Consider the following 53,794-nt stretch of genomic DNA (forward strand, 5'->3'; position numbering starts at 1 on the left):
TGTAGCTCACGATTGTATCGTTGGTAATAACTGTATTTTTTCTAATAATAGCACACTAGCTGGACATATTAATGTAGGAGATTATGTTGTTTTAGCAGGAATGACAGCTGTTCATCAGTTTTGCTCTATTGGTAACCATGCCTTTGTCACTGGTGGTTCTTTAGTAAGAAAAGATGTCCCACCTTTTGTGAAAGCAGGTCGTGAACCATTGTCTTATGTTGGAATTAATTCGGTTGGATTACGTCGTCGAGGATTTTCAACTGAAAAAATAAGAGAGATTCAAGATATATATAGAATGCTCTATCAAAAAAATTATAATAATACCCAAGCTTCAGATTTAATTGAAGCTGAAATGGAAGCTACTACTGAACGAGATGAAATTCTTCAGTTTATAAAGAATTCACATCGTGGAATCATGAAAGGGTATTTCAAATCAAATTAATTAAAATAAGATTGAATAACCACATAACAAGCTAGTTATTAGCTAAATAAAATAAATTTATGGCAAGTACTTCAGATATAAGAAACGGATTATGCATCAAATACAATAATGATATCTATAAAATTATAGAGTTCCTTCATGTAAAGCCTGGTAAAGGTCCAGCTTTTGTGAGAACTAAAATGAAAAGTGTTACAACTGGAAAAGTTTTGGATAATACATTTTCAGCGGGTCATAAAATTGAAGATGTTCGTGTTGAAACTCATAAGTTTCAATACTTATACAATGATGGTGAATTCTATCATTTTATGAATGAAGCTGATTATACTCAAATACGATTACTAGAAGCGGCACTAGACAGACCAGATTTAATGAAAGAAGGTCAAATAGTTACCATACTTATCAATACTGAAGATAACATGCCACTCTCAGTAGATATGCCTGCAACAGTAATTTTAGAGGTTACTGCGACTGAACCTGGTGTAAAAGGCAATACTGCTACTAATGCAACTAAACCTGCAACTGTAGAAACTGGAGCTGAAGTAAATGTCCCTTTATTTATTAATGAAGGTGATAAAATTAAAGTTGAAACCGATAAAGGAACCTACAAAGAACGTATTAAGGAATAATGAAATTTCCTAAACCTCATACACTTAAAGAGATTGCAACTATTATTTCTACAGAATATGTAGGAGCTGATGATTTTCCTGTTTTAGGAATGAATGAAATTCATGTGGTTGAAGCTGGAGATATTGTTTTTGTAGATCATCCTAAATATTATGATAAGGCCTTAGAATCTGCAGCTACAATTGTACTTATTAATAAACAAGTAGAATGTCCGGAAGGAAAAGCATTACTGATCAGTGATGATCCGTTTAGAGATTTCAATAAACTTACAAAATATTTTAAACCTTTTCAATCTTCTGAAGCTTCCATTTCTACTTCAGCTAAAATTGGACAAAATACTGTAATACAACCTAATACATTTATTGGAAATAACGTAGTTATTGGAGATGATTGTATCATACATTCTAATGTTAGCGTATATGATGATGCTGTGATAGGAAATAATGTAACCATACACTCAGGCACTGTTTTAGGAGCTAACGGCTTTTATTATAAGAAGCGCCCAGAGGGTTATGATCAGTTATTATCTGGTGGTAGAGTGGTTATTGGTAATCATGTAGATATTGGTGCTTCATGTACTATAGATAAAGGAGTTACAGGTGATACTACCATTGGTGATGGATCTAAGCTTGATAATCAAATTCAAGTTGGTCATGATACCATTATAGGAAAAAAATGTCTAATTGCCTCTCAAACTGGAATTGCTGGTTGTGTTGTTATTGAAGATGAAGTGACTATTTGGGGACAAGTTGGAACAGCTAGTGGAATCACTATTGGAAAAGGTGCTGTTGTTCAAGCTCAAGCTGGTGTTACCAAATCTATTGAAGGTAATAAAGTGTATTGGGGAACTCCAATACAAGAAGCGCGATTAGAATTAAAACGATTGGCTTCAATTAAACAGATACCAAGAATTTTAGAAGAATTAAAAAAACTGAAATGATAGCAAAACAGGTAGTCAAACGATTTTATAATTCAGACATAGCAAAAGACACAAATATTATGGACTTTTTCCATAAGAATTGTGAGCTAAAATGGAATAGTAGCAAAGGATACAGAACAATGAATTTTGAAGGTATTCAAGAAATGTTACAAGGCATTCAAAAGTCGTATCACTCTTTTAAATATAGAGTTAGCCATCTTTTAGAAGACGATAACATCATAACAACTAGATTTACAGTTTACGCTACAACAATTGAACGTCCCGAAAAAGAAGAAGCTTTAGCACATTTTATTTCAATTTGGGAAGTTAAAGATGATAAATTATATAAAGGTTTTGAAATAAGCCAGTTGGCAGATATCAGTGCTGAGAGTTTAAATTCTTATGCAGAAATAAAAGTCTAAAAAGATTTAAAAATCACTGACAAAAACTTATTTTTGCAAAACGAATTAGCAATTTAAAATTCAATAAAAAAAACAAACACAAATGAGCGTTTTAGTTAATAAAAATTCGAAAATTATAGTACAAGGTTTTACTGGTAGTGAAGGTACGTTTCATGCAGGTCAAATGATTGATTATGGAACCAATGTCGTTGGAGGTGTGACACCAGGAAAAGGAGGACAGACACATTTAGACAAACCTGTTTTTAATACAGTTCAAGAAGCCGTAGATAAAGTAGGAGCAGATACAACTATAATATTTGTTCCACCTGCATTTGCAGCCGATGCTATTATGGAAGCTGCTGAAGCTGGCATCAAAGTAATTATTACTATTACTGAAGGTATCCCAGTTGCAGATATGATTAAAGCCTCAGATTATATTAAAAACAAAGATTGTAGATTAATAGGCCCTAATTGTCCTGGAGTTATTACTCCTGAAGAAGCTAAAGTGGGAATCATGCCTGGATTTGTATTCAAAAAAGGAAGAGTAGGTATTGTCTCAAAATCAGGTACGTTAACTTACGAAGCTGCTGATCAAGTTGTAAAACAAGGTTTAGGAATAACAACTGCTATTGGTATTGGAGGAGATCCAATCATTGGAACTACAACAAAAGATGCTGTTGAATTATTAATCAATGATTCTGAAACTGAGTGTGTTGTTATGATAGGTGAAATAGGTGGGCAGTTAGAAGCAGATGCAGCTAAGTGGTATCAAAATAGTGGAAGTAAAAAACCAGTTGTAGGATTTATTGCTGGAGAAACTGCTCCTGCTGGTCGTACTATGGGACATGCAGGTGCAATTGTAGGAGGAAGTGATGATACTGCTCAAGCCAAAAAAGCTATCATGAGAGCGTGTGGAATTCACGTTGTAGATTCACCTGCAGAAATAGGAAAAAAAGTAGCAGAAGTGATAAGTTAAGCTACTGTTAAAATATATATAAAAACATCACGTTATCATTCCGTTAGCTTTATTTTAGCTAGCGGAATTTTATTTTAAATCAAATTAACAACTATCACTATCACATGAAGTACATCAAATTATTTGTTTTGGTTGCATTTGTAGCATTAGCTTACAATTGTAAAACTGAAAACACCAAGAAAGATTTGGCTTATGCAGTCGAGTCACAAAATGATGCTAATGGTTTTTCATACGAAACTGTAGCTAACGATCCAACAGGTTTACGCTTATATACTTTAGACAATGGCCTTAAAGTGTATTTAAGTAAAAACAGTGACGAGCCTAAAATTCAAACTTACATCGCAGTTAGAGCTGGTTCAAATTATGATCCGAAGGAATCAACTGGTCTTGCTCATTATTTAGAGCATATGGTTTTCAAGGGTACTAGCGAAATTGGAACTATAGATTGGGAAAAAGAGAAAGCGTATTTAGATCAAATTTCAGATTTATATGAACAGCATAGAGCTGAGTCAGATCCAGCTAAAAAATTAGAAATTTATAAAACAATTGATGAAGTTTCTTTAGAGGCTTCTAATTACAGTGTTGCAAACGAGTATGATAAAATGACAAGTTCTCTTGGAGCTACAGGAACAAATGCTCATACTTGGTTTGAAGAAACAGTATATAAGAATAAAATTCCAGCTAACGAGCTTGAAAAATGGTTGACCTTAGAGAGCGAGCGTTTTAGTGAGCTAGTATTGCGTTTGTTCCATACAGAGTTAGAAGCTGTTTTCGAAGAGTTCAATAGAGGTCAAGATAATGATGGTAGAAAGCGTTATGCAGCAATGTTAGAAGGTTTGTTTCCAAACCATCCTTACGGACAACAATCTACGATTGGTATTGCTGATCATTTAAAAAATCCTTCGCTAGTTGATATTAACAATTATTTTGATAAGTACTATGTGCCAAATAATATGGCTATGGTTCTTGTAGGTGATTTAGATTTTGAATCTACAATTCAAAAAGTGAACGAGAGCTTCGGAAAGTTAGAGAAAAAAGAAGTTGTACATCCAACACTTCCAAAAGAGGAACCTATCACTTCTCCTGTTGTAAATGAAGTATTTGGACCTACAGCAGAAAGCGTTTCTATTGCATTTAGATCTCAAGGGGTTAATACTCAAGAGGAAAAATTAATGACAGTTGCTGATATGATTTTAGCTAATGGGAATGCAGGTCTAATTGACTTAAACTTAAACCAGAAACAGGCTGTTCAGTATGCTGGATGTTCTCCAACCTTTCTAAATGATTATGGATACCATTCTTTTAGTGGTGCACCAAAAGAAGGTCAAACATTAGATGAAGTTAAAGATTTATTATTAGGTCAAATTGAAAAATTAAAGAAAGGTGAGTTTGAAGATTGGATGATTGATGCAGTTGTAAACGATTTGAAATTAAGTCAAACACAACAATATGAAAATAGTACAGCTTTAGCTTCTATGTACTATAATGCATTTATTCACCATGAAAATTGGGATAGAAAAGTGAAATTTTTAGACGATTTAAAAAAGGTAACAAAACAAGATGTTATGGATTTTGCAAATCGTTTCTACAAGGATAATTACGTAGTTACTTACAAACGTCAAGGTGAAGATAATTCTATTGTTAAAGTAGCCAATCCTGGTATTACTCCAGTGAATGTTAACAGAGACAAAAGCTCTCAATACATGAAAGATTTTAATAAATTAGAATCTGACCCTCTACAACCTAAATTTGTTGATTACAAAGATGCAATTAAAGAAACAACAATGGACAACGGTATTAAGGTATCTTATATCGAAAATGAATTGAATGATTTATTTGATATGAATATTATCTTCGATATGGGAAGTGATAACGATAAAAAATTATCATTCGCTGTGGGTTATATGGAGTATTTAGGTACCGATAAATATTCTGCTGAAGAGATAAAAAAAGAATTTTATAAGTTAGGGATTAAATACTATGTAAGCTCTACTGCTGATAAATCTTATGTTGGTTTAAACGGTTTAAAAGAGAATTTACCTAAAGGGCTTGAATTACTTGAACACTTATGGGCTAATGCAATTCCAGATCCAGAAGCTTATAATAGCTACGTAGACCAAACCTTAAAAGCTAGACAAGATGGAAAATCACAAAAAGGAAATATTCTTAGAAATGGTCTCTTAAATTATGGTAAATATGGTGAGAACTCTCGTTTAAGAAACATCATGCAAGCCAATGAATTAAAAGAAACAGATCCACAAGTCTTGGTTGACATTGTAAAAGACTTAAAAAATTATAAACAACGAATCTTTTATTATGGTAAAGATGTTGATGCTGCATTAACAGCTTTAAATACTAGTCATGTTGTACCTTCAGAACTTAAAGATTATTCAGAGCCAATGGTTTACACTGAAAAAGAAACAGGAGGTAATGTATACTATGTGGATTTTGATATGGTTCAAGCTGAAATGATGTTTTTAGCAAAAGGTGAGCCTTTTAAAGCAGAAAATATGGCTGCATCAACTTTGTTCAACACATATTTTGGTGGAGGTTTATCTTCGATTGTTTTTCAAGAGATAAGAGAATCTAAGTCTTTGGCATATTCTGCTTGGTCTAGTTATAGTACAGCAAGAAAGAAAGATGATTCTAACTATGTAATGGCATATATTGGAACGCAAGCAAATAAAATGCCTCAAGCTGTTGAAGCAATGATGGAACTTATGACTAATATGCCTGAGGCAGAAGAGCAATTCAACGCTGCTAAAGAAGCAACGCTTAAAAAATTAGCTGCACAACGTATCACAAAATCAAATATTTTCTGGAATTATGAACGCCTTCAACAGTTAGGTATTGATAACGATAACAGAAAAGAGATGTATGATACTATTAAAAATATGACAATGGACGATTTACGTGATTTCTTCAACACTAATATTAGTGGAGAAAGTTACAACGTAATGGTTATTGGAAATAAAAATGATATTGACTTTAATTCTCTTGGTAAACTTGGAAAAGTTCAAGAAATGGATGTTGACTATCTGTTTAATTATGACCAACCTGAAGAGGTTAAAATGTAATCATAAAAACATCAAATTTTTAAAAAGACAGCTTCATTTCGAAGCTGTCTTTTTTGTTTAAAACCAAATTACTTTCATATCTTTAGCTTCTTATTAAAACTAATCAAAAACATGAAAAAATCAATCTTTATCTATCTTCTTTGTTCTTTGTTTTGTCTGCAATCTGTTGTAGCTCAAAAATCAAAAAAAGAGGACAAACAACCTCTAGATGGCATTAAAATTAACGGTTTAAAATGGCGAAATATTGGTCCATCTTTAACTTCAGGACGTATTTCTGATGTTGCAGTAAATCCAAATAACCCTTTTGAATATTATGTTGCTGCTTCGGCTGGTGGTGTATGGAAAACAGTAAACTCTGGTGTAACATTTACACCTATTTTTGATAATGAAGGGTCTTACTCAATTGGTTGTATTACAATAGATCCTAATAATCCAAATGTCCTCTGGGTTGGAACAGGTGAAAATAACAACCAGCGTTCTGTGTCTTTTGGAGATGGTGTTTATAAGTCTACTGATGGAGGAGCTACTTGGAAACATATGGGTTTAAAAACCTCAGAGCATATAGGAAAAATTATTGTGCATCCAGACGATTCTAATGTAGTTTTTGTAGCTGCAATCGGACCATTATGGAGCAAAGGTGGAGATCGTGGTTTATATAAAACTACAGATGGTGGAACAACTTGGGAATCTGTTATTACAGTTGATGAACATACAGGTGTTAACGATGTCGTAATGGATCCAAGAAATCCTGATGTACTTTATGCGTCTACTTTACAGCGTAGAAGGCATGTGTATACTTACGTTGGTGGTGGACCAGGTTCTGGACTTCATAAAAGTTCTGATGGAGGAAAAACTTGGATGAAAAGTCAAAAGGGATTGCCTTCTGTAGAATTAGGTAGAATTGGATTATCTATTTCTCCTGCTGATCCTGAAATTGTATATGCTATTGTTGAAGCTGCTGATGGTAAAGGAGGGTTTTTCGCTTCAACTAATAGAGGTGCTAGTTGGGAAAAACGTAGTTCACATAAAACAAGTGGTAATTACTACCAAGAAATTATTGCAGATCCAGTAGATCCAAACACTATTTATTCTATGGATACTTGGATGGCAGTAAGTCATGATGGTGGACGAAGTTTTCAAAAAGTAGGAGAGGTATTTAAGCATGTTGATAATCATTGCATGTGGATTGATCCCAATAACAATCAGCATTGGTTAGTTGGATGTGATGGTGGAATGTACGAAACCTTTGATGCTGCTAAAACTTGGGATTTTAAAGAAAATATTCCTGTGACTCAATTTTATAAAGTGGCTGTTGATAATGACTATCCATTTTATAATGTATATGGAGGAACGCAGGATAATTTTAGTATTGGTGGACCATCTAGAGTCTTAACAAATCATGGAATTACTAATTTTGATTGGTTTATTACAAATGGAGGCGATGGATTTGAATCACAGATTGATCCTGAAAACCCTAATATTGTTTATGCACAATCACAATACGGTTACTTAGTTCGTTATGATAAATTAAGCGGTGAAATTATGGGTATACAACCAGCAGAACGCGACGGTGAAGATGCTTATCGTTTTAATTGGGATTCGCCATTAGTTGTAAGTCGTCATCAATCTGGTCGTTTATATTTTGCAGCTAATAAAGTGTTTAGATCTGATGACTACGGAAACAGTTGGGAAGTAATTAGTGATGATTTATCGCAGCAAATTGATAGAAACACCCTAAAAGTTTATGATCGTGTTGTTAGTATTGATGCCGTTGCTAAAAATGGTTCTACGTCATTATATGGAAGCGTTGTTGCTTTATCTGAATCACCAATAGATCAAAATTTATTGGCTGCAGGTACAGATGATGGATTGGTTTATATTTCTGAAAATGGAGGAAGTTCTTGGAGAAAAATTTCAAATATTCCAGGTGCACCAAATCAATCGTATGTAAATTCTGTATACCTATCTAAGCATGATGCTAATGTTGTTTATGTTGCGTTCAACCATCATAAATATGGAGATTTTAAACCTTATATCTTTAAATCTTCTGATAAAGGGAATACTTGGAAAAACATCAGTAGCAACTTACCTAAAGGAAGTGTGTATGCAATAGAAGAAGATCATGTTAATCAAAATTTAATTTTCTGTGGTACTGAATATGGTGCATTCTTTTCACCAACTCAAGGTGAGCGTTGGAAGGAATTATCGTCAGGATTACCAACAATTGCTGTAAGAGATATTGCCATTCAAGAGCGTGAAAATGATTTAGTTTTAGGAACTTTCGGAAGAGGATTTTATGTTTTAGATGATTATTCAGCATTACGAACTATTAAAAACAGTAAGCCTTCAGAAACAGCAATATTATATCCTGTTCGTGAAGCACTAAGTTGGGAACGTAGTTCACCCCTTGGTTTGCCTGGAAAAGCGTTCCAAGGAGATAATTTTTTCACTGCTGAGAATTTAGGGCCTGAAGCAATGATTACGTATTATTATAACGATTCGTACAAGTCATTGAAAGATCAGCGTTCAGAAAAAGAAAAGAAACTAATTAACGATAAGAAGGACACTCCTTATCCATCTTATACAGACTTAAAAACTGAGCGTGAAGAAGATAAACCTCAACTTGTATTTACGATTAAAAATAGTTCTGGAAGAGTCGTTAAAAAAGAATTTAAAATGCCTAAAGAAGGAGTACAACGTTTCCATTGGGATTTAAGGTATACATTGCCAAATCCTATAGATTTAAGTTCATCTTCATTTTATAACCCATGGGCCGCAGTTGACGAAGGAACTTTAGTAGAACCTGGAACGTATACTGTGCAAATGGATCTATTTGAAAACGGAAGTATGACCTCATTAGTTGGTCCAAAATCATTTTCAGTAAAGGCTCTTAAAAATACTGTAATGCCAGCTGATGATAGAACAGCTAAAGTTGCTTTCCAAAAAGAAGTTGCCCAATTAGAAGCTGATTTTGCAGCAACTCAAAAGATTATGAGTGAAACTAATAATAAGTTACGTTACATAAAATCGGCAATTAAACGTTCAGAACAACCTTATGAAACATTAACTAAATCTGTAATGTCAATTGAGGAAAAACTTGATGTGATTAGTGTTGAATTATATGGTGATTCAGTGAAGCGTAGTTTGGATATCAGTCAACCTCAAACTCCTGCAAACAGAATTGGTACAATTAGTTATGAGCAAAAATATTCTACATCAGCACCAACTAATACTCATAAAAGTAGTTTTGCAATTGCAAAAAGAGAAATAACTACAATTAAGAAACGAGTTGAAGCTATTTATAATATTGATATTAAACAATTAGAACAAAAGCTTATAGACTCTGGAGCACCTTACACACCAGGACGAGGTTATAAGAATTAAATCACATTAGTTTTAATGTTGTAAACAATCAGCTGCTAATTTTAGTGGCTGATTTTTTTTCTGTTAAGATTCTTAAAAAGCTACAGTTTTAAAAAGATATTTCATATCTTAATAATTCATATCATGCAAATGAAAACCATTAGTACCTATATATTTTTGATTACTCTTTTAGTGATGTTCTCTTGTGGCTCTAGTAAAACAAAAGCAACTCCAGAACAACTAAATCAATTAAAAACACTAGTTCTGAATAAGAACTTCGAAATTATTTCAGACACAGCTTATCCTCAATCAACTAGTGCTATGAATTCTTTACAAAATTCTGGCTTAATAAGACCTGGGAGTAGTGTAAGTCGAATTAGTTTAGTAGGAAACTCAAATTATTTAAAGATAGTTGGTGATAGTGTTTTTGCAGAATTGCCCTTTTATGGAGAACGTCAAATGAATGTTGCTTACAACGGTTCTAATAGTTCTATTAGTGTAAAAAATCTAATGCAAAATTACATAGTAGAAGAAAACACAGACAATCATAGTTTTAACATTTCCTTTGATGTTAAAAACCGAACCGAAACATTTAGTTTTAACATTACTATCTATCCAAATTTAGACGCTAATATGTTTTTAAATAGTACGTCACGTTTCTCTATTAGGTATTCTGGAATTTCTAGACAATTAGAATAAACTTACAGTTTTCCTATTTTATTTTACTTAGCCGGCTTTTAATTCTATTTGACGGAAAAAGCCTATATTATATCTAAAATTATCTATATTGTAGTCTTGTATTCTATTATTAGTATAAGCTTTATTAAATTATAAATGATTCAAGAAGAACCAACCAACAATTCTGACAAATCAAAAAAAAAGAATAAACAAGATCCAGGAGTATACTTTAGACAGCTTGGTCGTTTAGAAAAACTAAACAAAAGTTCTGAAGTTAAAGCTGGTGTTGTGTTTTCTTTTCACAGTTTAATCATTGGGTTATTTGCAGATAGAATGGATTATTTTAAAGGACTTTTCGATGAAAATCCTTTAATAATTGTATTTACTGCATTGTGGATTATCTCTGCTTTAATCTCAATTTTCTTTGCTTTTAAATGTTTTAAGCCCATAATCATAAATTTAAAATATGATGACAATGTATTTTTCTTTGGAGATGTTGTTTCAAAGTTTGGTAGCATTGAAGCGTATGTAAAACGCGTATTCGAAGTTAATGAAGATAAAATAGAATTGTTTGATCAACTTGCTCAACAAATGCATGTTGAAAGTACTATTGTTGCTACAAAATTCAAAAATGTTCAAAACGCCATTAAATTTTTTATGTTTAGTGTGCTTTTTATTGTCCTTACAATAATCACAATTGCATTCACCTAACAAACTTAAAATATAAAAGCGCTATTAATCAATTATTAATCCAACCAATTATGAAACTTTCAAAATTTATTTTTTTAACATTCCTTAGTATTACATTATTTAACTGTGGTAGTGATGACAGCAGCGATGATGGAGATGACACACCACAACCTCAAGTAATTGTTCCAACGATAACTCTAGATGTTGCTGAAGCAATTTTAAGAACTCCAGGTTCTGATATAACAGATCTAGTAGATTTTGGTCAACCAAATGGCGTAGATACTTCAGAATATCTAGTTGAATTAAGTATTGGTGATATTTATAATCCAGGACAGCCACAAAATCTTGCAACTGGTGAAATGCTATACTATTCTAATTATACATATTTTGAAGAAAACCCTTTAGATCCAGGAGTTTATGACCAATTTATTGATGGTGAAGATCTATTAGGAGTTTATTTTAATGCAGTGTTTCCTGAATCAACAGTTAGTCCTGCCACTATTGAAGATCCTTTTTCTCCAACAGATGATGTTTGGGAATCTTTAGGTCTTGAAATTATAGATGCAGATGACGATGATATCGATTGGAAATATGATCTTGAAGTACTTATAGTTAAAGATGGTACAGCATATGGATACTATACTATTGATCCTAAATTAAGAATTAAAGGAAGAAATACGAATTCACTTAACTAATTTCAATTTTTTGAATCATCAGTGAAGTCATATCATTTCATATCAACACTAAACTCAAAAAAGGTCTATCTTATTATAGGCCTTTTTTGTGCATTTGTACATGTATCAGTTGCTCAAGATCAAGAAGAAAGTGATCGATTAGAAACAATATATAAGAATGGTGATTTTGATGAAAGTGAAGAGCTAAATATCCTAAGAAATCTTGTTGAATCTGAAACAGATGTTGAAAAGATGATTTCTTACAGCTTGCAATTAATTCTTGTAGCTAAAGAAAAAGATTCTGTTTCTTATGAATATTCAGGTTATATGCAAAAAGGAAATGGTCACAAACTACTTAGTGATGTTTCCAAAGCACTTGAGAGTTATTTTGAAGCTTTAGATATAGCTAAGAAAAATAGCCTTATCACTGAGGAAGCTTCCGTAAATATCGCTATAGCAGATGTGTATTCCATCATGGGAGACGAAGAGACCTCATTTCAGTACTATAGAGATGGTTTAAAATTAATGGAATCAGGCTCAGACAGGTTGTCATTGGCGTATGCTCAATTCAATTTTGGCGATGAGTATCTCAATGTGAAAGAATTAGATTCCGCCTTATATTATTTAAATAAAGCTGGTAAAATTTTTGATGAAGAAAATGATGAGAATGGAAAAGCTTATTATTTAGGAAACTTAGGTTTGGTATATGCTGAAAAAGACGATAACGACAAAGCAGAAACTAATATAAATGAAGCCATTGAGTTATTAGAAAAACTAGGTGATTTTTATGGAATAAGTATCTATTTAAGTGCAATGGCTGATATCTATGCTTCAAAAAACGAAAATGGAAAAGCTTATGCAACTCTAAATAAAAGTCTTGATATATCAAAAAAACATGGTCTGAAGGATCAAATTAGTGAAGCGTATTTTCAATTATCTGATGTGTATGGAAACTTTGGAAATCCAAGAAAATCTTTAGAATATTATAAACTCCATATCGTTTATAGAGATAGTGTAAGAGATTTAAAAAGCATTCAAAAGCTTGCTAAAACACAAACTGATTATCAGGTTTCGGAAAAACAGTTAGAAGTTGATTTAGTAAATCAACAAAAGAAAACACAACGCATTATGCTATGGGCTGGTGGAGTGATTTTAGTTTTTATTGGGTTTTTAGCAAATTCTTTGCGTAAGCGTAATAAGTTTATGAAAACAGCAAATAGGGTTATTGCAGAAGAAAAGCAACGTTCTGATGATTTGTTAACTAATATTCTTCCGGAAGAAACTGCAGAAGAGCTTAAAGAACATGGCGAAGTAAAAGCAAAGCAATTTGATTCAGTATCTGTATTATTTACAGATTTTAAAGGCTTTACTGAAGAAGCAGGTAAATTGAGTCCTGAAAAGCTAGTAGAAAGTATTAACTATTACTTCTCTAAGTTTGATGAAATTATTAAAAAATATGAGCTAGAGAAAATTAAAACGATTGGAGATGCCTACATGTGTGCTGGAGGTTTGCCTTTTCCAGTTGAAGATCATACTGCTAAAATGTGTCAGGCTGCGCTAGAAATCACAGAATTTGTTAAAAAAACAAAGCGTAGTATAAATCATAAACTAGCTAAATTTGATATTCGTGTAGGTATTAATACAGGATCTGTTGTAGCAGGTGTTGTTGGAACCACAAAATTTCAGTACGATATTTGGGGAGATGCGGTTAATATTGCAGCTAGAATGGAAAGTTCTGGTGAACCTGGAAAAGTAAATATTAGTGAAAGCACTTATCAAATCCTTAAAAACTATGACGTTTTTCAATTTACACCAAGAGGTGAAATTGAAGCTAAGGGAAAAGGGAAGATACAGATGTATTTTGTAGACTATGTAGATTAAGTTATTGACTAATCATAATGGCACTTTAGTTTCTATTAGTCCCATTATAACGATGTTTTCTATAGCTAGTTCCTCTAGTACAAGCACATTCACTAATACCTTGTAATAAGTTAATACCAATAGTAACCACATGTGTACCTGAATTAAATGTTGAAAGATCATTCATAGTAATTTGGTATGCATATGCAAAATAGAAACCATTTTTCATGATTCCAGCCATTGGCCCTACATTTAATGGTTTAAGAAATTGATCGTTAAGAAAACGGTAAGATCCTCCAACCCAATAGTAGTCACCATCTCTATTGAATTTTCTGTATTTAAAATTTAGGTCAGTGCTTGAACGGTTATCACTATCAAACATTTGAACAAAAATAGAAGGTTCAAATTCTACTGAATTGTTTCTTTTAGGTGAAAATACATACCCAGTATATAATTGATAGTTCAGGAGTTTACTAGGTTCACGTCCTATAAAATCATCAAGATCTTTATTTAAAAAATTATTGGCATTAAAACTGAAATAGAAATCTTTATAGCGATATAAAAATCCAACATCAAAGTTATTATTTGATATTGCTCTGTCATCTGTAACACTGGGATCTACTATTGGAGTTCCGTCACCATTATCAAAATCTTCAATGGCAACTCGAAAACTATTGATGTTATATGAGATTCCAAACGATAAAAATTGTTTTGAGGTATAATCTAAAATTAAATGATGAGCATAAGAGAATTTTACTCCTTTTTGACGTGTATTACCGTTTCTATCATTGTATGCAGATATACCAACACCTGAACGACTTGCAATTCTAAAATCAGCATAAACCGATTGATTGTCTGGAGCGTTTTTAATTCCAACCCATTGTGTTAATCCGTTAGCTCTCACTTTTAGATTATCTCCAATTCCTGCATATGTTGGAGAAATAACAAAGCTGTTATCAGCTAAATATTGTGTCCAAACTGGCAGATTTAATTCTTGTCCATAACTTGAAGTAAAGACTAAAAAAAGAATATATAGTGTAATTTTTTTCATTTCGATTATGTTTATTAGTCTTTAGCTATTATCTGTATAATGTAAAATGTCCCACATATTGTTTGTCTGCAATTGGACTATTAGGGTTAACGACATACCAGTAATCACCAGTTGGTAATTCTGTTCCATTATATCTTCCGTCCCAGTATTCACCTACATTATATGTAGCTACTTTACGACCATATCTATCAAAAATATCGAACGTAAGATTTGGGAAGTCTTCAACACATTCAGGAGCCCATGTGTCTGCAGTACCATCTCCATTTGGTGTGAAATAGTTTGGAATACATGGTCCGATTATAGTAATTTCAATACTTTCTCTAACTTCACAATTAGCACTGTCAATTACGCTAACTGTATACGTGCCCTCTTCAGTAACTATAAAAACATTAGTATCTCCATAATCTTGTCCGTTAAGGAAAAATTGATAGATACCTGTTCCTCCTGTAACTTCAGCAATAAATTCTCCTGGATCATCACCTTCAACTAAAAGAAGTGACAGTGGTTGGTAAGATTCAATATCAAATAATTCTGTTCTTATAATACAACCGTTAGTATGTCTCACATTTATAAAATGATCTGTTCCTGGAGCAACATCATTAAAAATGTTACTTAATTGATATGGACCACCATCTAATGAATAGTCTAATTGTGAAAGGTCTAAAGTCTCAGCGTCTTCCATTGAAACGGTTACCATATTTGTAAGTGAATTATCTTCACATAAATATTCAACTTCTATAATTGGATTGATAACAATTGATTCTGGGAATGTAATATTCCATTCCGTTTCACAACCTTCAGCATCACGTACATAAACGATATGATCACCACCACCTAAGTCTGTAAAGTCAAAACTATTTTGAGTCAAAGCTCCAGTAGTATAAGGTCCATCATAAGTATCTAAACTTACACTGTATGGTAATGTTCCACCTGAAATTTCTATACTAAACTCGCCATTGTTTTGACCATCACAAGTTTCTTCGAATAAAGAGTTAGGGACAATACTTAAAATCACTTGTTCAGGATCTGTTAGTGTAAAATTGAAAGTGACATAGCAACCTAAAGCGTCTTGTACAATGACATCATAAGTACCTGCTGCTAAATTTTCAAAAATATTAGTTTCAAAAAATTGATTCAATTGAGGAGAAATAGCATATTGAATGGTACCTGTTCCTCCTGTTGCATCAATTACTAGCATGCCATCATTGTTTCCGCTACATGTGATATTATTGACATTAAATTCTACTTCAAGAGGATTAGTTGGTTCGACAATAGTAATTGGTGCTGATTGTGTTTCACAATCTCCACTTTCAACAGAAACGATATATGTTCCAGCAATTAATTCTGTGAAAACACCTGGACTGTTTTGAGTTGCAGGAATTGTTGCTCCTGTATTATCTTCCAAAGTGTACACATAATTACCAAGTCCGCCTTGAGCTGATGCAATGATGTTTCCTGTATTATCACCATTACAATTAATTGTAGGATTGTTTGATTCTAAATTAATAGTAAGATTAGGAAGAGGATCAATTGTAATTTCATTCGATGCATTTGCTTCACAACCATTAGCATCTCTTACATAATATTGATATGTTCCAGATGATACTGAAAATGTAATTGATGCATTAAATGTTCCAATAATAGTAGTAAATGAACTATCACTGCTATACGAATATTGGCCTGAACCACCTGTAGCACTTAATGTTAAAGTGGATTCATTTAAACATGTTTGTGTAGTACTAGTAACTAAATTTGCTTGAATAGGAGTAGGTTCAGTGATTTCAATAGCTACAGAAGTTAATTCACAACCAAGACTATCAGTAATGGTAATCGAATAAGTTCCAGCGCTTAAATCACTAAATGTACTTGAAGTTTGTGGACCTGATGTACTAGCTGTTGGTGATAAAATATTTAATGTATAAAGATATTCTGTTCCTTGACCACCAGTCACGTTGTTTGCTGTAATACTTGCATTTTGATCTCCAAAACAGGCTAAGCTAGTGGTGCTCGGCACAAATGTTGCGTTTATTGGATTTGGTTGAATTAGAACCACATTTTCAGAAGCTATACAACCTTCTTCATCTCTAACATTAACGGTGTAATTTCCAGCTGATAAATCTGTAAATGTTCCGTTTGAAGAATATGCTACTGAAGCATCTCCTGTGAGTTCATATTCATAAGTTCCCCAACCACCATTGGCTATTGCAGTAATTGTTCCTTGACTATTATCACATGTAACATTAGAAGTTTCAGAAGCCGTAAGCGTTAAAGTATCTGAAGGAGAAGATATAATTACATTTGATGTTATCTCGCAGAATGGCATTTGAGTTTCAGTAATCACTACTGAAAAACTTCCAGCAGATAGCCCAGAAACTGTTAATGGATTAGTTGATGTATTTGCATTTATAATTCCAGTTACAGAAACTCCAGAGGTATCAAAAACCTCGTAAGTATAAGTTCCAGAATAACCAGATAAATCAATATCAAACGCTCCTGAATTATCTCCAAAACAAGTCACAGAGGTAGGAGTTAGTGTTACAGTAGGCGGAATTGCTTCTTGTATAGCTAGTGTTACATCATTTGTACATGAAGTGATATCATCAGTAATTGTTATGATATAAATCCCTGAAGGAACTCCAGAAAAGATATTTCCAGTTAAACTAATTGAAGCTGGATTCGGACTGATGCTATAAGAATAAGTGCCAGAACCGTTAATTCCAGTTACAGTAATTTCGCCATCATCATCACTACATGTTGTAGTTGAAGTTATATCTGCTGAAATTTCTACAGGTGCAGGAATATCAACAGTCACTAAATTGCCACATCCATTTGAATCTTGAATTTCAATAGTATGTGTTCCAGAAAATAAATTAGAAATTGAAAAAGGTGCTGTTTGCATTTGAAAAGCGCCTCCATTAATACTATAACTATAAGGAGGAATGCCAATTGTGTCTAGAGTGATATCGATCTCAAAATCTCCTTCAGCTACAGTACATATGTTATTCGTAACTGCGGAAATAGCAGGTGTAGGATCCATAGGTAAAATAACAACTGGACTACTTTGAACACAGTTATAAGCATCTAAAACATGGACATAATAATTTCCTGAATCTAAATTAAAGACACTAGTAGATGCCCAAGCTGGATCTGACGCAAGTGGAGCAGTAGCCGAAGTTGTAATTTGATATAAGTAAGGCGCTGTACCATTTTGTGCCACAGCACTTATTGCGCCAGAATTTGCGTTACAGTTTGCATTTTGATCTATAGAAACTGTTAGCTCTAAAAGAAAAGCAGATTCTGTAATATTGAAAGGCGCAGTGATTACACCACAACCTGAATTTGGTCCAGAAGTTTCAGTGATTGATACAAAATAGTTTCCGAAAGGTAAAGGACCTAAATCAGAGATTGAAAGCGAGCTATTTGCAGGAACAGACCCAGAACCAGTGACTCCTGTTGAAATTAAAGTTAATGTATCAAAGATTTCATAATCTACGTTCACAGTATTTCCATAAACACTATTGATTGTAAATGATACATTTCCATCGGCACTTCCTGTACAAGTGATATTGTTAGAACTAACAGCACTTATTACTAATGTTGAGTTTGTTGGTATAGGTGTAGTTGCAGGTTCGTAATAGGTGCAATTTGTAGATGCATCATAAACAATAAATGTATAAGTAATACCTGGAGTTAATCCAGTAAAAGTAGCGGTTTCACTATTAGGAGCATCTTCAGGAATCCAAGTTCCTCCAGGTGGTGGAGGAGGTGTTGTCCCTTGGTAAATATCAAAATAGAAAGGTCCTGAACTTGTCAATGTAGAACCAATACTAACGACAGCTTCACCACCAGTAACACAATCTACAGTAGAAGAAATATTAATAATTAAATCTGTTGGAGGAGAAGCTACTAACACATCCTGAGTTAAAACAGAGCATCCATTAGCATCAACAACATTAATTTCATATAAACCAAAATCTACAACATCAAAATTTACAGATGTTGATCCCGAATTGTTAAGTTCTGAGTTTGAGTATCCATTAGTTCCAGTAACAAAATAGTTGTAAGGTGAAGTTCCACCTGTAACTGAATTTATAATTACTGAACCTTGAGAAACTCCACCAGCACTACATGAGATATCAACAGTAGTATAATCTAAAATGATAGCATCTGGTTCATTAATAGTAATCGTGTCAGTTGCAGTACAAGATTTAGCATCTGTTACAGTAACTGTATATGTTCCTGCTGGTAAGCCTGATGTTTGTGTGCCATAATCTGTAGTTGTTGAATCATTATTGATGTTTATTACAAAAGGAGGCGTTCCAACGGTATTGTCAATTGTAATATCTATCGCACCATTACTATCACCAAAACATAAGATATCTTGAGTTTGTGCTATAACACTTAAAGCTGGAGGTGAAATAGGTTCTACTGTTATTATTGTAGATTCCGCAGTACAACCATTAGCGTCTGTAATTTCAAATTGATATGCTCCAGCTGATGCTGTAGTATAATTAAATGGTGTTCCTGTAGCACCTAGATCAGAATATGGACTTCCATTAATAGAAACTGCATATGTGTAAGGTGATGCTCCAGAAATTGTTCCAGTTATTAGAGCGTCTGGAGAAACTGTACAGTTTAAATCTTCAGTTAAAACAACACTAATTGTAGGATTGACTATTGGAGCAATAGTATATGATTCTAAATACGTACAATCGTTTTCATCTTTTACTTGAAATGTATATGTTCCTGGTTCTAATCCCGAAAACACATTAGATGTTTGGTAAGGTGAAGTGAAACTAGTTGGAGCTATAATTTGATACTCTAAAATTCCTGTTCCACCAACTGTATTAGTAATCGTTACAGTTGATGTGTTTGTTGGACATGTTACAGGCGAATTATCGAATGATAAATCTGTTGGAGGATTTAACGGGTCGATTGTAATGTCATTTGTGACTGAAGTACATGAGTTCGCATCCATTATTGTTATCGTGTACGTTCCAGATGTTAATCCAGAAAACGTATTACTCAATTGAAAATTCATACCATCAATACTGTAAGAGTATGGCGCATCACCACCAGTGACATCAGTTACAGTAATTGTTCCATCAGAATTACAAGTATAGTTTGAAGTCAACTCTGCAGTTCCAGAGATTGCATCTCCTGATAGAATTGTAACTGTTTGTGGAATACTAGTACATATTGTTGTGCCTGTCGAATATTGTACAACAACATCATAATCACCAGCTGTAAGTCCATTGAATACATTTGAATTAATAAATGTTACACCAGCATCAATACTATACTCCAAATTGAAACCGTTAGCAGTGGTAACATTAACAGTTATTGCACCAGAATTAACAGCAGCTGAACATGTAATATCAGTTGTTGTAATATTAAATTCAGGTTCAGGAATGGTATTAACAGTAATTGAAGTGTTTGCACTACAGTTATTAGAATCTACAACTATAATATCGAAAACTCCAGGTGCTGTGACTACAATTTCAGGTACTGTTTGAAAATCTGTAGAACCGTTTACAAAATAGAAATAAGGTGCAGTACCTCCAACAGGGTAAACTGTGATTTCTCCCTCTGAACATGTTAACGGAATTGTTATTGCTGCTGTAACGGTTAATAAATCTGGCTCAATGATTTCAATGTTTTCTGTATAAACACAACCATTTTCAGTTTCAACAGTTGCTGTATAAGTTCCAGGATTTAAATTTTCAAATATGTATGTGTTTTCTAAAATTGGTCCAACACTATTCACTAAGGTTGCACCTTGATATAATGCATAAGAATATTGAGGATCAACATCATTTGCAGCTAATTGAATACTACCTAAGTCACCATTACAGAGCGGTTGTAAAATAGTAGTAGATACTGTAAAATCACGATCTCTGATAAGAACATCAGGTACAGTAAAAATACAAGGGTTTGATGGGACACCAATTTGTCTTACATATACTGTGTAATTTCCAGCCGTATTTACTGAAAATATATTACTCGTTTGAAACGTAATATTGTCTAAACTATATTCGTAGCCAGAAGGGACGTCAAGAACTGTTATACTTCCAGGTGTTGTACAGATAATATCAGTAGCTAGCACTGTTGGCTCAAGTAAATTTTGGTACACATTAAAATAGAATTGCACGAAACAACCACCTTCATAATTGATGGTCAATCTGAATTGTCCTGAAGCATCGGCTAAAAAGTCTGGTCCAGTAGCGACTTCATTCCATGAACATGCATCGTCTTCATTAGCGCAATCTGTGTTAGATACTGCTGTACAACTCGCTTCATCTAACTGTTCCCAGATTATAGATTGCGCACCAGCAATATTAGTTTGTATAAATCTTGAATCGTTTGCACCACATAAAAAGATGTTTGGCAATTCTTTACCGTCATTCGGACATATAACAACTTCATCTGCATAAGGAATGACAGGATTTTGTATTGTTCCACCGAAAAGTTCAACAATGAATGTTTGTTCTATAGATTGACATGGAGCTATAGCATTGTTAAAAGAGTAATAAGTCCCAGTTTCTGTGACAGTAATGGTTTGAGTATTACCGATAACTGGTGTGCCAGTTGGACTAGTTGACCATGTATACGTGTTATAACCACTAGCAGCAGTTAAGTCAACAGTATCACCACATAGCACAATGTTTTCTGTAAATTGACAATCAAGATCTGCTAAGAAATTTGTTGCTTGTGGCGAAAGTAAACAACCTGTGTTACTATTTACACTTGGATCATCTGTAATTTGAAATGTAGGATTAAAAAACCCGTTGTATGTTGCGAATGCTTGATTATTAATAATATTTGAACACGCATCTGCAAGTTTATTGCATTCGTCTACAACCTGAGCTTCAATACGAATTTCATAAACTGGGTCGTTTTCTTCAACTAGAGCATCGTCAATATCAAAAATAAGCTCACGAGTTGTAGGATCGTAACTTGATACTGTAATGCCAGGTGGAAGAATTAAATCATCTGGATAATCAAAAAGAATGTTTGCAGGAAGCACATCTCTTATCTGTAAACTTGTTGCATTATCATTTCCAGTATTCTGAAAACCTATAACATAATTTAATGATGATCCAAGACCCACTTCTTGTCCACCAATATTATTACCAGCATCATCCTCAACAATTTTTGTGAGAACAACATTTGGCTCAATAATTTCAACTGCAAAAGCAAAGAAATAAGGAAAATAAGTGTCACCACTTGTTTCTAACCTAATTGTACCTGAAGTTGCGTCATTAGCAATTACTGAATTTCCTGGATTTGGTACTGCAATTACACCGGTATCAAAACCTAAGGTATTTGAACTGTTTGGTACTCTATTATTTACAGGTGTTGCACTTAGTTGTGTCACCGAACTATTAAAAAAGTTCGAAGCTGGTCGGTCCGCAGTAGATAAACTAATACCATTAAGTCTTAAACGGTCTCCTAATATTGGACTGTCACCTTCTAAGGTTGCAAAAGCAAAGTTTGCTCTTACAGGAGCAGGAGCAGGAACTGTTCTAAAACCATCTACCGGAACATCTAGGTTTGTATTCCCTCCAGGAACACTAATTGCGCTAAACCCGTCAAAACTTGTGATAGATTTTCCTGGTAAAGTAGGATCTTCATAAACTATAAAAAGAGACCATCCAGCAGATTGTCCAGTTCCATTATATGGAGTAAATGTTGATGTTTCACCTACGTCAGAAGATACGTTTGCTACTGTATAAGTACCTAAATCTGTTCCAGTGCCAAAACTTCCTACAATGCTTGTTACATCGGCAAAACAGGCATATGAAAAACTATCTCCACCATCTACAGTTGTGCCATTAGCATCATATATAATTGTACCTTGTATATCATTATATCCACCTACTGGACCTTTGAGTTTTACTTCTGTAATTGGTTCACTTCCTGGATTAACAGCTCCCCAATACAAACCAGCATAAATAATTCTATAACAATTTGGATTTGGGATTTCTAAATCTGCACTAGAAGAACTGAATGTTGAGGCATCTCCATCAATGTCAATGTATTGCATATCAACATTATGATTATACACTGAGTTATCATTAAATGCATTATTGTCTGGTCCTAAAATATTGTTTCCAATAAGGACGATATCTCCTTTTAAATCTTGATTAAACCTAGGTGTAAAAGGTTCGTAATTTTGCGAATGTAGTTGAAGGCCAAAACATAATAGCATAACGATTATGGCAATTCTAGAAAATGTAGGTCTTTTCATGATACTTAACTTTTTGTAATTCTAAATTCAATGAGGGCAATTATTAAACTTAGAATTGGGCCTTAGTAATATTATTAATTTTCAATTTTCACGAGGGACATGTTTTTATTATATGGTCTGCTTCCTTTTGATTTTAGTGCTTCATTAGCTTGTTCTATACTGTTGAATTTATCATAATAGATATAATACTTACTCGTTTTAATATCATAGAAGAAGTCAACATTTGTTCGACCTGAAGCAATCACTTTTTTCACAAACTCATTTCTTTTTTCTTTATCTGTATGAACAGCTATAATTACATAATAACCATTGTCAATATTTTTTACGTTTTTCAGAATTTGGATATTATTACTTTGCTTTTCACCAAAGTCAAAATCTTCTTCTTTTAAAACAGTTTGGCTTAAAGTAGTTGTCTTTTTTATATTTTGTAATACAGCTCTATCTTGTGAAAAACGCTCATCTTCATTGTCGAATGCAGCACGTTTAATACGTCTTCTTCTTTCAAATTCTGTTGCTACTTTAATATCATTAAGACGGATTTCTAATTGATTTTTTGTTGCAACTGCTTGAGCTTGTTCAGTTTTCAATTGTTTTAATTTTTTTCTGTAATGTAAATACACTTCATCATTATAGATGGTGTCAGCTTCGAAATTATCATTGTACAGTTTTTGTAATTCTTGAATCTTTTTACTTCTCTTTTCTATAATATTATCTAAGTTAGATTTGATAGAGTTAAGTTTGTTGTTTTCAGCTGTAATACTTTTAAAAGGTTTTGGTTGTACAGTAATACCTTGCTCACTTAAATCGTTTTCTTCTTTTAAATCTTTAAGATCTTTATCTTTTACACCTATGATATCATCAAATTGTTTTAATAAATCATTTTGAGATTTTTTAGTGTCTTCGGCTTGTTTAGTAATTTCTAATAATTCTTTCCCAACTTGATCTTTTGGGTTAGTTATTAATTCATTCTTAGCATCTTGTTGTGCTTTTATCTCTGCCAATCGTTTCGCTTCTGCTTCAGCATCTTGTTGCGCTTTTAACTCTGCCAATCGTTTCGCTTCTGCTTCAGCATCTTGTTGCGCTTTTAACTCTGCTAGTCTTTTAGCTTCTGCTTCAGCATCTTGTTGTGCTTTTATCTCTGCCAATCGTTTCGCTTCTGCTTCAGCATCTTGTTGCGCTTTTAATTCTGCCAATCGTTTCGCTTCTGCTTCAGCATCTTGTTGCGCTTTTAATTCTGCTAGTCTTTTAGCTTCTGCTTCAGCATCTTGTTGCGCTTTTAACTCTGCCAATCGTTTCGCTTCTGCTTCAGCATCTTGTTGTGCTTTTATCTCTGCCAATCGTTTCGCTTCTGCTTCAGTATCTTGTTGCGCTTTTAACTCTGCCAATCGTTTAGCTTCTGCTTCAGCATCTTGTTGCGCTTTTAACTCTGCCAATCGTTTAGCTTCTGCTTCAGCATCTTGTTGTGCTTTTATCTCTGCCAATCGTTTCGCTTCTGTTTCAGCATCTTGTTGCGCTTTTATCTCTGCCAATCGTTTCGCTTCTGCTTTAGCATCTTGTTGCGCTTTTAACTCTGCTAGTCTTTTAGCTTCTGCTTCAGCATCTTGTTTTGCTTTTAATTCAGCAAGTCTTTTAGCTTCTGCTTCAGCATCTTGTTGTGCTTTCTTTTCAGCAGCTAACTTTCGATTTGCTTCTGCTTTAGCTTTAGATGTTTTAGATACGATTGGTTTTTTCTTATTTCCTGAAACCAGACCAATCACTTCATCACCACTGCTGTAATCGTAGCGATCTCTGTTTTTAAATCTGTACGCAAGTGTAATATCATGTGATGGACCAAAATCTGTTAATTCTCCAATAGCTTTTTCAAAATTATATTCTAGAGCAATTTGAGGCGTAATATTAATTCCTGCTCCTCCAGAAATTCCAAATACTGAATTATATCCTGCTTGAACCCAAAATCCTTTTGGAATGGTTAACATTGCTAATGCAGATACAACTGTTTCATCTTTTTTAAATTCTGACCTTACTAAACCTGTAAATTTTGTGTCATCAAAAAAACCTCTGCTATTTACATATCCAGTATACATAATATGCGCTTGAATACCTTGCTCAGGATTATCTTGTAGCATCTCAGAAGATTCAAAATTATAAACTGCTAAATTGTTAATTGATAATCCGAAATCTATAAAAGCCAGACCATAATTAATTCCTGGATTAATAGTTAATAAGAAATTTTCCGGAATATTTTGTAAAGCTGGATCATCTACATTAGTTATTATATTTCCAGTATTAATTCCGCTTTTGTAGGCCCCAATATTTAATCCGAAGGTTAAATTGCTTTCTCTTGCTAATTGAACATTATATGCGAAATTGGCAGTACCTCCAAAGGTTGTTAATACACCATAATCTTGTTGGAATAATCCGATACCAGCTCCAATGTTTTCACCAAAACGTCCTGAATAACTTGCTAAATAGGTGAGAGGTGCATTATCAAATTGTATCCATTCTCTCTTGTTAAATAAACTAACGTATTTATGTTGTTCTCTAACAAAACTGAATGTTGGGTTAACAACAAAGCGATTAAAGGTCAATGAGTTTCTAACTGGTAGGCTAAGCGCAACCACGCCATCATCTTCTTGAGAGTGGAACATCTGTATTGAACAGAAACATAATATTACAACCAGTAGGTGTTTTTTCATATTATCTGACGACAGTTATTGAGCCTTTTTTAATATCATTATCTGATGTGGTAATCACATAATAAAATACTTGGTTAATATTTGTTAGGTTTAAGTTTTCTTGTGGCCAATTGTTCTGATAGTCATCTGTTTGAAGTACAACTTTTCCACGATTGGTCATGATCATCACTTTGGTATTAGTACCACTTACATATTTCGTTGGAATAATCCATGTATCATTGAAACCATCATCATTTGGACTCACTACATTTGGTATCTTTTCCACTTCAGGAAATGGATCATAAGCCTCATTAATTTCAAATTCAAATTCTCTAGAAGCGATACAACCAGAAGTTTCTGTAATGATAACTTTATAACTTCCAAAAGTTGAAGTTTCATAATTAGCTTCCGTAACGTCAGTTATTAAAACATTGTCTAAATACCATTCGAACTGTGGATTGTTAGCAGTTGTAGTTATCTCAATTGAAAGGCTTTCATCTTCTTCAATGGTATTTTCTATATCAACATTAATAGCAGCTTCAAATAACTCGCTGACCAATTCTATAGCACCAATGGCTGAGCAATTACCTAAATCAACTTGAACCGCATAAGTACCAGATTCATTAGTTTCATACATTTGATTTGTAGCGTCAGGAATTACAGTTCCATTTTTAAACCATTGGTAACTATTACCAGTTAATGTGGTTAATGTTGTAACGCCAGAACCAGGACAAAACGGATTTCCTAAGCTAGAAACAATTTCTGCATTAGCTTCACCTGAGGCTACCTCTGAAACTGTAACTCGATTGGAAAACGAATTAGAAGTACAGGTTCCATAATTTGTTTCTACAAAATAAGTGCCCTCTTCGCTTACTGTAAGGGTTTCTCCTTCAGCAACAAAAACTGATGTAGTTGGACCAGTTTCTTTGTACCAATTATAAGTTAATGATGGATAATTAAGTGGTGAATCATTTGTTCCAGAGCCTGGATTATCAATTGTTAGAAGGTAATTTCCTCCTGAACAATAGGCAGCAGTTGCTACTAAATTATTTATTGTAAAAGGCGAATCTTGAATTTTATAATAAGCTGCAAACGCTGAAGAATTTGAACTTGTAGCTGCAGGAGCAGAACTTTTAATTCTAATTTTATAGTTTTCACCAGCAGTTGTTTCTGGTAATGAGAAATTTAATGTTGCAGGCGAAGTTGTTACACTTCCAGCAGTTGAAGTAAAAATAGTAATTGGATCTGAAAAGTCACCATCGGCATCAGACATTTCAATTGAGAATTGATTTGATGTATTTAAGGCGCTTTCTGGAGAAAAAACAAAGGTTGTGCTGTAATTATTAAAAGTCTCACTCGCACAAGCTTGACTAAACCCTAAGTTTGGAGTACCTATAACTATTTGTGCATTTAATTGTTCTTGAGTTAAAAGGACAAAAAAGCATAATACAAAGTAAAGTTTATATACGATTTTAGTAGTGTACATTTTTGGGGCTGTAATTTTCTAATCTATAAGCTTTGTTTTTAATCGTTGTCGTTCATGTCGTCAGTAGCAGCAAAAATTCTATTAATTCTCAATCTGAAATCTGGTCGTTTTGAATTTTTTAAATCAATAAAAGTTTCCGAGTCAGGACCCTTTGAATACACATTATTGAATGCTCTATTGCCATACCAGTTTTCTAAGTCTTCATTGTTTGAATTGAATTTAATAAAGATGTTTCCTTTACAATTATTAAAGTAAGTTCTAGTAAAACCAATTTTGTCTAAGTTCTCACTGTTTATTTTGATTTTGTTATCTAATATAACAGCAGGATTAAATCCTGAAATAACACTTTTATCTATTGAAAAAGACACACCTTCACTGAGGTAAATAGCTTCGTTTACTAAGCCTATTTCGATATCGTATTTTAAATCATCACTAAGATTTACTAATGTTAAATTTTCAGCTTGGATATTGGTGTTGTTTTTAGAAAAATCAACATCTTCCTTTTTATCATAAGCTAATACATTTATGCATTTAGAAACTTCAGCTCCTGAAGCATAAGGAGAACGTATTGCTAAAGAATTTGAAATATGACATTGTGCTCCATAATTAAATTCATAATCATTGATGTTAGATTTATAAGACACTAATTTCTCTAGGTTAACATCTCCACCTAAAATATTAAATGAGTTACCTTCACAGTAGCTTACCATGATATTTTCGATAATAGTTTGCTGACCGACACCAGCTAAGGTAAGACCGTTAAAATAGCCATAATCTTTGGTGCGTTTTCCTGCAAATTCAATTCTAACAAATGTTAAGATTCCAGAATAGCTATCAGTGTTATCTCCACCATAATTGATACAGTTAGCATCTGATGGTTCTAGCCCATAATTAAGGGCATCTTCATTTCCAAATTTATTAGTAGGTGCATCACCAAGGATAAAAATTCCTCCCCAATCTCCAGGTTTTTTTAAACTTCTACTTGAAGTGAAAACAATAGGATCTGTATGAGTTCCATTAGCAACAATTTTAGAATCTTTACTTATAGTTAGCGAACCTTTGGTTTTAAAGTCACCAATAATAACTGTTCCTGGTTCTATTGTTAATGTTGTACTATCTTTAACAAAGACATCTCCTAATAGTAAATAGGTGTCACCTTTATATAATTTAGTATCTCTTGTGATATTTCCACTCAAGATTTGAGTAGGCTTTCCGTAATCAACCTTATTAGGTTTGAATTCTGTCCAAGGATTTAACCAATTATCATAGCCAATTATTCCTTTCTCCTGTTGTGCATATACATTGCCATACACTAGTAAGAACAAAAGTGCGATTTGAGTAATTTTTTTCATAGTAGTCAAGTTCGTTTAGTTTAGATAAGTGGGCACTTAAATATATGTCCCAAACATAGGGTTTATACTTATGAAATGCAAAAAATATCGATGAAATACATCTTTTTGACTTAAGTTAGTGAAAATTCTTACAATAATGTTTGGTTTTTTGTTTTGAAATTTAATAGTTGATACAGATAAATAAATCATTGCATATCATTCTATTAGTAATGGGTATGAAAAAAGCCTCAATATTAATATAATATCGAGGCTTCATAAATTAAAACTAACACTTATAATTAGAGACTAATCAGATTTATAATCGTTGTAAGTATGTAGAGATTTTAAAGTTTCTTCATAAAAAAGAATAGCAGCAATTAAATCTCTAGTATCGGAATATGGTAAAATTGTCTTTTGAAATTCAATTGTACTATCAAAATAGCTAACTGAAGCATCCACATTATTTTCTAAAGCTTTTTTGTTTTCTTTTGTATCTGGTATTCCAAGATCTGACATGGTTATTCCTGGTTTAGTCGCAAATGCAATATTTGGTAAAATGTTGACAATAACTTTGATACGTTCTGTATATAAGCCAAGTAATTCACCTTTAGACATTCGGTCTAATTCATCATGACTATGGTATTTGGAAATATTTACTTTGCCACTAATAATATTCATGGACTGATTTTTCTTAGATGACGTCTTTTTATTTTGAGCGAAACCCATGCTAGTCATCAAGAAAAAAGTAAGGATTAATAAAGTAGATTTTGTTTTCATTTTATGGTTTTTAGTTAATCTGGGTGAAACAAATCTATACATTTTATTAAAAAAAACAACTAAAAATAAAGATTTTTTCTGTTTTTTTTTAATACATAAAATACGTATTTATTAGATAAACTGCATTATTACTGGATTAAAAGCATATTTTTACGATGAAATGCTATGGTTGGTTTTTGTGATTTACAGCGGAACAAAACACTTGATTTTAAGTTTTTGGCAACGTTTTTGGTTTTTTATTAAGTCGTTTGAATTAACTCTAATGATGTAAAACTGGGTTGTATTATATCGGTAGATTTTACAAATAGGTTCATTTCGTCGGACTAACTATACGTTAATTCGATTATTTTAAGTTTTTAGATAGAAATCATAGACATTTGAGATAACCCAAAATGCTTAACCAAAATGAAAAACGTTATCACATTTCTTTGTTTATTCTGTTTCGTAGTTTCTAATTGTTCTATCAGCGCTCAAGATTCTATTGATAATTCTGAAGATTATCTAAAAAGGAGTCCGATTTATGACTACACTGAACTTCAATTAAGTAACACAGATACTATCCCAGGTTTTGATTCTAAATCTAATAAATTAAAAATTTCAGGTATTATATTTGAAAGTGATGGTATAACTCCAGCAAAAGATGTAATTCTATACATTGACCAAGCAGATGAAAATGGTGATTTTGATTTGAGATATAATAATGAAAAGCGTTATGTTCATAATAGAGGTTGGATAAAAACAGATTCAGATGGTAGTTATACGTTTTATACATATGTTCCTGGTAATGACCGACGCTATAATCAGATGCAACAATTATTTCCAATAGTTAAAGAATCTTCTAAAGCAGCTTATGAACTTGAATCATTTTTATTTGATGACGATCCTTTTTTAACAAAAACATGTCGTAAACGTTTAGCTAAAAAGGGAGATCCTACAAGAATATTAAAACTGGAAATAGTAGATGATATGTATGTGGTTCAAAAAAATATTGTCTTAAACTCTAACTCAGATAGCACTAAATAAGACTGTTTACTTTTCGATTACTAATTTTTGACCAGGTTTAATTACTGAGGTTTTGCTAATTGCATTGGTTTTGCAAATGGCTGCAATTGATATATTATTATTTATAGAAATGCGTGATAAGGTATCACCACGTTTAACAACATATATTTTCTTTTGCTTTTTTAAACTAGCAACTGCTTCAGCTTCAGTTAATAATGGAATAATTTTACTTTGTCTTTTTGAGTTGTGTACATAAGGACGCGTCCATTGCTGTGTCACCCATATTTCTTTTGATCTTATTGCATTAGATGCATCAAACTCGAATAGATATTCAGGATTTATAGCTACGCCTTTGTAATTTACAACTAAGTGTAAGTGACTTCCTCTTGCGTTTCCAGAAACTCCACCTTTACCAATATATTCTCCTTTTTTTATGGTGTCATTTTCTTTAACACCATATTTTGATAAATGTGCATATACTGTTTCTAAACCATTATAATGTCTTAAAACAACAGTTTTGCCATGGCCTCTAGAATATCTAGACATTCTAACTATACCATCAAACATAGCAAATAGGCTATCTCCAGTAATTAAATCAATGTCAATGCCTTTATGGGCACGACCTCTTCGCCAACCATAACGAGATGTTACAACTTTGTCTTTTCCAATTGGAGATGCATATGTAGAATCTTCAAATTTTAACTGTAAAGGGAATACAACTACTTCGTCTCTGAAAGGATTGTAAACGGTATGATCCCAATATTCAGATTTAATATCTCTTGGAATAATAGCGTTAAGAGTGTCTTTAGTAAGAATGGTTTCGGTAGAATCAACTTTTTTTAAAACTTCGAAGTCTAATTCATCTACAATATTCAGGTCAGGATTTTTTTGACTATAAACGCTGAAAGTAAGTATAGTTAGGAAGAATGTAAAAAGAGATTTCATACTAATAATTAAAGACGCTAATTTTTTTGATTGCCGAATATAGAAAATTAAAATGAAAGATATTGTTAACGAATTGTAATTTATGATTTTCTTAATTGTAAACTCTAGACGCTAATGTAGCATCTATTATAAAAGGATTGTCGTTTCCTTGTTGAAGTTTTATAGCATTGTTTCTATCTATTTCTTCTTGATCGACAGGATCATCAGTATGCCATTGCAGAAGTGTAAATTTCATAAAAAAAAAAAAAGCATCATTAGCATAAGACAAATACGTGTTTTGATTTGAAGCATTATAAATCGCATGGAAATAGAATATTGCTCTTGCAATATCTCCTTTTTTATCTTCTCTCGGTTCGAATGTACATTGCTGGCTAGCTTGAAGACTAGCGTAAGTTGCATCATTATCTTTTTCAGAATATAGATTCATATTAGTAGAAGGCACCGAGTTTAGTTCTTGATTGAGATAAAACCATGATTCCGTATCAATATCTATTATATCATTATAAGGACAATTGCTTCTTGATGAATTTACTTCAATCCGACTAGGGAAAATATTAAACATATCGCTTCTAGCTGGTTCATCACCAGCTCCCATACTTTGCGGATAAGCATGTTCCGTATTTATGCCTTGATTGAAGGCATGACTGCTAGGATCTGGATCTGTACTATAATCCATCACAACAGAGAAATCTGTATAAATACAAGACAATTCTAAGGTACTAGAATTAACGTCTATATTTCCATAGAGTACATCTCTCGCTGGTCCGTAGCCAAGTGTTTGATTTGGTGTGTAGTTGGTTTGTAAGCACACTAAAAACTCATTAAAAGTAGTAGCAGTTAAGCAGACTAATTCACTAGAATCTGTAGTTATAGCGTGCCATTTGGTGCCATCAAATATATTTAAAACCTGTGAATCTGTATTAAAAATAATGAGTCCAGCAGAAGCAGTAGTAACCATTATGTTATCTCTTTGTTCGCTAGTCATTCTAGGAGGTAAAACACCTTTAGTTGTACTTGTAACATCTAAGGCTGAAGAATTATCAGGGTTGCTAGTGTTCACTCCAACTTGAGACCAAGCTGATATATTAAGTGCTAGACAAAATATTAAAAGTATAGATTGGCGAAATCGTATCATAAGCTGTTAGCTGTACCTTTAGTATTTGCATTTGCATTAGATGTCCATGTACCACTGTTCGTACGTTCGATAGAACCGTTTCCGGTAGTAGCGCCAGTTTCAGATAAACCAACATCAATACTAGTAACTCCATTTGCAATACTTGAAACAGCGGTAAAACTTCCTTCGTAACTTATAAATTCTATGAGGCCAGAAGGACCACTTAATGCAATGCCATCTGGAGCTCCATTTTGTAGAGCAATGTCCCAAACGTAATAACAGTTTGTAGCGTCACAAGTTTGAGTGAGATTGTTTAAGGTTTCAGTTGCATAATCAGATTGGTTGGAACCATTATATACAACTACTGAGTATTGAGATAAGTCTGTAGGTTGATTTGCTAAATTTTCGGTAATCCTTATTTCAATGAATTCATTTATATCTGTTCCAGCATTATCATAATGAAACTCATTTATTCTCGCAACATTAGAGATGTTTGAAATAGGACCTTGGTAGTTGCTTTTAACTTCATTTCCTATTAAGGCTCCAGTTTGAGCAATAGGTGTAATTCCGAAGGCGAGATATTTACCATTATCGGTTACAGAAGTTGTATAAGAGATTGTGTTTTCACTGAGTATGGCAACTTCGTTTGTTCCTGAGGCATCATCTGCACGATACCATTGAAACAACGATACATCTTCAATATCAGCTTCGTTATCTAGATAATTATAATTACCCGTTAGCGTATTTCCAATACTAAAGGTTCCACTAAAACCTACATTAGTAGCATAAGGAATTGTATTCGTTGTTGGGCAATAAATATTTTCCCAGCCAGTACCATTATATACCTGTAAGCATTGTTGGCTACCATCGATAAGATAAATAAGTAAACCTGTTGCAGGTGAAAGAATTGCATTGCGTTCTGTTAAGTTCATTCTTGGGAGTAATAAACCGCCAGACGTAGAACTTATATCTAAGGCAGCAGATGGATCTGGATTTGTGGTTCCAATTCCAACTTGTGCATAAGACAGTTGAGTAGCAACCAAAATTAGTAATAGGAACTTCTTCAAATTTAAAAGCAATTAACTTTCAAATATATGGATTAGATCTCTTTAATTTTCAAATAGAATGTTAATCTGATTAATATTTTATTAAAATCATAACTATATAGAAAATAGACTATTACAATATAGAAATTAAACTATGTGTAGAGGTCAAAAAAAGGTCATAAATTTTTAATTACATGACCTTGATTGAAATAACTTGATATTAATTAGCAACCCATTAATCCAAAAGACACCACTAATTCTTGATCTACATTTTCGCCATCCATATTTTTTGCAGGAATCCATTTCTCAGGAGTTTCTTTGATAAGTTCTATCATTTTTTTGTCAACATTAGGATAACCAGAATCTCTATCTAAGCTAATATTTTCAACAGCTCCATCTTTAGTCACAGTAAAATAAAGTTTTGCAGGTTTTAATTTTTCTGGATCAACACCTATCAAAACAGTCTGGCAGCTTTCTTTTAAAAATAATTTAAGCGCATCTATACCTTCTGAATATTTTGCTTGTTGTTCTGGTACGATGGTAAGGTAAGGAGAACTATAATTATCAGATATGTATCCAGATTTCGGTTCTTTTTCTTCATATTCAACACGTAATGCAAAATTAGTAGAGTAGTGGATTGATTTTATAAACTTTAATTGCGCTTTATTAAATGTTGCAGATTTTCCATCAATTGTCATTTCAGAAGGTTCATCATTTTTAAGAATGATAAAGCTGGTAGATTTTACATTTACAATATTCTGTATCGTTTCTTTGTTTAGGAATCCATTGATTGATGTAATCTTTTCAATTTCAGATTTTTTTATTGCTCCAAATCGAGGGCCAATATCATAGATAAAATCGGAGAATATTTTAAATTCATTTGTTACCATATTTTGGTTCGATTCCAGAATGACAATATTTTCTTTTTTCACAATGTCTTTAGTTGGAGCTGTATTCCAACTAAAAAGGCTAACACCTCCTATTATTAAGGCTAAAATAATACCGACTAAAATTACGTCTTGTCTTTTCATATCTAAGTTGTTTTTTGATGATGTCTAAAACTAGTTAATTATAGTATTTAAAATGTCAAATGAATGTCAAATGTTTGTAAAACCTGCTTTTTTAATAAGGAAACCCTTTAAATAATTAATTGCAAGGCTCATCTTTAATAGTTATATTATTTAGTTGTTTCCAGATAGGTTTGTCATATGGTTTTGGAGAGAACTTAAATATGATAACTGATTTTTCAGTGGATTTACAAAATTGTTGTTTGCCTGTAATGTTCAATGTAACCTGTTTCCCAGTATGAAAACCATCAAAAAGAATCATCTTACCTTTAAATTCAGAACTATTGTCACTTTCAGAAATAGGCTTTAGTTTTAAATTTGGTTTAGGAAAATTTTCAGACCAATGATTTGGGATCATTAATCCATCAAAATAGCCTTCAATATTTTTCTGGAGGTTGTCTATAGAAATTTCAGAAGGAGTATTTATTTTCCAAGCCATGGCAAGTGACCAAAAATCATTATGATTTATATTTGACCATTCTGGAGCAAATCGGAGTTCTTCAAACCCTGTTACTGTCATTTTTGGAGCCCAATCTATTGGAAATGTAATAATTTCTTTTCCCCAAGTATCATCAGCATTTAATAATTCAACACTATAAGTAAAACCTAATTCCTTTAACATTTTTACTGCATTCATGTTTTTAGGATTCAAGTCTAATGATTTTTTATAGTTTTTTATTGCTTTTTCTTTTTCACCTAAAGCTCTAAGCGCTTCAGCATAACTATCAAAAGGATTATCTTTATTAGGAAATACTTCAGTACTTAGCTTAAAGACTTCAGCAGCATAAGTTGCATTGCCTGAATGTAAGAATTTGTATCCTGCAACAATAAGTTCTTGCTCACTTATGTAATAGTCTGGTAAATCTTTATGTGTTTTATAAAATTGAATGCCTTTATCAATACCTTCTTTTTTTATGATTTTAGTCATGAATTTGGCTAATGGTTTTAAGGGGAAATCATAAGGTTTCTCGTTCAATATGGCGATTATAGCTTTAGTTATCGAATTAAGAAAGGCACGATTTGTATTATTTAGCAATATAATTGAAGCATCTTGTGAAGGAATTCTGCTGTATAATGCACGAAAACCATCAATTGAGCCACTATGGCCAACAGTTTGAATAGTTTCTTTAGTATTACCTATGGGCTTGTTTTTAAACTCCCAACCATAACCATAATATCCTCCTTCTTCTGTATCTTCAATATGTTTTCTGAAGATAAGTTCCATTAAATGTTTTGGTAATAATGCTTCGGTATTTAAGGCTTGATCCCATAGTGCTAAATCTTCAACAGTAGAATAAATTGCACCAGCAGCATATGCTGTTGATTTATCAGAAGCATCGCTATCAAAGTATTCTCCATAACTTACAATATAACCAGAAGCCATATTTTTAAGAAGCTTTCTATGTCTGAAAAATCCTGTGTTATTCATTTTGAGAGGCTTAAAAATCTTATCTTCTAAGACCTCTTCATAAGGCTTATTTGTAATGGATTCAATAATGTATCCTAAGAGCGTATAACCAGAATTGCTGTACTTAAATTTTTCTCCTGGAGAAAATTCAAGTGGAACATCAGCAAATTGATTTACCATAGCTTCAGGTCTATTATACTTTTCTTTATTTGAAGGATCACGATCAATTCCAGCAGAATGTGTAAGTAAATGATGAACAGTTATTTGATCTCCATTTTCTTTAGGATACTTTTCTAAGTAGGTTGAAATAGGCTGATGTAAATCTAATTTGTTTTCTGAAACTAACTGCATGATTAACATGGCAGTAAATGATTTCGTTAAAGAAGCAATTTGAAACTTTGTATCTGTATTATTTGGAATATCCCATTCCATATTAGCATACCCAAATCCTTTTTTATAAATGATTTTATTATCGTGTGATACAAGAACTGCGCCATTAAAACCTTCATAATCTGTATATAAATTTATAAGTTCTTCAATTTTATCGGCTTTGTTAATGATATTATTATCATGCTTATTTTCAATACATGATAATAAAGTGACAGTCATTATTACTATAGCGATAATGGTTTTAATTGATAGACATTTTTTTAGTGCTAACATAGTTTGGATACTAAATTTGTTTTTACCAAAAATAGAAGCAATCGTGAATTCGTTTTAAAAATAAATGTAAAAAAAGTGTAAAAATGAGTTAAATGTTTTTGCAAAAGAAGCAGTAGTGCGCATATTGGTTCAAACATTGCAAATATTGTTTGATGCCAAGCGAAAATTTATTCTTCTCTTTATATCTAATATATATGATTAATTAGATTTTTTATCTTCAATATTTAATCGTTAATTGCTTGTAATAGTTCTGTTTTTAATATGAAATTCAATTTTAAATCATTTCTTTTTTTAGTGTTCCTTATTTCTTTTGTGAAACTTTCTTTTTCTCAAGAGAAAGTCATAGATAGTCTTGAAAATATACTTCAAAATCATAAACTGAACGATACTACTAAAGTGAATTTATTAAATAAACTTGCTTATGGCTACTCCAGTTTTAATATTATAAAATCTGATGAAAAAGCTCTAGAAGCATATGCTCTATCAAAGCAACTTAATTTCGTAAAAGGTGAAGGGAAAAGCTTTTTAAGAATTGGTCATAATCAAATAAAGAAATCAGAATTAGATAGTGCAGAATTGTCAGCAAATAAAGCCCTTAAATTGTTTGAGGAGATAAGTTGTCAGTCATGTATTAATGCTTCTTATATATGTTTGGCTGAAATCGCATATTATAATAATGATTCCAATAAGGCTAAAGGTTATTATGAAAAATTAATTAATATTTTCATTGAAAATGACGACAAGTTACGCCAAGCAGATATGCTTAATAATTTAGGAATTCTTAGTTATAGAAAAGGTGATTTTGATGAAGCTATTGTTTTTTTCAAAAAAGCATGTGACTTAAGAGAGCAATTAGGTAGAGAAAAATTAAGCTTAGGAACTTTAAATAATATAGGAAGTATCTGTCTTAATCAAGGCAAATATACAGAAGCATTACAATATTTTAATAAATGTTTAAGTATATATAGAAAAGACAATAATAAGAGAGGTATAGCAACAATTACTTATAACATGAGTGCTGTGTATTATGAGCTCAAGCGATATGATAAAACCTTAGAGTTTATAAACGAGTCACTGGCAATTAGTAGAGAATTAAAGAATAAACGTAATATAGCTGGTTGTTTAGTAAATAAAGGAGCAGTTTATGCCGATTTAAAAGAGTTTCCCAAAGCTTTAGACTACATGACGGAGTCTTTGAGTTTAAGCAAAGAAATCAACGAAAAGTCAGAAATAGGTGCTTGTCATTATCAACTTGGAGATTTATATCTCTTAATGGAACAACCTAAAAAAGCTTTAGAACATCATAAAAGTTATTTAAAGATAAGTTTATTGACAGAAGATAAAGTTCAAATTTGCCAAGCTCATGTTGGCTTAGCTAGAACCTATGTTTTACTTGAAGACTATTCTACAGCTTTAGATCAAGCAGAAAAAGGAAAAAAAATAGCAGATGATTTAGAACTTCTAACACAGCAAAAATTAGCTTACGGAACCATTGCAACTATATATGAAAAAACAAAAAAGTATAAAAAAGCATTAGAAAGTCATCAACAGTTTAAAATTATAAACGACAGCCTTTTTAATAATGAAAATATTAAAAAAATAACACAGTTAGAATACGAATACAAATATAAACAAGCTTTAGACTCTGCTAGTATTAGAGAGTTACAACTTAAAAAAACTGTGACAGCCTCAAATAAAAATTTAGAAAAATCTAAGCAAAATTATTTATGGGCAATTATTGTTTTTCTATTAATTTCAATTGTATTAGGAGGAATTATTTTCTACTTAAAATTTACAAATATTAAAACAAAAGCACAAAATATTGAAATCGGACAAAAGCTTTTGCGTTCTCAAATGACACCACATTTCATTTTTAATTCGTTGTCTGTTTTACAAGGTATGATATTAAATAAAGAAGATAAAAAAGCCGTATTATATTTGTCTAAATTTTCTAAACTATTGCGAATTACTCTTGAAAATTCACGTGATAAAATGGTGCCACTTCATCAAGAGTTAACTGCAGTAAATAACTATTTAGAGCTTCAGAATTTAGAAGTAAGTCAATCCTATTTATATACTATTTTGGTTGATGAAACTATTGATGATTCCTTGTTTGAAATACCACCTATGCTCATTCAACCCTTTATAGAAAATGCAATAGAGCATGCGTTTAAAAATCAAAAGGAAAACAGAAAAATTGATATAAAGCTCAATTATATAAACAAGAAACTAATCTGTACAGTCATCGATAATGGAATTGGAATTAATGCACAAAAACAAAATGATAAATCACATAAAAAATCGTTGGCAACTACCATAACTTCAGAACGATTAAAAATGCTTTCGAAAGATTTTAAAACAGAAGGAAAAGTCACGATAGAAGATCGGCAAAAATACAAAGAACAAGGTACTATAGTTACGCTTGTTATACCATATAAAATTCTTATTATATCATGAAGGCATTAATAGTTGAAGACAAATCTTATATTAGAAAAGGCTTGATTAATTTATTAAATCTAGTTGAGTTTGAAGTTGATGTTGTAGGTGAATGTGAAACGGTTAAGGAAGCTATTATTGTTTCCAAAGCATGCGAACCTGAACTTATTTTTTTAGATATTAACCTTCCAGATGGGAATGCTTTCGATTTTTTAGAGGCTACTGAATATCAAAATTTTAAAGTGATTTTTATTACTGCTTATGAAGAGTACGCATTAAAAGCACTAAAAATGGGTGCAGTAGATTATTTGTTAAAGCCTGTAGATATTGATGAATTAAAGACAGCGCTTCAAAAAGTAGAGAAACAGCCATTAGCAGAACAAAAAGAAAAAATTCAAAATACTAGACAAATTTGGAACAATGAAAACTCTAATCTAATCTTATCCTTGCAAGACAGTTTTCAAGTGCTTAATTTAAAAGAATTGCTCTATTGTGAAACAGATAAAGGTTATACAACATTTTATTGTTTAGATGGAAAGAAGTATATGGTATCTAAAACATTGAAAGAATTTGAAGGTCAATTGCTAAAAGCTAACTTCACAAGACCTCACCAATCTTTTATGGTGAATTTAAGATTCATAGATAAGTATGACAAATCTGGTGTAATCTATTTGAAAAATGGTCGAAAAATCCCAGTATCAACTAGAAAAAAGGAAGCTTTTTTATCAGCATTTTTAAAAGCCAATCTATCGTAGCTGCTATATTTTATTATTACATACTTATTCATAAGTAGTTTATTAAACACATATATTTTTAACTCTAGCGTTTATTTATTTTGAAGCAACAGAAATAGATTCGCTGTTTCATAGGTTGTTTACTGCATATACTTTAGCATTAAATCGAAATCTATGATGAAGTTAACCTACTTAAAACTTTTCTTAACGCTAATAGTCATAATACTATTCAGTTCATGCGGAAGTCAAACAAGTCATCAAGAGGCCAATGCAGATGGCTTTGCAATAATTGAAAATGAGCTAAAATCAAAATTCGGTGACACTGCTTACTATACAGATTTAGCAATTATCTATGATGAATCTCTAGGGAATTCAATTAGCGTAACAGTCACTGCAAGTCCAGAATCTTTAACTATGGGACAATGGAACTTATCTCAAGATTCATGGCAACAAAATTCAGAAATCACACTCGAAGTACCACAAGGCACAAAAGCTTCTGATTTTATGTTTCAATTGAATGATAAAATTAGTCTATCAAAACTAGGTGAATTAGTCGAGAAATCTATTGAACAATTAAAGGCTGAAAAAAATCTTAGTAATCCAAAATTAAGTATTGCACATGTGAAATTTCCAAAAAATGGAGATATATCTATAACAGAATACGCTATTAATCTAAAACCAGAAAATGGTGGCACAACGTTCAGCTTTTACTACAAACTAAATGGTGAACTCATTAAAATGGATTAAAAAAAAAAAAAAAAAATCTACTATAAACTTTAATTTAAAACCAAATATTATGAAAAAACAACTACTAATTTTAACAGCTCTAATAATATCAATGATTGGGTATTCACAAACAGTTGGAGATACTTTTACTGACAACTTTATAAGTTATGAAATAACTTCTATTTCACCAAATACAGTTGAAGCTATAGATTATAATACAGCTGGAGGTAATGTGGTTACTATACCTGATACTGTGCCACATAATACCAACATTTATAGTGTTACGAGTATCGGTTTTGAAGCTTTTAGACTTAATCAACTAATAAGTGTAACCATTTCGGGTAATGTTAACACTATTAAAAATTCCGCCTTTTCAGATAATAATAATATGACTAATGCGACTATTCAAAATGGTGTTGTGGATATTTGGAATAGCGCTTTTTTTAATTGTGGTTTAACTAGTATTACTATTCCAGACAGTGTCACAAGTATCGGCAACCAAGCATTTGATTATAATGATATTAATAGTCTAAGTTTAGGAAGTGGTTTAAACACTATTGGGAATGCTGCTTTTCGACACAATCAATTAACTAGCGTTACAATACCAAATAGTGTCACTAATATTGATATTAATGTTTTTCAAGATAACCCTTTAACTAGTGTAACCTCTTTAGCTTCAATACCACCAACTATTGTGACTGGTACTAATGATACTTTTAGTAATAACCGAAATAGTATAGCTTTAAATATACCATTTAATACTATGGGAGCTTATGTAACAGATGCTGGTGCTTTATGGACAGGTTTCAATCCAATTACAGAAGCAAATCCAGCAGTTGGAGATACTTTTATTGACAATTTTATTACTTATGAAGTGACTTCAATAACACCAAACACAGTAATGATCAGAGATTATGATATGAATGGTGGTAGCGAAGTAATAATACCAACTACGGTTAACTATAATGCAACAACCTTTGATGTAACCATAATTCACACTAATTCTTTTATAAGCAACCCAATAACTAGCGTAATTATTCCTAATTCTATTGTTCAGATAAGATCAGGGGCATTTTTTAATAACCAATTTACAAGTGTTGTGATTCCGAGTAGCGTCACATCAATTGGAGCTCAAGCCTTTGCAGGTAATAATTTTTTAACTTGTGTAGTTTCTGAAGCCATAATACCACCAACAATTACAACAGGAGGAAACCCAGATACATTTGGAGAAGGTGGATTTGGAACACGAAGTAATATAAATTTAGTTGTACCTAATGGCACTACAGACGAATATGTTACGGATTCTGGAGCGCTTTGGACTGGTTTTAAAATGGTTTATGAAGTTATTCCTTCAACGACTACACTTGAGGTTACAGATTATGATTCATCCAATGGAACAACAGTTACCATACCTGCTACAATAACAACTTTAACAGATGTATATGCTGTTACAGAAATTGGTGATGCTGCTTTTTTTGATAAAGGATTAACTAATATAAACCTGCCTAATAGTGTTACCAGTATTGGAATATCTGCCTTTAATACAAATAACTTAACTACTGTAACTATTCCTGATAGTGTCACTAACGTTGGAAGTCAGGCATTCGTAACTAATGATTTAACAAATATCACATTAGGTAGTAATGTTTCAATCATTGGTATAGGTGCATTTGCAGATAATGATTTAACAAGTGTTACTTTTCCAGAAAATGTAACGAACATTGGAGCAGTAGCTTTTGCTGCAAATCCATTAACCAGTGTTACTTCATTGGCAACAGTGCCTCCTTCAATTACCACTGGTACTAATGATACGTTTCATATTAGTGGAGATCGTAGCAATATCAATTTAACCATACCTAATGGTACCGAAAATGATTACATCGCTGCACAGTGGATAAATTTTGCATCTGTAACATTAAATATTTCCGATTTTGAATTCGCTAATAGTGTTAAAATTACTTCGACTTCAAATCAAATAAAAGTGATTTCACCAACTCATTTAAAGTTAGAGAACTATACCATCTATAATGTTTTAGGCGCTAAGGTTGCTACTGGAAATGACAGTACAATTGCAACATCTACATATGAAAAAGGCATTTATATTATAAAACTTGATTTTGACAGAGGGATAATCACTAAAAAGATTTTGATTAATTAGGGTCATTTAAATCAAGGAAGTAAAGCCACTTTTCCTTAAACGTTAAAGTGGCTTTTTAATTTTTAAAATAACAATTCAATTATGGAAAATTTAATAGAGATCAAAAACGATTATAATTCTTTAGATAAACTTAAAGACTTTTTAAATAAGGAATCCATTTATAGATGTTCTAAAACCTACGATATTTGGGAGATGAGAACTGATGATAATGGACAAATGAAACAATGTATCGTTCTTAAGAAAAACGGAATGCATGCCATAAAAGCGTTTTTTGTTAATGAGAACACAGTTAAAATAAATCATATCATTCCTAATAAAATGATGAATACTTATTTTGGAAAAAGCGTTAAAGCTCATAGAAATATGATAGAAATAGCAGCTGGTGGTATAAAAGAAGTGCTATTAAAAGGTTCACAGAAGACAGCATTTAGTGAACTTGAACAATTGGTTTTTAAAGCGAGTTAAAAAATAGTTTTCAGACAGTAAATCACATCACCATGAAAAACATTAGACTTATATTGTTATTACAGTTTGTTGTGTTTAGTGTATGCGCTCAAGATAAACCCTTATTGTCTTCTATAAATTCTCGTATTGTTAATAAAGAAGGAGTTGTTCAACATGTCACATTTAATGCCAATGAAGAGCTTAACTTTACCGATGGAACTCATGTCTTAAAACAATTTTTAGAAACATCAGATCAAATAACTTTTGTACAGCTTAAATCTGAAGTAGATAATATAGGAATGAAGCATGAAACCTATCAACAATACTACAATGGTATTCCTGTTGAGTTTGCGATTTATAAAGTGCACTCAAAAAACCAAAAACTGACTTCAATTAACGGAGAATTCTATCCGATAGAAAACATAAATACAACACCATTAATTTCAGCTTTTGAAGCTGTTTCAAAGGCAAAACAACTTATAAATGCTGAAAAATTTGTAGAAGACTTAGATGTATTTTATTATGAAAACATGGATTATAATGGTCCTATGCCTACCTTAGTTATCCTTCCTAAAACGGAAAGAGTTAGCACTACAAATCGATTAGCTTACAAACTAGACATCTATGCAGAAAAACCTTTATATCGTGCTGATTTGTATCTAGATGCACAAACTGGAGCCATTATTTTTGAGAATAGTAAAATTCAGCATGCAGATGAAACTGTTATGGGAATGACACTCTATAATGGTCAGCAAACATTCAAAGCAGAACTAACTGGAGGCACCTATAGATTACGTCAAACAACTAGCGGTAATGGCATACAAACTTTTGAAATGAATAATGCTATTGGTTACGCTAACGGACAAGATATAACGAGTGTTACTAATAACTTTAATTCAAATCAAGATGCTGTTCAAGTACATTGGGGAACTGAACAGACTTATAACTATTACTTTCAAAGACATGGACGTAACTCTTTTGATGATAATGGTACAATTCTTAAATCATATGTAAATTACGGAAACATGAACTTTCCCAATAAAGCATTTTGGAACGGAAGCGTTATGACCTACAACGGTTTTCCTACCAGTACTTTTAATGAATTGGTTGCCATAGATATTGTTGGACATGAAATTACACATGGTGTTGTACAGCATTCTGCAGGTTTAATTTATTCGTATCAATCAGGAGCTTTAAACGAATCGTTTGCAGATATTTTTGGAGAAATGACAGAAAATTTCGCACAGCAAGGTGTAAATGATTGGCTGGCTGGTAACGCAGTTCATATAGATCCGAATGAAGCGTTCCGATCCATGTCAAATCCTAAATCAAAAAACCATCCAGATACGTATCTAGGGCAACATTGGCATACCTCACCTTCAGATCGTTTTGGTGTACATACAAATTCAGGAGTACAGAACAAATGGTTTTATTTACTGTCTGAAGGCGGAACTGGCACAAATGATAATAACGATAGTTATACTGTTACTGGTATTGGAAAGATACTGGCTGCCGAAATTGCTTATCGTAATTTAACCGTCTATTTAACACCAACTTCTAACTTTTTTGATGCACGTGTAGGTGCTATTCAATCTGCAATCGACATACATGGATTAGGCGCTCCCGAAGTGATTGCGACGACGCAAGCTTGGGATGCTGTTGGAGTAGGTGTAGCGTCTACAGATACCATACCACCAACAACACCTTTAAACCTTGTCGGTTCAAACTTCACACAATATAATATAGACCTCACTTGGGACGCATCTACAGATAATATTGGTGTCATGGGTTATAATGTTTACAACGGTACAACTTTAATAGGGACAACCACTAGCACAAATTATAGCAATGGAAATTTAACGATGCCCATAAATATGACTCATGATTTTACAGTAAGTGCTTTTGATGCGGCAGGAAATATTTCAGGATTAAGCAATGTGGAAACCTTTTGGATAGATACTATAGATCCTAGTAATCCCACAAACCTTACAAGCACTAATACAACCCAAACCACCGCAGATTTAAGTTGGGATGCTGCTACCGATAACTTTACTGTAACTGGTTATAAAGTATATCTAAACAGTACGTATTTGGTAACCGTATCTAATACATCTTATAATGCAACAAATTTATCTCCAGGTTCTATGAATAATTTTAGAGTGAGAGCAATAGATGATAGTGGTAACGAATCTGGATTTAGTAATGTAGAAACCGTAACAACACTACTACCATGTTCTGCTAGTGGTAATTTTATATTAACTATTTTTTTAGATTTTATGCCACAACATACAAGTTGGGATATAAGAGATAATACCAATACAATAGTTGCTTCAGGTGGAGGGTATTCGTTTGCAGATGTGTATGCCATTAAAACTTATAATATTCCACTTACGGCTGGAGAGCATACGTTAAATGTGTACGACACTGCTGGTGATGGAATTAATGGTGGAGGCTATATTTTTGAAAGCGACATGGTATACTATGTCTTTTATGGAGGTGCTGGTCCTTACAGTGGCATATTTACTGAAACAACGTCATTCTGTGTAGATTCTAATTTCGCATATACTTATGATAACGGATGGTCTCCTACTGATCCAAACGGTGTTGCTACTGCTAGTGATGATATTCTTATTGCTTCTGGTAATGCAATAATCAATACCAATACAACATGTAATAATATGACAGTAAATCCTGGTGGTGGACTCACAATTAATTCAGCTGTGAACCTAACAACGCTTAATAAACTTACCTTAAAATCTAGCTCAACGTCTTACTCTAGTTTAATTTTAGATGGCTCAGTTACAGGAACAATTAACTATGAACGTCATGTTAATATTAATGGTTCTGGTACTACTGGTAGTAACGATTTAATTTCGGCGCCTCTAACAGGTCAACAATTCGACGATTTTGCTATAGCCAATCCAAATATCTTAAACAATGGATCCTTATATCTGTTCGGTCCTTTTGATAAAGTTACTGGTGATTATTTAATCTTTGCTGGAACTGAAATTATAACTTTAAATCCAGGTATTGGGTATAGAGCGGCATCTAGTGATAATGGCACATTTACCTTTACAGGAACTGCTAATAACGGAGTGATAACAAATAATATCACGAATTCTGGACCTACGGAAGCAGAATGGAACCTTGTAGGAAATCCGTATCCTTCTTATTTAAACGTTCAAGCGTTTCTTAACCATGAAGTAAGTACTGGTGTGAAAAATATTAATCTAATGAACACAGGTACCGCTGCAATTTATGGATATGATGGAAACGCTGTAGATGATTGGGTGATTTATAACTTAGCTAACACCACAGCATCTACAGTAATTGCTCCTGGTCAAGGATTCTTCGTAAGTGCAAACCCAACGAATGTAACGCTTTACGACTTAGAATTTACGCCAGCAATGCGCTCTACAGGTACTAGTGACGATTTTATTTTGGGTCGATCTGCAAATAGTTCTAATTCAGTGTTAAGCAAACTGAAACTATCAAATGCAACTAAAACGACTCATACAAGTATCTATTTTATTGAAGGAACGACTAGAGGTTTAGATTCTGGATATGACGCAGAAACTTATGATGGTGCTTCAGTAGAATTCTCAATATTCACAAACTTAGTTGAAGATAATCAAGGTCAAGATATCGCCATTCAGTCATTACCATATAACGACTTCAATGATGTCGTTGTACCAATTGGTATAAATGCGATAGCTGGTGATATATTAACAATAAAACTAGATGACAATTCATCATTAGCAACACACATAAATGTTTACCTTGAAGACACCTTAAATAATTCGTTAACCTTATTAAATGAATCAGAATACAGGTTTACACCAATGACGGATTTATTTGGTACAGGTCGCTTCTTTCTAAGATACACTTCAGAAATATTATCTATAAATACAACTAATAAAAATAATGAGTTAAACATTTCTGTAAATGAAAACAGTAAGCGCATTATAATTAAGGGCATACTAACTGATTCAACGAAAATAGCGTTATTTGATATTCACGGACGCTTAATTTTAAGTAGAAAATTAGATCAATCTAAGTTTACAAATACAATTGATGTATCATCAATGAGTTCTGGTGTTTATATGATTAAAGTATCTCATAATCATGATGTTATTACGAAAAAACTGATTATTAATTAATATTTTACTTTTAGTTGAGCTTTAGACGTATATACTTTTCTTTTGATTTTTATTTATTAAAATATACGGCAAATTGCGTATAGTTTCCTTTTGCATTTAGTCCGTAATTTGTGAAATCAATGTTTTAGACTAGTTTGACTAAAATATTGATGCCCTATATTATAAATGAACTGAATCATATGGAACTAAAAAATACTATTACACTTTTAATCCTATTAATAAGTATAAATGTATCTGCGCAATTTACTGACCCTGTACCATTTCCTCAGTATGCTTCAGACCATCCTGTGTATAAAAAAGCTGTTTTTGATAAAACTTTATCAAAGGAGGAATTATTCAAAAACGCACAATATATTTTAAATACTTATGCATATCCTAGCCAAGTACTTCCACGTGTAGGCTATGTTTTATTATCTTCAGAAACACCTGAAAAGTCAATAATTTACACCCGTAAAGGTGTTGATTTTTCAGCATTAGAAATTTATACAGCTTCATCACATTATTTAGCAACTCTCATCTATGGAAGTGCTTTAGATAGGCAAGAGGCTCTAGAAAATTATCTTTTTGCTTTATTACTTGTAAACAATAGTGGGAAGTTGACAGATGAATTGATTAGTTATCGCAATTTTTATAAGTCAGATTTAAAAATGCAAGAAAAGATAACTTATGATTTATCGATTCTAAAATCTTTAGAAGCTAAGTTTTCTCCAGTAATTGGAGATGCTAAAGCGATTTATGATAATTATAAGAATTTCCCCAAAGAAAATGCACTAACATATATAGAAGAGTTTAATGATTTTCTCTATAACAGTTATAAAGATGGGAAAATCCCAAAATTATCTTATCCAATTTTATTATTTTATATAGGCAAAGCGTTAACTTTTTATGGTTTGTCTAGCGATCTAGTTGATGACACTTACATTGAAGTACTGTCAGAGAAACAATTAGGTAGTAACGCTGCTTTTATGCTAGCTGAAAGATTTAGCACTAATAACAACAAAAAAAACAATAGACAACTTGTTGAAGTCCTAGATTTGGTTTTGGCGAAAAAGGGAAACTTGTTTATTCCACAACAAATCAAATTGCTATCAGCAAAAGCTATGGCTCTACGTGAGTTAAATGATTTTACAAATTTTAAAGAATCATTAATTCAAATTGAAGATATTATTTCTAAAGTTAAAAATCCAGTATTAAGAATACAGGCTTTAGTAGTTTTAAACATACCACAAATGGTTTTAAAGAACGAAAAGGCTAAAGCTAACGTTATTGAAATGCAAAATATATTAGAGACCAACCCTTTTTTAAAAGGAAAGTATTCAAATGTAGTTGAGCAATATGCTTATGAGTTGGGTATGTTAGATTCTCGTGATGATAATGATAAAGATGCATCTTTCTATTTCAATGAGGCACAGTTGGCATTAAAGCGAATGGATTATCAATCGATGATAATTCCTTTAGAAAAAGCTAAAGCTTTAATGGATGCAAAAAGAGCTTCAGGTAGTTCAGAAACTCTAAAAGAAACTATTTTATTTTATAATGATATTTTGACAGCATTAGTAGGTGCTAATATAAAATTAGGTCAACCTGAAAAAGCACTTGAATATGCAGAACTATTCAAAAATAAGGCTTTAAATGATTTGTTAAATGAAAGCACATCTTCAATAAAATCAGTTAAAGAAATTCAGAATGCATTAGCGCCAGATGAAGCATTAATTTATTATTTAGGAACAGGAACTATTGATAATACAGGTGTTTTTAATTTTGTAATCACAAAAGATAAAGTTAGAGGAGGATTTTTAGATTATACAAAATATATAGCCGAATTATTTAACGGAATTCCTAGACATATACAATACATTGAGAAAGGTCTTGCATCTAAAGAATTTAGAAGCGCAACAAATACCACACGTCCTGAGTACTCAAATAATTACATTTCAGAACCTGGTGATTCTAAAATTTCATTTGAAGTATTACGTAGTTATTTATCACCTTCTAAGGAAGATTTAACGTATCAACAAAATGGAGCTTTACAAGTACTTTTAAATAAAATGTGGGCTTATTTGTTTCCAAATGCAAAGTTTTTGGAAGGCATAAATAAATTAATCATTAGTCCTGCTGGAGATTTAAGTTTCATTCCTTTTGAAGCGTTCAGAAATCCTTATTCAGGTAAATTATTAGTTGAAGATTATCAGATAAGCTATATTCCTAGTGGTAGTACACTAGTTACTTTAAAAAAAGAAGCTAAGCGATCTTATTCTAAAAACGTTTTAGCTTTTGGTGATGCTAAATATAGCTTGAGAGCAGACAAAAGTTATGTAATTCAAAATATTGCAGATGTTAAACGATTGCAACTCAAAGTAAAAACAAGTATAAAAAATAATGAAAACTTAGATTATGCATTTGCAAGTTTCCAAGGCAATGACCCAATGAGTTATTTAATAGGAACTAAAAATGAAGTCGAAGCTATTCAAAATTTAGTCGATAAAACGGATGTTCGTTTGAATACTGATATGACTGAAAATGAACTTAAAAGAATGTCTATTGCTGGTGAATTAGAAAAGTATAAAATACTGCATATTGCTAGCCATGCCTCAGTTCATCCCTATATATTTGAATTAAGTGGAATTGCTATGTCTGTTTATCCTACACCAAAAGATGGAGAAGACGGTATTGTTACAATTGATGAAATGAAGGATTTAAAAATGAATCCAGAATTAGTGATTTTAAGTGCTTGTCAAACAGGATTGGGAAGAATTACAACAGGTGAAACTGTACAAGGGTTAAACAATTCATTAATGCAAGCTGGAGCAGATGCAACATTAACAAGTTTATGGTCTGTTGATGATTATGCAACTAGTGTATTTATTAAAGAGTTTTACGATAGAACTTTTAATAAACAAATAAGCTATAAAGAAGCCGTTACAGCAATAAAAAGAGATTTTTTAACTGGAAAATATGGAGACCAACTTCGTCATCCAAAATTTTGGGCGCCTTTTATATACTATGGAAAATAAAATGAATAAAAATTAATTTAAATTAAAGATATTACTATGAAAAATCTAATACTTACTACTATCTTCACTTTAATAAGTGTAATAGGATTTTCTCAAACTGAAGGACCATGTTTATCAGGTGATTGTAAAGAAGGTTATAGTTATTATTATAATGAAACAACTCAAATCGTTTATATAGGTTGGTATAAAGATGGTTTGTATGATGGTCCAGGATATCTACAGAATCCTGATGGGAGCTTTGTGTTTTCAGATTTCACTAAAGGTAAAATTGATGGGTATTCATTTTATAATTTTGGAAAGGGTAAAGGAAGTGGCATTTTTGAAATGGGTGTAAAGCAAGGCAATCATTTTTTAGAGCATAATAGTCAAACGATGGCTCGAAAACTCATAACTTATAAAGATGATGTTGCAATTTCAGAAAAAGTTTATGAAGTATCCGCAGACAATACAAGCGATTGTATGACTGGTGATTGTGAAAATGGTTTTGGAATAAAACGTCAAGCACAAGATAAAATTTTAGTAGGAGAATTTAAAAATGGTGTATTAATGTATGGCGAAGATTTAAATCCGTATACTCAAGTATCATCATTTAAAGTGTCAAGTGTAGAAACTACTTTTGAGTACAGATACTATAACAAAGATGGTATTGAAATTGCGGGTGATTATAGTAATAATAATCGCAATGGTCGTACAGTGATACTAAAATTAAGTGAAGGCATATTGCAAGGTGCCATTACAGAAAACGGTAAAGTTGTAAAGCGCTTCTAAAAAACATGTCTAGTTTACTACTTAATCATTGGACTTTTCAGTGGAGTGTGTTTTCCATTTAATACAATAGAGTATTTTAATAGTGAAAATTTAATTACACCTTTCATTAGTTTAAACAAAAAAAGCAAGCTTTATAAAGCTTGCTTTTTTTTATATAATATTTAGTAATCTTCTAATCAATGACGATCTTTTTTGTTTTATATTCATTTTCATTTGATAATCTTACCATGTAAACACCACTACTTAATGCGCTAACATTTAAAGTATTTGTGAGGTTTGAATTATTAAGAATTTTAGTATAAACCAATCTACCTTGGATATCATAAATGTTCACATTGTTATTCTCCGATAATTGACCTTTTATAATAATTTCATTACTAGAATTATTTGAATAAATTAAAATGTCATCTAACCCTGAATTTAACGTTGTAATTTCTTCATTAGAGTACCTTAAAAAGAAACGACCTGTACCAGTTACTTCAGCATTTAGAGTAAATGTATAATCAGAATCATTTAAAAGTGTTAATGTATTTAATAGCTTATCTTCAAGGTAAACGTTTACAGCATTTGCTAACGTAGAGTCATTTCCTAAACTAATAGTTAAAAAGGTACCTTCTTGTGCTTTTACACCTAAAGGAATTACAACATCATTGAAATCATTAGATGGCAACGATTGAATGGCCATATCTAAACCTTGATTATCTTCAACAAGATTTGTAAATATTGAAAAATCGCCTGTCACACCTCCATAAGCACTAGCATCATATCCTTTATCTAATCCTTTTGTAGTCCCTTCAATAAAATAAATACTCGTACTATAAATATCTGTATTACTTGATAATATCAATTTGCTTAATACTGAATTCGTTCCATTTTGAGATCGTCCTAAGATAAAATCATCACTTGTACCAGTAGTTCTCATACCTGGTGTAAACTCTAGGTCGTAAAGTGGTACATTGGTTGCGTCTGCACTTACAAAGAACCCTTGACCTGGAGCAATAACTGTAGATGCTGAGGTGTTAGCTAAATTGTAAATAATCCATCCATCTTGTGCGCTCCCATCATATCCATATATAGCCGCTGTTCCAGCATTCATTAATTCAATATTCCTCACACCTGTACTCACTTCATGATTAAAGAAAGCCTGAACGTTTAAATAAGAAGGATATGGATTTCCAACAAGATTCCATTCTTCTTCAGCAGGTTCTGAAGGTCCAGAATTTATGATGTCAACACTAATAGGAATATTATTAGCTGTTCCTGTAAAGGTAAATGTAGCGTTATCACTGGATGCTGCTCTGTATCCAACACCTGCATTTAAAGTTGTTGTATCTGTTCCTTCATAAGTCAGGTATGTTCCAGTTACTTTATCAAAAGGACCAAATAAATATAAGGTGCCATTGTTTACAATATTTGGATTTGCTTGTACAAAATCATCAAATTCTTGACCTGTTAATGGCGCCGAAATTAAGTCATTACTTCCAGTATCACCTGAACCATTAATATTGACATGACGTTCATAGTTAATTGTTCCTGTAACATATCCATCAAGAATTAAACTTGAATACATCTGTGATGTTGATCTTAAAGTCGTTGTATTTGCTGATAAAGTAATACCTGAATTTACAGTTAAAGCTGCACCTGCTTCGACAGTTATAGCATCAATTGCGGTATTCATAGAAATTACTGCTTCACCAGATTCGACTACAATAGCATCATTATTACTAGATACATTATTAGGATCACTTGGTGACCAAACGTTGTTATTATAAGTATAAACTATAGGACCTAAGCAGAAATTAGTGGTCTCAGAGTTTCCGAAGCTTGCACCAGAAGCAACTGTAGATCCATCAACAGTTACCACATAGGATCCATTGCCATATCCACAGCAAATGCCATCTCCGTAGGTATCATTAATAATAAAGTCATAACAACCATCATCAAGGCAAACTTCGATATCTAGCGTTGAACCATCTGGTTCACTACCATAGGTTCCACCGGAAGCAACAGTAGCGCCAGAACTGTCTTGAATTAACCAGCTTGTTTCTTGTGGATAGTCGTCAAATGTAATGGAAACATCAAAACATGTTGGAGTTGGACATACATCTGGACAAGATCCACCGCAATCAATACCAGTTTCATCACCATTTTGAATGCCATCAAAACATGTAGGCTCTGGGCAAGCATCAGGACAAGATCCACCACAATCAACTCCAGTTTCATCACCATTTTGAATGCCATCAGTACAGGTTGGATCTGGTTGGGTTTCAATAATTTGTAAAAATTGATTAATTTCCGGATTAAGAATTTCATCAACTATTCCAGAAGGCCAGCGAACTACAACTCTATCAATTTGAGTATTAACGCCAATTCCAAAATGTTGTGTATATGTATTTACTAAACCATATCCTTCACCAGATTTCACATCTCTTATTTGTTTACCCCAAGTACCATACAATTCCACTCGGGCTCCAATAGCATTTATATTACTTACTGTTCCTTCTAATTGAATATTAATAAAGTTGTTTGAGTTTCCGTCATTTAGCCAAATTCTATCTTTTATAGAACTTGGTGAATTTAATCCGTTAGCATATCCAGCATAAATATCTAAGAAACCATCATGATTCATATCGCCTACAGAGAACGACTGAATTTGATCGGAGTTAAACGGATTTGGTGCATTCTGAAAGGTACCATCTCCATTGTTATAGAAAATGTAATGATAATCACCTGACACCATTAAATCAATAAATCCGTCATTATTTAAATCTTTAAAGAACCCTTGAATACCATAAAAGGTTGATGGCTCTAGAGTTGGTAATAAACCACTACCT

The 53,794-nt window shown here is 32.4% G+C and carries 31 protein-coding genes and 1 pseudogene; 20 read left to right on the plus strand and 12 right to left on the minus strand.

What is annotated here, in order from left to right:
* The 11 genes and pseudogenes from AB8B90_RS05010 to AB8B90_RS05060 form a co-directional block, all read left to right on the plus strand.
* Positions 1-442 (plus strand): annotated as a pseudogene (locus AB8B90_RS05010) (acyl-[acyl-carrier-protein]--UDP-N-acetylglucosamine O-acyltransferase); the annotation flags it as partial.
* Positions 443-501: 59 nt separating this feature from the next.
* Entirely contained in the window at positions 502-1,068 is a 567-nt protein-coding gene (efp, locus tag AB8B90_RS05015; RefSeq protein WP_405334292.1) for an elongation factor P, read from the plus strand.
* Positions 1,068-2,006 carry a UDP-3-O-(3-hydroxymyristoyl)glucosamine N-acyltransferase gene (locus AB8B90_RS05020; RefSeq protein ID WP_405334295.1) on the plus strand — a complete coding sequence of 313 codons (939 nt, stop codon included), beginning with the start codon at positions 1,068-1,070 and terminating at the stop codon, positions 2,004-2,006. Before efp ends, AB8B90_RS05020 begins: the two co-directional genes overlap by 1 nt.
* Entirely contained in the window at positions 2,003-2,407 is a 405-nt protein-coding gene (locus tag AB8B90_RS05025) for a nuclear transport factor 2 family protein (RefSeq protein ID WP_405334296.1), read from the plus strand. The genes AB8B90_RS05020 and AB8B90_RS05025 overlap by 4 nt, the downstream gene beginning before the upstream one ends.
* Positions 2,408-2,489: 82 nt before the next feature.
* Complete coding sequence (sucD, locus tag AB8B90_RS05030; RefSeq protein WP_405334298.1) at positions 2,490-3,362, plus strand: succinate--CoA ligase subunit alpha; 873 nt, start codon at positions 2,490-2,492, stop codon at positions 3,360-3,362.
* 104 nt (positions 3,363-3,466) lie between these two features.
* Positions 3,467-6,439 carry a M16 family metallopeptidase gene (locus tag AB8B90_RS05035; protein WP_405334300.1) on the plus strand — a complete coding sequence of 991 codons (2,973 nt, stop codon included), beginning with the start codon at positions 3,467-3,469 and terminating at the stop codon, positions 6,437-6,439.
* A 111-nt stretch (positions 6,440-6,550) separates the two neighbouring features.
* Complete coding sequence (locus AB8B90_RS05040; RefSeq protein ID WP_405334302.1) at positions 6,551-9,823, plus strand: WD40/YVTN/BNR-like repeat-containing protein; 3,273 nt, start codon at positions 6,551-6,553, stop codon at positions 9,821-9,823.
* 129 nt (positions 9,824-9,952) lie between these two features.
* Complete coding sequence (locus AB8B90_RS05045; RefSeq protein ID WP_405334304.1) at positions 9,953-10,501, plus strand: DUF4251 domain-containing protein; 549 nt, start codon at positions 9,953-9,955, stop codon at positions 10,499-10,501.
* Positions 10,502-10,636: 135 nt separating this feature from the next.
* Positions 10,637-11,191: a Pycsar system effector family protein gene (locus tag AB8B90_RS05050; protein WP_405334306.1), complete on the plus strand. Its 555-nt coding sequence runs from the start codon at positions 10,637-10,639 to the stop codon at positions 11,189-11,191.
* A 50-nt stretch (positions 11,192-11,241) separates the two neighbouring features.
* Positions 11,242-11,865, plus strand: coding sequence for a hypothetical protein (locus AB8B90_RS05055; protein ID WP_405334308.1), 624 nt, complete (start codon positions 11,242-11,244; stop codon positions 11,863-11,865).
* A 21-nt stretch (positions 11,866-11,886) separates the two neighbouring features.
* Positions 11,887-13,725, plus strand: a complete 1,839-nt coding sequence (locus tag AB8B90_RS05060) for an adenylate/guanylate cyclase domain-containing protein (RefSeq protein ID WP_405334310.1) — start codon at positions 11,887-11,889, stop codon at positions 13,723-13,725.
* Between the two features lie 25 nt (positions 13,726-13,750).
* Here AB8B90_RS05060 and AB8B90_RS05065 read toward each other — a convergent pair whose 3' ends face one another.
* The 6 genes from AB8B90_RS05065 to AB8B90_RS05090 form a co-directional block, all read right to left on the minus strand.
* Complete coding sequence (locus AB8B90_RS05065; protein ID WP_405334312.1) at positions 13,751-14,755, minus strand: type IX secretion system membrane protein PorP/SprF; 1,005 nt, start codon at positions 14,753-14,755, stop codon at positions 13,751-13,753.
* 28 nt (positions 14,756-14,783) lie between these two features.
* A complete protein-coding gene (locus AB8B90_RS05070) occupies positions 14,784-23,006 on the minus strand; it encodes a T9SS type B sorting domain-containing protein (RefSeq protein WP_405334314.1) in 8,223 nt (2,740 codons plus the stop codon).
* 74 nt (positions 23,007-23,080) lie between these two features.
* Positions 23,081-25,702 (minus strand): PorP/SprF family type IX secretion system membrane protein, encoded by a 2,622-nt coding sequence (locus AB8B90_RS05075; protein WP_405334316.1) that lies wholly within the window; start codon positions 25,700-25,702, stop codon positions 23,081-23,083.
* A 1-nt stretch (position 25,703) separates the two neighbouring features.
* Complete coding sequence (locus AB8B90_RS05080) at positions 25,704-27,167, minus strand: gliding motility-associated C-terminal domain-containing protein (protein ID WP_405334317.1); 1,464 nt, start codon at positions 27,165-27,167, stop codon at positions 25,704-25,706.
* A 38-nt stretch (positions 27,168-27,205) separates the two neighbouring features.
* Positions 27,206-28,519 (minus strand): hypothetical protein, encoded by a 1,314-nt coding sequence (locus AB8B90_RS05085; RefSeq protein WP_405334320.1) that lies wholly within the window; start codon positions 28,517-28,519, stop codon positions 27,206-27,208.
* A gap of 285 nt (positions 28,520-28,804) precedes the next feature.
* Positions 28,805-29,275, minus strand: coding sequence for a hypothetical protein (locus tag AB8B90_RS05090; protein ID WP_405334322.1), 471 nt, complete (start codon positions 29,273-29,275; stop codon positions 28,805-28,807).
* A 405-nt stretch (positions 29,276-29,680) separates the two neighbouring features.
* On the opposite strand from AB8B90_RS05090, the gene AB8B90_RS05095 reads away from it, so the two are divergent.
* Positions 29,681-30,298, plus strand: coding sequence for a hypothetical protein (locus tag AB8B90_RS05095; protein ID WP_405334325.1), 618 nt, complete (start codon positions 29,681-29,683; stop codon positions 30,296-30,298).
* Between the two features lie 6 nt (positions 30,299-30,304).
* Here AB8B90_RS05095 and AB8B90_RS05100 read toward each other — a convergent pair whose 3' ends face one another.
* The 5 genes from AB8B90_RS05100 to AB8B90_RS05120 form a co-directional block, all read right to left on the minus strand.
* Positions 30,305-31,222 (minus strand): peptidoglycan DD-metalloendopeptidase family protein, encoded by a 918-nt coding sequence (locus AB8B90_RS05100; protein ID WP_405334327.1) that lies wholly within the window; start codon positions 31,220-31,222, stop codon positions 30,305-30,307.
* A gap of 91 nt (positions 31,223-31,313) precedes the next feature.
* Complete coding sequence (locus AB8B90_RS05105; protein WP_405334329.1) at positions 31,314-32,357, minus strand: endonuclease; 1,044 nt, start codon at positions 32,355-32,357, stop codon at positions 31,314-31,316.
* Complete coding sequence (locus tag AB8B90_RS05110; protein ID WP_405334331.1) at positions 32,354-33,403, minus strand: hypothetical protein; 1,050 nt, start codon at positions 33,401-33,403, stop codon at positions 32,354-32,356. Before AB8B90_RS05110 ends, AB8B90_RS05105 begins: the two co-directional genes overlap by 4 nt.
* Positions 33,404-33,606: 203 nt before the next feature.
* Complete coding sequence (locus tag AB8B90_RS05115; RefSeq protein WP_405334333.1) at positions 33,607-34,413, minus strand: energy transducer TonB; 807 nt, start codon at positions 34,411-34,413, stop codon at positions 33,607-33,609.
* A gap of 115 nt (positions 34,414-34,528) precedes the next feature.
* The gene (locus AB8B90_RS05120) at positions 34,529-36,520 is read right to left on the minus strand and encodes a serine hydrolase (protein ID WP_405334334.1); all 1,992 of its coding nucleotides are present in this window, start codon (positions 36,518-36,520) and stop codon (positions 34,529-34,531) included.
* Positions 36,521-36,832: 312 nt separating this feature from the next.
* Here AB8B90_RS05120 and AB8B90_RS05125 point away from each other — a divergent pair, with 312 nt between their 5' ends.
* From AB8B90_RS05125 to AB8B90_RS05160, 8 genes are all read left to right on the plus strand, one after another.
* Entirely contained in the window at positions 36,833-38,977 is a 2,145-nt protein-coding gene (locus tag AB8B90_RS05125; RefSeq protein ID WP_405334336.1) for a tetratricopeptide repeat protein, read from the plus strand.
* Positions 38,974-39,711: a LytR/AlgR family response regulator transcription factor gene (locus AB8B90_RS05130; protein ID WP_405334338.1), complete on the plus strand. Its 738-nt coding sequence runs from the start codon at positions 38,974-38,976 to the stop codon at positions 39,709-39,711. The genes AB8B90_RS05125 and AB8B90_RS05130 overlap by 4 nt, the downstream gene beginning before the upstream one ends.
* Positions 39,712-39,864: 153 nt before the next feature.
* Positions 39,865-40,437 carry a hypothetical protein gene (locus AB8B90_RS05135; RefSeq protein WP_405334340.1) on the plus strand — a complete coding sequence of 191 codons (573 nt, stop codon included), beginning with the start codon at positions 39,865-39,867 and terminating at the stop codon, positions 40,435-40,437.
* A 49-nt stretch (positions 40,438-40,486) separates the two neighbouring features.
* A complete protein-coding gene (locus AB8B90_RS05140) occupies positions 40,487-42,574 on the plus strand; it encodes a leucine-rich repeat domain-containing protein (protein ID WP_405334342.1) in 2,088 nt (695 codons plus the stop codon).
* Between the two features lie 81 nt (positions 42,575-42,655).
* Positions 42,656-43,039, plus strand: coding sequence for a hypothetical protein (locus AB8B90_RS05145; RefSeq protein WP_405334344.1), 384 nt, complete (start codon positions 42,656-42,658; stop codon positions 43,037-43,039).
* Between the two features lie 32 nt (positions 43,040-43,071).
* A complete protein-coding gene (locus AB8B90_RS05150) occupies positions 43,072-47,178 on the plus strand; it encodes a M4 family metallopeptidase (protein ID WP_405334346.1) in 4,107 nt (1,368 codons plus the stop codon).
* Positions 47,179-47,357: 179 nt separating this feature from the next.
* Positions 47,358-50,192, plus strand: a complete 2,835-nt coding sequence (locus tag AB8B90_RS05155; protein WP_405334348.1) for a CHAT domain-containing protein — start codon at positions 47,358-47,360, stop codon at positions 50,190-50,192.
* A 36-nt stretch (positions 50,193-50,228) separates the two neighbouring features.
* A complete protein-coding gene (locus AB8B90_RS05160; protein WP_405334350.1) occupies positions 50,229-50,960 on the plus strand; it encodes a hypothetical protein in 732 nt (243 codons plus the stop codon).
* A gap of 172 nt (positions 50,961-51,132) precedes the next feature.
* On the opposite strand, the gene AB8B90_RS05165 is transcribed toward AB8B90_RS05160, so the two are convergent.
* The coding region (locus AB8B90_RS05165) for an ASPIC/UnbV domain-containing protein (protein WP_405334352.1) at positions 51,133-53,794 on the minus strand (2,662 nt) is incomplete at its 5' end.

Origin of the sequence: Psychroserpens sp. (assembly GCF_045105015.1) — a bacterium.
Classification (GTDB): Bacteria; Bacteroidota; Bacteroidia; order Flavobacteriales; family Flavobacteriaceae; genus Psychroserpens.

Coding starts and splice junctions, on each gene's coding strand:
- AB8B90_RS05040 (WP_405334302.1), top strand. CDS start 6,551: ATGAAAAAATCAATCTTTATCTATCTTCTTTGTTCTTTGTTTTGTCTG.
- AB8B90_RS05075 (WP_405334316.1), bottom strand. CDS start 25,702: ATGAAAAAACACCTACTGGTTGTAATATTATGTTTCTGTTCAATACAG.
- AB8B90_RS05020 (WP_405334295.1), top strand. CDS start 1,068: ATGAAATTTCCTAAACCTCATACACTTAAAGAGATTGCAACTATTATT.
- AB8B90_RS05055 (WP_405334308.1), top strand. CDS start 11,242: ATGAAACTTTCAAAATTTATTTTTTTAACATTCCTTAGTATTACATTA.
- AB8B90_RS05025 (WP_405334296.1), top strand. CDS start 2,003: ATGATAGCAAAACAGGTAGTCAAACGATTTTATAATTCAGACATAGCA.
- AB8B90_RS05050 (WP_405334306.1), top strand. CDS start 10,637: ATGATTCAAGAAGAACCAACCAACAATTCTGACAAATCAAAAAAAAAG.
- AB8B90_RS05145 (WP_405334344.1), top strand. CDS start 42,656: ATGGAAAATTTAATAGAGATCAAAAACGATTATAATTCTTTAGATAAA.
- AB8B90_RS05140 (WP_405334342.1), top strand. CDS start 40,487: ATGAAAAAACAACTACTAATTTTAACAGCTCTAATAATATCAATGATT.
- AB8B90_RS05155 (WP_405334348.1), top strand. CDS start 47,358: ATGGAACTAAAAAATACTATTACACTTTTAATCCTATTAATAAGTATA.
- AB8B90_RS05095 (WP_405334325.1), top strand. CDS start 29,681: ATGAAAAACGTTATCACATTTCTTTGTTTATTCTGTTTCGTAGTTTCT.
- AB8B90_RS05085 (WP_405334320.1), bottom strand. CDS start 28,519: ATGAAAAAAATTACTCAAATCGCACTTTTGTTCTTACTAGTGTATGGC.
- AB8B90_RS05150 (WP_405334346.1), top strand. CDS start 43,072: ATGAAAAACATTAGACTTATATTGTTATTACAGTTTGTTGTGTTTAGT.
- AB8B90_RS05080 (WP_405334317.1), bottom strand. CDS start 27,167: ATGTACACTACTAAAATCGTATATAAACTTTACTTTGTATTATGCTTT.
- sucD (WP_405334298.1), top strand. CDS start 2,490: ATGAGCGTTTTAGTTAATAAAAATTCGAAAATTATAGTACAAGGTTTT.
- AB8B90_RS05160 (WP_405334350.1), top strand. CDS start 50,229: ATGAAAAATCTAATACTTACTACTATCTTCACTTTAATAAGTGTAATA.
- AB8B90_RS05135 (WP_405334340.1), top strand. CDS start 39,865: ATGATGAAGTTAACCTACTTAAAACTTTTCTTAACGCTAATAGTCATA.
- AB8B90_RS05120 (WP_405334334.1), bottom strand. CDS start 36,520: ATGTTAGCACTAAAAAAATGTCTATCAATTAAAACCATTATCGCTATA.
- AB8B90_RS05070 (WP_405334314.1), bottom strand. CDS start 23,006: ATGAAAAGACCTACATTTTCTAGAATTGCCATAATCGTTATGCTATTA.
- AB8B90_RS05130 (WP_405334338.1), top strand. CDS start 38,974: ATGAAGGCATTAATAGTTGAAGACAAATCTTATATTAGAAAAGGCTTG.
- AB8B90_RS05065 (WP_405334312.1), bottom strand. CDS start 14,755: ATGAAAAAAATTACACTATATATTCTTTTTTTAGTCTTTACTTCAAGT.
- AB8B90_RS05090 (WP_405334322.1), bottom strand. CDS start 29,275: ATGAAAACAAAATCTACTTTATTAATCCTTACTTTTTTCTTGATGACT.
- AB8B90_RS05035 (WP_405334300.1), top strand. CDS start 3,467: ATGAAGTACATCAAATTATTTGTTTTGGTTGCATTTGTAGCATTAGCT.
- AB8B90_RS05045 (WP_405334304.1), top strand. CDS start 9,953: ATGAAAACCATTAGTACCTATATATTTTTGATTACTCTTTTAGTGATG.
- AB8B90_RS05115 (WP_405334333.1), bottom strand. CDS start 34,413: ATGAAAAGACAAGACGTAATTTTAGTCGGTATTATTTTAGCCTTAATA.
- AB8B90_RS05105 (WP_405334329.1), bottom strand. CDS start 32,357: ATGATACGATTTCGCCAATCTATACTTTTAATATTTTGTCTAGCACTT.
- efp (WP_405334292.1), top strand. CDS start 502: ATGGCAAGTACTTCAGATATAAGAAACGGATTATGCATCAAATACAAT.
- AB8B90_RS05100 (WP_405334327.1), bottom strand. CDS start 31,222: ATGAAATCTCTTTTTACATTCTTCCTAACTATACTTACTTTCAGCGTT.